Raw genomic sequence first — 56,790 nt, forward strand, 5'->3', positions numbered from 1 at the left:
TCGACGGCAAGCTGGTCACCACCAACCTGACCGACATCAACATGGGCTACGAGGAGTTCGTCGAGCACTCGTTCTACGAGGACTGGACCAAGACCGGGCCCCAGAAGTTCAAGACCGACCCCCTGGGCAACCCCCTGTCGCCTTACCACCCGTGGAACAAGACCACCATCCCCAAGCCCACGGCCACCAACTTCCGTGAGCGCTACACCTGGGACACGGCCCCCCGCTGGGACCGCAAGGTCATCGAGACGGGTGCCTACGGGGAGATCTGGGGCATCGCCTTGGCCCAGAAGATCCCCGACAACCCGTTCTTCGAGTCGACGGGCGACGGGGTGCGCATGCTCCTGCCCCGCCACGCCCTGCCCGAGACCGAGCTGTTCTGGGCCGTGCCCCGCACGCTCAACTGCTGGGAGCGCAACCGGGGCCGGGCCTACGCCATCCCCCTGGTGGCCACCATCGCCATGAACTGCCTGCTCCAGGCGTTCGAGTACTGGCGGGCCGGGGAGACCAAGGTGCACACGCCCTTCAAGATCCCCAAGGACCACCGCATCGGCGTGGGCTTCTGGGAGGCCGCTCGCGGTTTCCTGATCCACCACATCGAGATGGACAAGGGCAAGCTGGTCAACTACCAGATCACCACCCCGTCCACCCTCAACGCGGCCCCGACCGACCCGTTCGGCCAGCTCGGCCCCTACGAGGAGTGCGTGGTGGGCACGCCCCTGCTGGAGTCGGTCCCCGAGGACCAGATCAAGGGCATCGACGTTCTCCGGGCCGTGCGCAGCCTCAACCCGTGCATGCCCTGCACCACCCACATGGACACCGGCAAGGGCGTCATCGTGCGGGAGGTCAACTCCTGCGGCTGCACGTTCGAGTAGGCGGCCGTCAGGCCGCCAACCAGCGGCCATGTATCTTTCGTGACGCCCCCGCTATGGCGGGGGCGTCGCCTACTTTGGACCGATGACCGACACCGAGACCACAGCCGAGCCGACGGCCAAGCCCCGTAAGAAGCGGCGCGTCCTGGTGGCCGGGATCGGGCTGCCGTGGCTGCGCGACCTCGACTACGGCACGCAGTTCATCAGGCGGGTGGAGGGCGAGCAATGGCCCGAGGGCGTGTCGGTGGAAGACCTGTCGGTCTCGGGCCACCGGGTGCTCGACCGCCTGATGGAGTACCGCCCCCACAAGGTCGTCCTGGTGGGGGCCATGCCCCGCGACGTGGACCCCGCAGGCACCATCCGCCGCTACAAGCTGGACTTGGAGCTGCCCGAGGACGAGGACATCACCGAGAGGTTGGCCGAGTCGATCGGGGGGATCATCGACCTCGACCACATCCTGGCCATCTGCCGGTGGGGGAAGGGCTTCCCCCCCGATACCGTTGTCATAGAAGTGGAGCCGGGAGACCGATCCTTCGGCCTCGGCTTCTCCGAAGAAGTCGAGGAGACCGTCGACAAGGTGTTGGCGATGATCCGTGAGGAGCTTGGTATGAACGCTGAAGGGGTGATGGCGCCGTGAGCGACGTCGAGCAGCTCGGTTACCTCGAGATCATGCCCCGCGTCGGCGAACTGGCCGACGAGCTGTTGAGCCACCCCGACCACAAGGTCCGTGAGCAGGTGCAGGAGCTGCTCGACTGGGTCGACGTGTTCCACCGCGAGGGCCTGGGCCGGCTGGTGGAGATGATCCGGGCGTGGCGGGGCGAGGTGTTCCTGGAGAACGTGGGCGAGGACGAGATCGCCGGGCCCTTCTTGGGCATCTACGACCTCGGCGAGGTCGCCGACGGGCGTGACATCGCCGAGGCCGAAGAGGCCGTCGGGGCCGCCCTCGAGGAGCTGCGGGGCTTCGTGGAGTCCCACGGGGGCACCATCGCCCTCGAAGGGATCCGAGACGGGGTCGTCACCGTGCGCATGCTGGGTTCGTGCGACGGGTGCCCCAGCTCCAACGCCACCCTGACGGGCGGTGTGGAGGAGGCCCTGCGCCGCCACTGGCCCAACTTCCGCCGCTTGGAGGTCATCGACCCCGAGGCCGAGGCCGGCGCGGAGGGCAACGGCCACGGTGGCCACTCCCACGGGGCCGGGGCGGGGGCCGAACAGCCCGTCCAGCTCCTGCAGATCAGGGGGCACGAGCTTCAGTGAGCGAGGGGCTGCTCCAAGCTGACCAGATGGCCTACCGGGCCCGGGCGCTGGCCCAGTCCGAGCCGTTCACCGAGCTGGCCCGCCGCCTGCTCAACGAGGCCATGACCAAAGAGCGCGAGGCCCAGCCCGGCAACTTCGCGGTGTGGGCCAATGCGGCCTTCACCAAGGGCTATTGCGTCCGCAAGGTCGAGGAGGACGACGTCGAGCTGGCGTTCACGACCACGCCCGACGACGCCATGCCGCCCACCGAGAAGGTGGTGGCCGTCACCGACGAGCTCGTGGCCGCCCTGCGCAGCGAGGACAGCGACCTCGGCGACCACTTGATATCCGACGAGGGCCGGCTGTTCGACGTCCTCGACCAGGTCATCGGCTCGGAGGTCAACGTCCGCACCGACAACGCCGGCACCCTCAGCAGCCGGGCCCGGGTCGAGCTGGAGGACTACCTGACCTACTGGGTCGTGCGGGGCTACGCCCTGCGGGCGGCCGAGGCGGCCACCGGCGCCATTACCAAGGCGTGAGCGGCTGGGCCGGTCCCGGCGGTGCCGGCCGATGAGGATCCTGGTGGCGGGGGTGGGCAACGTGCTGCGGGCCGACGACGCCTTCGGGGTGGAGGTGGCCCGGCGTATGGCCACCATGAAGCTGCCCAAAGGTGTCAAGGTGGTCGAGACGGGGATCGGGGGGATGGCTCTGGTGCAGGAGTTGCAGAGGGGCTACGACGCCATGGTGGTGGCCGACTGCGTCGACCTCGGCCGCCCGCCCGGCCAGGTCATGATGATCCTGCCCGACGTGATCGACGTGAACCTGCTGTCGCTCGAGGAGCGCATGGACATGCTGGCCGACATGCACCTGGCCACCCCCGAACGGGTCTTCATGCTCAGCAAGGCACTGGGGGTGTTGCCCGACAAGCTCATGATGGTCGGTTGCCAACCCGAGGACCCCGAGACGCCCGGGCGGGCGATGTCCGAGCCCGTGACCCGAGCCATCGACATCGCCATCCGCGAGATACTCCGCCACATCGACGAATTGCGCAGCGAGGAGGAGACGGCGTCGGCCAGCCCGCCGCCGGCACCGTAATGTCAGCACAGGCCGCTATGTCAGACCGGGCAAACGCCATCCGTTCCCTGGAGGAGCAACTGGCGAGGACCCCCAAGGGGGCTCGCCCCCACGAGCACGCCGCCCTGTCCTACCGGCTGGGCCTGGCCTACGCCGAGTCGACGGGTACCCAGGCCGACGGCCTGCGCCGAGCCCTCACCTACTTCGACACTGCCGGGTCCATCTTCGACCCCCGCTTCGACCCGGTCGAGCACGCCCGGGTGCTCAACGCCGCCGGCGCGGCCCACCGGGGCCTGGGCAACCGCAAGAAGGCGGCCGAGCTGTTCGACAAGGCGGCCACGCTGTTCGAGGGCAAGGCGGGGCGGGAGGCCGAACTGGCGGCCGCCCTCAACAACCTGGGCCTGGTCCGCAGCGAGCAAGGCGACTTCGACGGGGCGGTGGAGGCCTTCGAACGAGCGGTCGGGCTGTTCGACACGGGTACGGCCGAGGGGCGGCGGGGCAAGGTGGCCACCCTTCACAACCGGGGCCAGGCCCACGCCGCCCAGGGCTCGGCCGAGGGGCTGGAAGCGGCCCTTTCGGACTACGCCGAGGCGTTGGGCGACGTCGACATCGACGAGGCCCCGTACCACTTCGCCCTCGTCCAGCACAGCCTGGGGGTGGCCCTCAGCGCCCTGGCCTCCCAGCTGGCCGACGAGCGCGAGCGCCTGCTCCAGGAGGCGGTGGCCGCTTTCAAGGAGTCGCTCACGGTCTTCACCAGGGGCACGATGCCCTACCAGTACTCGCTGGCCAAGCACAACCTCGGCCTGGCCTACGTGGGCCTGGGTGGGGTGGCCAACCTGCGGCGGGCTCTGGCGTCGTTCGAGGACACGGTCAGCATGCTCGACACCCGGGTGCACGGGGACGCCTGGCGCCAGGCCTACGCCAGCCTGGAGCGCACTGAGAACGACCTCAAGGTCGAGTTCCCGGCCATGACCCGAGTCGACCACTTCGTCAACCTCCTGGCCCAGGTCAAGGCGGACGAGCGCATCGCCCTGCTGCGTGAGCGGGTCTTCCACCTGATGGCGCTCTCCGAGCCCCAGCGCAGCCAGTTCCTCATAGAGCTCGATCTGGCCATGGCCCTGCTGGGCGGAAAGAAGGCCCGGGCCATCATGGAGGACGAGCTGAGCATCACGATCGAGTTGCCCAACGAACGGCTGGAGGTCGCCCTCACAGCTCGCCACAAGGCCCACCGGGAGATCGCCGACGACGAGCTCCGGATCGAGGCCGACACCGCTCTCGACCATGCCATCGGTGAGGCACTGGGCGGCCCTCAGCGGGTCCTGGTCCGCGACTACCTCGAAAGCATCGGATGGGAGCGCCCATGAGCGAGCACCGGAGCGCAGCGCAGGCGTGCCCATGAGCGAGCACCGGAGCGCAGCGCAGGCGCGCAGCTCCCAGCCAGCAATCATGGGACCGCCCCTGAAAGGGGCGTGCCCATGAGCGAGTTCAGTGGGGACTTCGACTTCACGGGCGACCTCATGGGCACACCCCCCGTCCAGCCGTCGAACGGTGGCAACGGCCACGCCGCGGAGGCCGAACCGGTCGACTTCGAGGGGGCCCTGGCCGCGGCCGAGGACTTCATCGAGGCCGTCGTGTGGGGTGAGCACCACAAGGTATGGGAGCTGATCGGGACCGACGGGCGCACCGAGGTCCTCGACGTGGCCACCAAGCGGGGGATGGACGAGGGCCTGGCCGCTCGGCTGGCCGCGGACGACGCCAGCCCGGCCGAGACCAGCGAGTTCCTGACCGATCTCGTCAACGGCCTGCGGTCCGAACTGGCTGGCAACGACCTCGACAGCGTGACCTACGAGGTCGACGAGACCGCGGCCGAAGCGCCCCGGGCGGCGGTGCGCATGCTCGTTCCCCTCCACAAGCTGCTGGGGGGCACTCTGCCCATCGGGACCCTCTACCTCGTGCCCGACGCCGGCACCTGGAAGGTGGAGCGCCTGATCCCCCTCACCAGCAAGTAACGCGCGAGAGTGTCGGAGTGAACGACCCCGACGGCCAGTCCGGAACGACCGACGATCCCGCGGCCGAGGCCGCGCCGCAAAAGGGCGCCGGGGCCAGCGAGCCTGATCCCGGCGAGGCCGACGCGGGCGAGGCCGAGGCCGGGGCCAGCGAGCCTGAGAGCGACGAGGCGCCGGCGCCGGCCCGTCCCCGGGAGCCCATCCACGTCGGGCCCGACACCATCGAGCGCTTCGGGCGTCCCATGCGGGTCTTCCCGGTGGCCGTCTCGTGCGAGGTCATGGCCCAGGCGTGGGCCAACCAGGAGGCCGCGCCCCACGGAGCGGCGGTGATCGTCGAGCACGAGATCAACCCCCGGGGCCTGCACGGCTCGCTCTGGCAGTCCCCGCCCTCGGACACGCTGGCGCTGGCCATCGTCCTGCGCCCGTCGGTCTCTCCCGAGGAGTCCGACGCCACGTGGATGGTGGCCGCCCTGGCGGGGACCGAGGGGGCCGAGGCGGCCACGGGTATGAAGCTGGCCACGTGGTGGCCCGACGGGATCATCGAGCAGGAGACAGGCGACCCGGTGGGCGCGGTGAAGTCCGAGGTCCAGCTGGGCCCCGGCCAGGTGAAGTCGGCGGTGATCACGATCCGCTTCGACCTGATGCGCCTGGAGGTCGACACCCCCGAGAAGCGCGACGCCCTCACCGAAGCGGTGGTCCACGCTGTCGACCGGGTGGCCGAGCAGCTGTCCGAAGGCCCGGCCCGGGTGGCCACGGCCTATGGGGAACGGTGCGCCATGCTCGACAAGCGGATGAAGGTCCGGCTGCGGCCCAAGGGCGAGACCCGGGGCGTGGCCAAGCGGGTCGACCGGGGCGGACGGCTGGAGATCGAGTCCCTGAGCGGCATGGTCGAGCGGATCGGGGTCAACCAGTTGATGTCCCTCGATGTGGTCGAGGCCCGCCAGCGGTAGGCTCCGCCTCCGACCCTGGCGGGGCCCACCGCGACAAGGAGAACTAAGAGGTGCGAACCCGGGCAATGCCCGCCGCGGTTGTGCTCACCGCTATCGCCGTACTCACCGCCTGCAGCGACAACAAGAGCGACGACGGCCAAGTGGGACCGACCACCACCCGTTTCCCGCCGACGGTACCTGTCACCAACGTCGAGATCGCTCAGGGGGCCGGTGTCTGCGGCTTCCTGACGGCCGCCGAGGTTCAGGCCGCCACCAGCTTGGCCAGTCGGCCCGGCACGGGTACCCGGGCCTCCACCAGCGAGTCCTGCCGGTGGACCCTGACGGGCACCGGCCAGTTCGTGGCCCTGGTGCTGAGCCCCGCCGGAGGTACCGACCAGTTCGACCGCTCCCGCCAGCTTTTCGGCGCCCGCGAGGTGGAGGGCGTCGGCGACCGGGCCTTCGTGGTCAACGACGCGGCCTACACACTAAAGGGCGACCGCCTGCTGATCGTGCAGGTCGTCACCACCCAGACTCTTCAGGTGCGCAACCAGGCAGCCGTCACCTTGGCCCGCAGCGCGGTCAACCGGCTGTAGCGAGCCGTCAGGGGCCGTCAGGACGACCCGCCGCCCCCGGCATCGGGGCCGCGGAGCTGTCCGCCCTCCCCGAGAGGTCCTTCGTCCTCGCCGGGAAGGGCGTAGGGGCGGGGCTGCTGGCGGCCCTCACCGGTCAGGTCCTGGTCCTCGATCTCGTCCATCCGGCGCTCGAGCTCGTCGCCCATGGGCTTGACGGGCTCGACGAAGTCGGGCCGGCGGGGCATGTCGTCCTCGTCGAGCACCGGGTTCTCGGCCACGGGGTCGGACATGGCGGCTCCTCTCATCACTCTCTGTGGTCTGTTGGGGTCTGCCCGCCTCCTACCGCCCGCAAACGCCGACGGACCGCCCCCTGTCCGACCCCGGCTGTGCGAAGATGACCGAGTCGAAAAGGAGAGGCCATGAAGCTCGGGGTAGTCGGCAAGGGCGGCGTGGGCAAGACCACGATCTCGGCGCTGATCTCGCAGGTCTACGCCGAGCAGGGCAAGCGCGTACTGGCCATCGACACCGATTCGAACCCCAACCTGGCCATCAGCCTGGGGCTCGACCTCAACCAGACCGACGCCGTGCCGGTGCTGCCGAGGCGAATGATCGTCGGCGGTGGCGACGGGGCCATGACCCCGTCGGAGCTGATCGGGGAGTACGGGGTGATGACCCCGGCCAACGTGATGCTCATCCATGCCATGCGGATCACCCAGGCGGGGGCCGGCTGAACGTGCGGTAGCCACGCTGCCGTGCGCAGCATCCTGGGTGCAGCCATCGACCAAGAGGCCGACGTGACCCTCGTCGACATGGAGGCCGGCCTCGAGCACCTGAGCCGGTCGGGGGGGACCCTGGCCTACGCCGACGTGCTCCTGGTCGTCATGGAACCGAGCCGCAAGTCGATCCTGACGGCCGGCCGCACGATCGTGCTGGCCGAGGAGCTGGGTCTCAAGCGGGTCTACGGCGTGGGCAACAAGGCCCGCGAGGGCGACGAGGAGTTCTTCCGCGAGGTCTGCGCCGAGTACAACGTGCCCTTGGCCGGCATCGTCCCCGAGAACGAGGACGTGGCCGAGGCCGACCGTTCGGGCCAGATCATGGCCGAAGGCCAGGGAGACCCGGTGCGCGACGCCGTGCGCCGCATCGTCGCGTTCGTCGACGACGCCCTCGTAAGCAGCTGATCGGCCGTCACGGCCAGAGTTGGAACGCGCGCGCTCCGAAGTAGTCGCGGGATCTTCACATCCAGACTTCCGCTCTATAGGTTCGTGACATACAATGGGCGCCGACGCCCGGCACCTGTGGCGTGAACGGAGGACGACCTGGTGATTGCCGCTATCAACGTCTGGTGGCTGATCGGCGACTTGCTGCTCATCCTGGTGGTGGCGCCGACAGTGGTGTACTTCCTTAACAAGGTGTACCGCCCCGTGCTGGAGATCCGGGCCTACGCCCACGACATCCTCGAGCACGGCGTCGGTCTCACCGGCACCCTCGACGCCGTCCCGAAGCTGGCCCGCACCCGCGAGCTGACCAGCAAGGCCCGCGAAGCGACGATGCGCTACGGCTCCGCCCTGCAGCGCGTCATCTCGTGAGCCTGGGCCAGCGCCCGCCCGCCATCCCGGCCGCCCCGACGGGGTGGCTGTCCGATCTGTCACCCGGTTGGGCCCGCCTCCGCCGGTTGAGCATTCCAGAACCTGGAGGAACCCGTGGGAATTGAGTCCATCCTTCTGTTCGTCGGGCTTGCGGTCGCGGTAGCGACCATCGCCCTCTACCTGATCGTCGTGGCTTGGATGCTGCGGGACGTCAGCTTCACCGTCGGTACGGTGCTGGTGGGCGTGCGGGCTATCGCCCTGCAGGTCCAGCCCATCGGACCGGTCGTGCGCGACATCGTCCGCGACGTCCAGACCATCGACGAGGCTCTCTCCGGGCTGGTCGAGCAGGCCGAGGAGATCGAAGAGGCCCGCGAGCGGGGCGAGGTCGGCGCCGCCTCCTAGCGGAGGGCCCACTTCGCGACCTCGCAGCCCCTCTGCGAGGTGTTGACGACCCATGGCTGCCCCTCGTGGGAGGCCATGGGTCGTTGCGCGTCCCTGCCCAGGGCCCCGCTCGGGCCGTCTGGAACGCCTCGGCGAGAAATGCGTGCCCTCTCACTGTTGCTACGGCTCAGACCATGCAATAGAGTGCCCGCCGAAACGTGCTAGAGGTACGGGTCAGCCACAGACGCACCCTTCGTCGCTCTACCAGTCGCTCCCGTCGTCGGGCCCAACCACTTCAGGGGGGAGAGAACATGCAGCGGTGGAGGTCGGCCAGATCACAAGCTGGCCAGGCCACGTTTTCGCTGGTCATCGTCGTCGTAGTCGTTGCGATAGCAGTCGTACTGCTCTATCGCACGGCTTGGACGGCTGACAGCATCAACGACAAGGCCGGAACGATCGCGAACACCGCAGATGGCATCAACACGGCCACTGCGGCAGTGCTCAAGCTGGGGACGACCAACGAGTTGGCCGCGTCCATCCTCAACACGGCAGAGCCGCTCGAGGGACAGCTCAACGAGGTGGTCCGCCTGGCGCAGTCCATCGACGGGCTGGCCACCTCGATCAACGGCACGGCGGGCACCATCAACGGCACGGCCAAGGGGATCAACGGCTCGGCGGCCACGATCTTGGGCTCGGCCCGCTCGATCAACGACGGCGTCGCCCAGATCAACACCAACCTCAACACCACGTTGGCGTTGGCCGCCCAGATCAAGAGCGACACCGCCAACATCCTGTTGCAGGCCGACAACGCCAACAACTTCGCCTCTTGCCTGGACAGGGGCCTGCTTTCGTCCACCGCCAACACGGCCTGCGTGCCGTAAGGGGGCTGAGAAGACAATGACAATGACAATGGGGCAGCGCGGCGAGCTGCGCAGTGCGCCCCGGGTCCGCCAGGGCGACGACCAGGCCACGTTCCTCAGCCGGTGGCTGCGGGTGTGGGTCATCCTGCTCACCGTCGTGGTGCTGGTCGTGGTGGTCTACCTGATCATCATCACCAACACCCTGGCCTCCATCAACGGCAACCTGGCCACCGCCGACCGGGCCGTCACTGGCGCCGGGGGCAACACCCAGACCCTGCCCGCGCAGGTCGACCGCATCAACGGGGCGCTGGCCGCCATCGACCCCGCCCTCAAGCCCATCCCGGGCCAGGCCGACCAGATCATCGCCGCCCTGACCTCGATCAACGACAAGCTCACGGCCACCGACGGGTCCCTCAAGGACACCTCCTCGGTGCTGGTGACCGTCCTTGGCCAGGTCAACAGCGTGCGTGACCTGCTGATCGACGCCGACGACCCCGCCGACGGCCTGGGTGTGCAGAACATCCACCGCCGGGTGGCCGCGGTGAACGGTCAGGACTCGCCCCGCCAGGGCATCGCCGGCGGGGGAGGCTCGTGCGGTGAGTACTGCACCACCGAGAACCTGACCACCGCCGAAGCCGACGCGGCCAACATCCTGGCCGGGCTGGTCTCGGTCAACGGTCACCTCAACAGCGCCTGCAACGCCCCGCTGGTGACGTCGATCACAGGGAGCTCCTGTGCCCTCCTTCACCCCTAGCCGGGGGGTTGGCGAGCGGCTCCGCCGGGCCGGCTCCCGGGCCGGTGAGGCGGGGATCGTCGGGCTCAACCTCGTGCTCGTCATCGCCTTCGCCCTCTACGCCGTCATCATGCTGAGCCGCACCACGCTGGCGGCCAAGCAGATCGACGACCGGGTGCGGGTGATCGTCACCGAGGTCGGCCCGGGGTCCAACGTCAGCCGTCTCGACGAGACCCAGAAGCTCAACAGCATCGGCCAGACGGCCGAGCAGATCCTGGTGGCGGCCACCCCGCTGTCGGGGCAGGCTCAGGCCATCATCGACACCGCCGGGTCCATCGACAACACGGTGTCGGCCATCTTGGCCAACGCCAACGAGATCAACGCCTCGGTCAAGGGCATCAACGCCACGGTGGCGTCGCTGCTCCCGGTCGTGCGCACGATCAACGGTGACGGCAGCGACAGCAACATGACCGGTGGGGTCGATCTCATCAACCGCCAGGCGGGGCCGGCGGGTGTCATCGACGGGAGCGTCACCCTGGCCAACGGTCAGACCTACTCGTTGGTCCCCGCCCTCAACGGCGACTCCGTCCCCGGCATCAGCAAGGACCTGGAGCTGGTGCTCGGGTTCGTCGGGGGCGGCGGCCTCGAGGGCCACGGGGGCGACAACATCCACACTCACGTCAACTCCATCAACTGTGCCGTGGCCAGCCCCAGCGGTGGCCTCCTGGGCACGGTGGGCACGGCTCTCGACCTGATCGGCCAGATCCTGCCTGGGGTCCTGCCGCCGGCTCCGCCCGGCTGCAACGTGTTCTGATCTGAGCGAGACCTAAGTACCGAGCACGTAGCGGCGAGAAGGGGTGGTGGCTTCGGCCACCGCCCCTTCTCCGCGTCCCGGAACCGGCGCGGGGACCGTGGTCCCGGTCGGCTGGGAAGGGTCCAGGCGGCGAACACTCGGGGCCCCTCGATGCCCGAGGGTCGCAACGGGACCTACGCCCTGGTAGCCCTGCGCCCCCCACCCCCTGGCCCGCCGTGCGGCGGCTCGCGCGCGGGGTCGCAACGGTGGGTAGCCCTGCGCCCCTGGCCGAGGTGGACGACGCCCCAGTGCGGCGGCGTTGCCGTCGTCCGCCGACGGTCCCCGCCGCCGTCGGGCCCGGACCGTCTCTAAGGAACGGTGGTGGGGGGGGTGGTGGTGGTCACCGTGGGGGTGCCGACCGTGAAGCTCTCGGCCACCTGGTCGAAGACCGCGGCCCAGCGGGGGAAGTCTTGGGAGGGGATGGTCTGGAACACGATCGAGAACATGCGGTTGCCCTCGAACACGAAGTAGTGGGCGTGCACGCCCTCCTGGCCGGTGCCCTCATCGGTGAACGTGTAGACGTAGTGGTAGGTCAGGTGGCCGTTGAGGCGCACGAGCTGCTCCTGGATGAGCCGGGCGCGCTCGTTGCCGAACACGATCGTGTCCGTGACGGCCTTGAAGTTGGCGATGTTGTCCACAGTCGCCGGCGTCTGGATGGGGATCACGCGGATGCTGAGCCCGTCGTTCTCGTCGGCGGCCATCACCAGGCGGATGTCGGCCACTGGGGTCTCGAACGACTGCCAGCTCCGGGGCACCTTGATGGTGAACCCGGTGAGCGGGTCGTGGACGCTCTGCATCTGGTCCTCGGGGATCGTCGGCCCGGTGCGGATGGTGGTCGGGGTGGTGCCGACAGGGCCACCCGCCTGGTTGCCGGTGTCGGCCGCGTCGCGGCTGATCACGAAGGCCACGATGCCGATCACGACCACCACTGCGGTCAGCACCGACATCAGCACGACCTGCTTGCGGGTCTTGGCGGCAGCCGCGGCCGCCAGGTCTGCGGCCGTGCGGTAGTCGTCGGCCGGCTCTCCGGGCGCGGCCCGGCGGCGGCCTACGGCGGCCCCCCGGTCCCCGGCACCGTTGCCTGCCGCCGCCGTCTCGGGCCCGCCGCCGTCCCAGCTCCCGTCGCCGTGCCCGTAGTCGTCGCCCGACCACTCCTGCTCACCGGCGTCAGCCGGGGCCCCCCCGAGCCCGAAGCCGGCTTCCTGGCCGCCCCCCCCTCCCGCTGGTGCCGCTGGTGCGGCTGGGGCCGCCGGTGGTGTGGCTGGTGCAGCTGGGGCCGCCTCTGGTGTGGCTGGTGCAGTCGTACCGGGGGCCGCCGCCGCCGGAGTGCCCTCAGGCGCGGGGCCAGCGGGCCGCTGCTCGTCCCCGGCCTCGCCGGCAACGGGGGCACCCGGAGCGGGCCGTTCCTCGAGCGTACCGGCGGTGCCGGCACCCCCCCCATCCGTGGCGACCCCGCCCGACCCGTCACCCGGGGCCGTCGTGGGCCCTGCACCAGCTCCCAAGGGAGGGGCCGGCGCCGCTGGGGTAGCTGGGCTGGCCACCCCCGGCGGGCTGTCTTCGTCGGCCGTCGTCCGGCTCTCCGGCGGGCCTGCGCCCGCCCCAGCCGCCGCAGTGGCGGGGCTGTCTGTGGTGACCGGGGCCTGGCGGTCTGGATCGGTTCGGGGCCCGGCCCCGTCGTTGGTCGGGGCAGGGGCGGGCACGGGGCCGTCCCCCGCCGTCGACGGACCATCGCCCGGCCCTCGGCCGCCATCACCAAGAGCGCCTTGTACCGGCGTCCCAGGCACGGCCGGGCGTGGGCCGTCCCCCGCCCCGGGTTCGCTCCCATCGGCTGCATCCTGGAGGCCGGACGCCCCGGGTGGGGCCGGGGCCCCGGAAGCGGCGGCCTCACCCGCCGGCTGTACGACCTCGTCGTCCTCCCCGGGACGCCGCTGGTCGCCGCCGTCGCGCGGTGCCGCCGGGCTGGGCGGACCCGCAGGGGGGCGGTCGAGTTCGTCACTCATTCGGGTTCACCTGCCGAGGTTGCGCCGGCCGCGGGATCGGGTCGCGCCCCGGTAGGGCCGGAGCTTGAGGAAGAATGGGGTGGCAGCGAAGGACAGTCCGTTGACCAGCTAGGTGTTAGGTGTCTATTCTGGCGCAGATTCGACCGAAGGGGATCGCATGCTAGGTGTCGCGCTCACGGGTTGGTACGTGGGCTATGTCATTGCAGCTGTCGTCATTACGATCGTCGTCGTCCTGGTAGCCATCATCCTGTCGCTCGCGCGCAGGATCGGCATCCAGGCCGACCAGATCACGTCGGCGCTGGACGAAGCTCGGATCAACACGCTCCCGTTGTGGGACGTTGACAAGATCAACGGTGGCGTGCGTTCGATCACCCGAAGCGCCCAGGAGGCGCGTGCTCTGTTGGGAGGTGGTCAGTAGTGCTCGCAGCCGTCAACGTTGCGTCGGAGCACGTGCAGTTCTGGTGGATCACGCTCGGCCTTGGTGCCGTGGTCATCGGGGCTGTCATCCTGCTCCTGTTCCTGCTCCACACGTTCGTCAGCGACATCGACCGCAACGTGCGTGAGGTCTGGGAGACCGCTACCCGGGTCGCCCAGAACACCTCGACGACCTGGATGCTCAACCAGGCCGGTGTGCTCACCGGCGAGCTCCGCGACGAGGTTCGCAAGCACGCTCAGCTCATGCAGTACGCGGCAGGAGGTCGCCGGTGACCCAGCTAATCCTGAGCCTGGTCGAGATCGCCGCCTTGGTGATCGTCCTGGCTATCTACCTCACCGTCATCGGCAACCAGCTCCGCCGGATCTCGGCCACGCTGGCCAAGGTCACCTTCGGTGTGCGGGCCGTGGAGACGATGTGCGCGGTCATCGGCCCAGCCGTCGACCGCATCAACGGCAACCTCGACGACATCTGCCAGAACCTGCAGGCAGCGGCTGTCGAGGCCGAGAAGCTGTCCCGCTGATCTGACCAGGGTGGGAGACTGGCTGCTCCCGCCCCTGATCGAGCCGCACGGGCCCCTCGGGAGCAACGAGGACGTAGTACGCGCTTTCACTCGCAACGAGCTGGCGCCCTACTCCGAACTGCTCCACGTCGAGGGGCCTGTGCTGCTTGCGGGCCGGGACATGGCCGTGGCGTTGCGCACCGGCCCCCGGAGCTTTCTGGTCAACCACGAGATGCCCTCTGACCTGGCCTCGGCCAAGCAAGTGGTGGAATCGGTGTTCGAGGCCGAGGGATTGTCGCTGTTCGACGAGGAGACCTTGTTCGGGCCATCGGTGGGGGTCCAGCTCGTCGGCCTCCGTTACACCACGTGGGACCTGTGGGGGGCCGACATCGACACTGCGTTCGCCGACCTGCGCCAGGCAGCAGCCGGCGGTGAGGACGAGTTGCCCTTCGCGGGCGGCGAGCCGTCCTCCTACTACGAGTGACGGCCCTCGAGGCGGTCGTCTTCGACGTCGACGGCACCCTCGTCGACAGCGAGCGCGACGGCCACCGGGTCGCCTTCAACCTGGCGTTCGCGGAGTTCGGTCTGCCCTATGAGTGGGGGGTGGAGGAGTACGGGGGGCTGCTGCGCACCACTGGGGGCCAGCCCCGGATCGACCGTTACCTGGTCTCCAGGGGCGTGCCCGACGGCGAGAGGGCCACGCTGGTGCCCGCCCTCCACGCCCGCAAGACCGAGATCATGTCCTCGCTGGTCGAGGAGGGAAAGGTCGGGGTGAGGCCCGGGGCCCGTCGGCTGCTCGACGAGTTGGCGTCGGCCGGTACCAAGCTGGCCGTGGCCACCACCGGCAGCCGGGGCTGGGTGGCCCGCCTGCTCGACCATCTGCTCCCGGGGGTGGCCTTCGACGTGATCGTCTGCGGCGACGAGGTGGCCGCCCGCAAGCCCGACCCCGAGGCGTTCGAGGCGGCTGTGGCCAAGCTGGGTACGAGCCCGGCGACGACGGTGGCCGTGGAGGACTCCCACGAAGGGCTGTCGGCTGCAGTGGCCGCCGGGTTGGTCACGGCCGTGGTGGCCAACGATTACACCCGCTACCACGACCTAGCGGCTGCCGCCCTCGTGCTCGACGGTTTCGGCGAGCCCGGCCAGCCGGCCGCCGTGCTGGCCGACCGGGTGGCCAGCGAGTGCGCCGGGGTCCTCGACCTGGTCACCCTCGACCGCCTAGTCGGCTCACCATCCAGGTAGAATCAAAGGGTTGTGACCGACTCCGAAGACCTGTTCGCCGTCACGACCCGTTCGAAGCTGCGGGGCCCGTGGTTCTTCCCGCAGATGATGATCGCCTCCCTGCGGATCAGGCGCCAGCTCCGGCGCGACACCCAGGTAGTGCGCTGGGCCAGCATCGTGGCCGGGCCCAGCGAGTTCTGGACGATCTCGGTCTGGAAGACCCGCCACGACATGCAGGAGTTCATGCGCTCGGGTGCCCACGACGAGATCATGTGGCTCTTCTCGAAGTGGCTCCGGTCGTTCTGGCTGATGCGGTGGCGGCCAGGGCCAGACGAGCGGGGCATGTGGAAGGGCATGCACATGGCCCAGGAAGAGGCCATGTTCGCCAACGGCTCGTCCAACGGGGGCGGGGCCAAGCGCGACGTGCTGCTGGAGAAGGCCCTCGAGCACCTCCCCAAGCTCAAGCAGGCCATGGGGGCCGACGGCACTGTCAACTACGACACGACCGTGTTCGCCCGGCGCCGCCGGGCCGAGGTGGGCGGGGCGGGTGGGGCCATCGTCCACATCCACACCGACCCACTCAAGACGCCCCAGGCCCTGCTCGACCTGCGGGCCCTTCGCCAGGAGTGCGAGGCCGACGACGCCATGCTGCGGGCCGTGGTCGGCATCAGCCGGCCGGGCGACGTCTACCTGTTGAGCGTGTGGCGCGACCGCGAGGGAGTCAACCGCCTGCTCACGTCGCCCAACTGCCGCGACCTGGAGAAGAAGTGGCCCGGGTTCTGGAGCAACGAGTGGCTGCCCGAGAACGAGTTCGGCCACTGGGACGGCCTGCGCTTGCGCCGGGCCCGCACCCGCTACGCCATCAACGTGCCCCAGGCCGCTCTGGACGCGGCCGAGCCGGTAGCCAAGGGTGAGTTCGCCCTCGGGCGAAAGGTGCCCCGGCCGGGCCACGTCCGCCACCCCGGACTTTGACCAGGTCGGGCTCCCGTCCCCGGCCCATCCGGTCTAGACTGCACGGCCAGGTGGCCACGTCGAAGTGATGAGGGGCGCGCAGCGCCGCGGAAAGGGCTGACATGGCGACACAGGCGCTGAAATGCGAGCGCCACGGCGAGCTCACGCGCCTGACGTGCGTGGACTGCGGTAAGCCGATCTGCCCGAAGTGCTGGGTCCGGACCGAAGTCGGGCTCAAGTGCGAAGACGACGCCACCCCGGCGGCCATCAACGAGAAGGCTCTCGCCATGATGCGGCCGTCGAAGCGGCCGCTCTACCTGGGCATCGCCGGGGCTGTGCTGGCCGTGGCCCTGATCGTGGTGCTGACCTCACGCGACGACGGCGGCGAGCAGGCGGCCCCCCCTCAGCCCCCGGTGGGCACCTGGCGCCAAGCTCCGGCCCTGGCCACCATCCGGGGTACGGCTTCGGCGGTGGTCCTCAACGACGGCCGGGTGTTGGTCGCCGGTGGCGGCGTGGGCGCCATCCCCATCCGCGAAGCCGAGCTCTTCGACCCGATGGCGGGCCAGTGGCAGGCCACCGGCCCGCTCAACGAGGCCCGCCGGGGCCACGCGGCCACCATCCTGGCCGATGGCCGGGTCCTCATTACCGGCGGGCGCGACGTCGACGGGGAGCCGTCGGCCGAGGCCGAGATCTACGATCCCGCTACCGGAGCGTGGTCGCTGACCGCGCCCATGCCCCTGGGCCGCATCGGGCACAGCCTCACCTTGCTGGCCGACGGCCGGGTCCTGGTCGCGGGGGGGACGTCCCGGGGCGCGGCGGGCGCCACCGGGGGCCAGACGGTGGCCCCCGACTCGTCGGCCGAGCTCTTCGACCCCCGCACCGGTTCGTGGACGGCCACCACCTCCATGCGCTCGGCCCGGTTCGAGCACACGGCCACCGCTCTGCCCGACGGCAAGGTCCTGATCGCCGGTGGGCAAGGCCCCGACTCCAGCGGTCGCTTCGTGGCGCTTTCGTCCACCGAGCTCTACGATCCCGCGGCTGACGGGTTCGTCAGCTCCAGCGACCTGGGCGAGGCCCGCACCAACCACGCCGCCGTCCTGCTCACCGACAACTCGTCGGTGCTGATCATGGGCGGGGCGGGCGGGACCAACGCCGACATCTCGTTGAACTCGGCCGAGCTGTTCGACTCCCGGTCGGGCACCTGGACCCGGGTCGGGCCCCTCAACCTGGGCCGGACCGGCCACACCGCCACCCTCTTGGCCGACGGCCGGGTGCTGGTGGCCGGCGGTGAGTCGGCCCAGCGGGGCCAGCGGCGCTCGCTGCGCACGGGCGAGGTCTACGACCCCAACACCGCCGAGTGGCGGTCGGCGGGTGACATGGAGTGCCCGCGTAGCGAGCACGCGGCCGTCGTCCTCGGTGACGGGACCGTGCTGGTGGTGGCGGGCGACGCCGCCTTCCCGGGCCAGAACCCGCTGGCCCAGGGCTGCGCCGACCGCTACCAGCCCTGATCTCTACCTTGGCGGCCCGCGCCGCAGTACACTGATGCCTGTCCGGCAGGCGGCCACATCTGGCCGGTCACTCGGGGCTCGCATGAGCCTCTTCTGATCGCTGCTGAACTCAAGGAGGCCACGTTCATGGCCAGTACCCGCCGGCGCCCGCCCAAGCCCGACGCCAAGCCCAAGCGCCCGAAGGGTGACGACAAGCCGCCCTCGCCGTCGGACGAGCAGGACCGCAAGATGCAGATGCGCAAGCGCGGTCTCGTGCTGTGCATCATCTCGCTGCCGGTCCTCGTGACCTTCTACATCGTGCTGCTGTGGTGGTCGAGCCCCCGCACCGATGGCCGTGAGCTGCGCATCGACCAGTACATCACCCTCCTGCGCCAGGGTCGCATCCAGACGGCCACCGTGCTCGAGTCCGACAACCGCATCGTCGGCCAGTACGACCGGGGTGACTACTGGGTGGCGGTGGCCGCCGGCCGGGAGACGATCTTCAGCCGGATGACCTCGGCCCTCGAGGACGCGGGCGTGGCCTACAAGATCCAGCAGCAGCCCCTCAAGAACCTCGTCGTCCCGGCGTCGATGATCCTGCCCGCGCTGATCGTGGTGAACGGTCTGCTCATCCTGTTCCTCCTGTTCGGTCGAGGGGGGATGGGCGACGCCTTCGCCTTCGGCAAATCCCGGGCTCGGCGGGTGGCCACCGGCGAGTCGAAGATCACCTTCGCGGACGTAGCCGGCGTCGACGAGGCCATCGAGGAACTGGCCGAGGTGCGCGACTACCTGGGCAGCCCGGACAAGTTCCTGGCCATGGGGGCCTCGGTCCCCAAGGGCATCCTGCTCACCGGCCCCCCGGGCTGCGGCAAGACGCTGCTGGCCCGGGCCCTGGCCGGCGAGGCCAACGTGCCCTTCTTCTCCATGAGCGGTTCGGACTTCGTCGAGATCTTCGTCGGCGTCGGCGCCGCCCGTATCCGTGACTTCTTCGCGGTGGCCAAAGAGGCCGCCCCCTGCATCTGCTTCATCGACGAGCTCGACGCCGTCGGCCGGGGCCGTACTGCCGTGGCCATGGGCGGCCAGGACGAGCGGGAGGCCACCCTCAACCAGCTTCTGGTCGAGATGGACGGGTTCGAGAGCGGGAGTGGGGTGGTCGTGCTGGCCGCCACCAACCGGCCCGACATCTTGGACTCGGCCCTGCTGCGGCCCGGCCGCTTCGACCGCCGGGTGGGTATCGACCGGCCCGACGTGCGAGGCCGTGAAGCGGTCCTCAAGATCCACGCCCGGGGCAAGCCCATGGCCGAGGACGTCGACTTGGCATCGGTAGCCAAGCGCACCGTCGGGTTCACCGGTGCCGACCTGGCCAACGTGGTGAACGAGGGCGCCCTGCTGGCTGCTCGGCGGGGCCACTCCCAGGTCGAGAGCCGCCACCTGTTCGAGGCCATCGAGCGCGTCGTGGCCGGGCCGGAGAAGCGCAGCCGCATCCTCTCCCCCCAGGACCGCCACCGCATCTCCTACCACGAGGCCGGCCACGCCGTGGCTTCGACCGCCCTGCCCGGGGCCGACAAGGTCGGCAAGCTGTCGATCGTGGCCCGGGGCCACGCCGGCGGTTTCACCTGGCTGGTACCCGAGGGCGACCAGGCGGCCGTGACCCGCACCCAGCTCATCGACCGGATCGCGGCCATGCTGGGCGGGCGGGCGGCCGAGGAACTGGTGACCGGCGATGTCTCCTCGGGGGCACAGGCCGACCTCGAAGGGGCCGCTTCACTGGCCCGCCGTATGGTCAGCGACTTCGGGATGAGCGAGAAGCTCGGGGCTTATATCGTCAAGCCTTTCATGCCCGGCTACCACGGCGAGTGGGGGATCGGTTACTCCGAACGCACCGCGTCCGCCCTCGACGCCGAGGTGCAGGCCATCTTGGGTTTCGCACACGACCGGGCCAAGGAAGCTCTCCAGGCCAACCGCACCATGCTCGACAAGGTGGCCCAGACCCTGATGGAGATCGAGAGCCTCGAAGGCCCGCCCCTCGACCAGCTTCTCGACCAGGTCAAAGCCGTGGCCCCGGTGGAGCCCACGGCCACGATCATGGGCCGGGCCCCGGCGGGCGCAGGTGCGGGCGCGGCCCCGCTCACGTCCTCCACCAACCCCGAGGTCTGATCACCGCCGGCGGGCGAGCAACATCGTCGATTACCGGGACGCCGGTGGGCTCAGGCCCACCGGCGTTCTTCGCGTGGTGCCATTGCCGTGTGCCCGCAACCGCCCAGTCCGGCGCGAAGATGCGCTGTGAGCACGCGCAAGCTTGCCGCGGAGTCGTTTTCGGCCGAGTTCCCACCAGCGGTCGGGCGGCCGGCCAACGCCGCCCTCGTTCACCTTGGCATCACCACCGTGGAGCAGCTTGCCGATCTGACCGAGGACGAGGTGCTGGCGATCCACGGTGTCGGCCCCAAGGCGGTTCGAGCCCTGGCCGCTGAGTTGGCCAAGCGGGGCCTGGCCTTCAAGCGGCCGCCCTAGGAGGCGGGTGTCCAAGCCCTCCTCAGGCGGCCGACAACCCCGGTGGGGTGCACGGCCCAGCCGCCCAGCGTGGAATGGAAGAGGCCCGGTGCCCCTCAGGGGACACCGGGCCTCTTGTTTGGGTACTGCTGCCGGTAGCCGGAGCTACCGGGTGTTACCGGTGACTACTTGCGCACTGCCGCAGCCGCGGGGGCCCGGCGGGCCTGGCGGACGAAGGCGATGAAGCCAGCGCCGAACAGGGCCAGACCAAGGGCACCGAGGCCGACGGTCAGGGCGATGATGCCCGAGGAGCTGCTCTCAGAGCCAAGAGCGCCCGCGGTGGTGGCGGCCGGGGTAACGACCGACTGACCGTTGGGGCCGAGGATCTGGTAGCTGGCGCGAGCCGGGGTGCCGTAGACGTCGGCGCCCTGGGCGTTCTGCTGGGTGGCCACGATGACGTAGTAGCCGGGCTGGCCGTCGGGCACGGTGAACGTGGCCGAGATGTTGCCGGCACGGTCAGGCTGGACCTGGGCGAGCGTCGCGCCGTCGACACCGTTCCACTTCAGGACGACCGGGAACGAGTTGGCAACGTTCTGGCTGTTCACGTTGAACGACGAACCGGTGACGGTGACCGTGTCGCCGGCCTTGCCCGCGGAGCTGGACAGGTTGAGGGTCGCCAGGTTGGTGCAGGCGAAGGCCGAAGCACCAGCGATGACGGTGGCTGCGGCAGCGGCGCCAAAGACGACCGATACCTTCTTACGGAGGTTCATTCCCACCTCTTTTGCTTGGTTGGTTTGGTCTGCCGATGGCCGGGCGAAGCGCAGGTGCCTACGCCTGATCCGCCTCATCGGCTCCCAAAGTCTCGCATTTCCAGAGAAATCTGGCAATAAGTTCACGAACGGTAGAGCTAGTTCGCATCTAGCTGTGCTCAGTATCTACCGGTTCCGCATCGTTTTTGAGCTGCGGTGATCGGCCATTTTGCCCTCCGAGCGTCGCCCGTTAGCGGTTTGACTACGTGCAGAGAACACCTATTGAGCATTACCGAGCGGAGTCGTAGAATCCGTTGTCAACGGGGCGGGGCCCGGTCAACCCTTTCGTCGTGCCAATGGGGGCATCGCGAGGGCGCCGGGCTTGACCGTCCCCGCGACCAGTGGCTCTGCAGGTAGCGGAGCACTTGCAAGGAGGCTTGTACATGAGAATGCGAAGGTGGGCGATGGGGAGCCTCGGCGCCGCCGGCGCAGTGCTGGTCGCTGGCGCGACCGCCTGGGCTTGTGTCTCGGGCCCGGCCATCAACTTGTCGACTGTCAACGCCAAGCCCGGGCAGGAGGTCACCTTCAACGGGACCAACTTCTCCCGGCCCGAGGCCGCCACCGTGCGGTGGAACGCCCTCGACGGCCCGGTCCTGACCACGGTCGAGCGGGGCGCCGGCAACACCATCACCGGCACGTTCACGGTCCCGGCGACGGCTACGGCCGGCAACTACGTGGTCGTCTTCAGCCAGTCCGGCGCTGACGGCAAGCTCACCCAGCTGCCCGTTCGTGCCCTCCTGACGGTCACGCCCGAGGGCGGGGCAACCCCGGTCCTCGGTGGCGGCCTGGCTCCGGTCGACACTGCTCGCCCGGCCGGCTTGGTCACGGCTGACAACGACATCAGCGGCGCCACCCTGGCCCTGATCGGCCTCGGTGTGGCCGGTGTCGGCATGTTCGTCGCCGGCATGGCCTCCCTGTTCGCCGGTCGCCGGGGCTCGGCCCCTGCGGCTGCCAAGGTCCGTAGCTGACCAAGGCGGTTGGGGCTTCGGCCCCGCAGCGAACCAGTAGTTGAACCCGAGCAGCCCCCTCGCTTTGGCGGGGGGGCTGCTCGGTTTCGCGATGAAAGCGATGTCTCGACGGGCGCTTTGACCGAAGATCGCGCGGTCCGCGCGCAAAGAACCCCTAGAGCCAGAGGCAATGGCTGAATATGATGCGGTCGATGGGTGGCTGGGTCGCACCGATGTGCAGGGTCGAGCCGCTCGATGCATGACACAACGAAGGGGGACTTGAAAATGCGAAAGCCCTGGTTACGCCGCGCTGTGGTCGCGGCGGCAGTGGTGCTCGCGGGGACGGGGTTGGCCCAGGCGGCAGAGCCGATCCGCTTCACAGCGCCGGTCAACCTGACCAAGGACGACCTCGATCCGCAGCGAACGTGGGCCGCACCCTCGCTGCTCGTTAGCCCGAGCGACCCGAACCTGATGCTGGCGGGCATGCATGAGTTCCGCAGCAAGAAGTGCAGCCTGGCCCGCTCGACCGACGGCGGCCGCACCTGGACCCGCCCCGACGCCGACCCGTCGCCCGCGTCCTACCCGTTCTGCGTGGCCAACAACTCCAATATCTTCCACTCCAACATCGCCTGGGGCCGAGACAACAGGGTCTACATGGCCATGGTGGGTTGGGACACTCCCGACACCCGCACCAAGGCCAGCGTCGTGGTCGCCCGTTCCGACGACCTCGGCGACTCGTGGGAGACGGTCGTGGCCCACGACGCCCGCCCGACTGCCGACCCCCAGCAGGTGAGCCTGCGCCCGATCACCGGCATTGTCGTGGACACTTCCGGCAGCGAGGACACCGTCTACGTGTCCTACCGCCAGCAGTTCCAGAACCAGCCGTCGGGCAGCGCGCCCCCGGTGGAGCCCTACATCGCGGTGTCCACCGACGGGGCCCGCACCTTCCAGACCTACTCGGCCATGGGTGGGGCGTTCGCCTCGGCCGACACCCGCAACCGCCAGCTCCAGGCGACGACCACGGTGCCCGGGTTCACCCCGCCCACCACGGTCGCCGGTTCCTTCGCGGCCACCCCCGACCGGGTGGAGAACTTCGGGTCGTCCACCAACGGCCACGGCCTGACCAGGGACAACGCCGGCAACCTCTACCTGGCGTTCCCCAGCCAGACGTTCAACAACGTCACCCCCGGCCAGCCCCGAGGCATCTTCGTGTCGAAGTCGACCGACGGGGGCCAGACGTGGGCGGCCGTGCAGGCGGTGCCGTTCAGCTACGAGAACCGCCAGAACACCCGCATCGCCTGGAGCCCGGGCGGCGGCTCTCAGGGCACCCTCCACGTGGTGTGGGAGGCGGCCATGGGGCGGCCGGAGATGAACCAGTACGCCGACCTGGCCTACATCCGCTCGACCGACGGGGGTCAGACGTGGAGCCAGCCATCGCGGATAGCCGACGACAACCCAGCCGACCTGCGGGGCAAGTACATCCCGAACATCACCGTCGCCCCCAACGGCCGGGTCGACGTGGCCTGGTGGGACCTGCGTGACGACCCCGGCGTGCGGGGCATGGACGTGTACTACGCCTACTCCGAGGACGACGGTGTGACGTGGTCGCGCAACTACCGCATCACCGACCAGACCATCGACCGCCGCTACGGGGTGTGGGCCAACAACTTCGACCAGAACTCGCCCCCGGGGCTGGCGTCGACCAACGAGGTGGCTCTGATCGCCTGGGACGACACCCGGTTCTCCACCGGCGAGGAGGGTCAGGTACGGGTCGACGACCCGACCAACACCATCGGAGTCGGAGGCGGCGTCCAGGACGTGTTCGTGTCCGCCGTGCAGTTCGACACCATCGCCGGGGGCGCTTCTCGCACCACCAAGATCCTGCTGGCCGGCCTGGCCGGCCTGCTCGGGGTCGGGCTCGTGCTGGGCCTGGTGACGATGGTGTCGAGAAGGCAATCGGGGCCGGCTCCCACCCGTATGTCCCCCACCGAGAAGGCGGGCGTCAAGTAGGGCCGCGCCCTTCGGGGCCCGCCAGTTCGTAATGAGGGGCCGGCCGCCAGGCCGGCCCCTCGGCGCGCGCCTCGTACCCAGGGGTCAACCCGGCGGGGCCGGCCGCCGGCCCGTAGACTGTGGGCAGCATTCGCGGGCGACGGGGCGGGCCCGGGGGGCCGGTCCCCGGCTCGTCGCCCACCAAGGAGGTCGGACCGATGTTGTCGGCGCCTGCGGCCGTGTGCCGCAACCACAAGAAGCGCGAGCGGGTGGCGACGTGCGGGATCTGCTCGTCCGCCTTGTGCGTCGACTGCATCGTGCACACGGCCGTGGGTGTCAAGTGCCGGTCGTGCACGGGCGGGGCGGCGGCCACCGCCCCCAACGCCACCCGGGCGGCCCGCGAGAGCAAGGCCCGCGACGCCGGGGCCAAGAAGCGGCGCTGGGCCGTGCCCGTGGCCGCCGCCGGGGCGCTGCTCATGGTGGCCGGCGGTGTGGCCGTCCTCAGCCGAGGGGGTGGCAGCGGATCGACGGTCGTGGCCGACGCCCCCGCCGTCGAGGGCGGTGACCACGACTCGAGTGCCGGCAGCGGGGGGTTCGTCGATCGCAAGGCCGACTTCCCCGGGGCCGGCGGCCTCAACGTAGGAGCGACCCTCTCGGTGCCCGGGGGCCTGGGCAACGGCCGGGCACCGGCCGTGCTCATCATCCCGGGCGGGGGGGCGCAGGACCGCAACGGCGGGATCCAGATCGGCACCCAGCTGCCCGACCCGCTCTATGCGGACCTGGCCGAGACGTTCGCCCAGAACGGCATCGTCAGCCTGCGCTACGACCGGCGGGGCTCGCCATCCATGGCCCTGCCCGAGAACACCCCGCTGCGCTGGGACGACCTGCTGGCCGACGCCAAAGCCGGTCTCGACTTCCTGAGCGAGCGCCGCGAGACCGAGGGCCAGCCCATCACGGTGCTCGGCTACGACCAGGGTGGGTTCATCGCCATGCGCCTGGCGGCCACCGACCCCCGGGTCAAGGGCGTGGTGCTGCTCTCGACGCCCGCCCGCTCGTTCGCCGAGGTGGTGGCCCACGACTTCGAACGGGCCATCGCCGACCCGGTGAAGGCCCAGGAGGTAGCCGCCCAGGCCCGCTCGGCGGCCGACGAGCTGGTGCGCACAGGAGCGGCTCCCGATCTCCAGGGCCTCCACGAGGAGATCCGCCTGATCTTCCAGGGGAGCATCCACTACCTGTCGGGCCTGTTCGCCTTCGACCCGCTGGCCGAGGCGTCGCGGGTGAGGGCCCCGACCCTGCTCGTTCGGGGCGGGGCCGACGGCAGCATCCTGGCCAGCGATGTCGAGGCCCTAGGACGGGCCCTGGCCAACCACGACACGGTGGTCGCCCCCGCGGGCAGCAACACCCTGGCCCTCCCCCCGGGCGCCGAGGGCCGCTTCCACAACCCGTCCCGCCACGGCACCACCCGCGACGGCGACGCCACCTTTGCCATCGCCGACTGGGTCAAGACCAACGTCCGGTCCTGACCGTCGACGGCCGTCCCGGGCCCGGGTTTGACGGTCGCCCCCTTCGGGACCTGGCCCTCGCCTATCAGTGCGTCGGTCGTGGCCCAGGGAGCAGTGTCCCTCGGCCAGGTGCGGACCAGCGAGCAGGCGGGAGGGCCGCCCCAGGTCTGGTGGGTGGAGGGCCGTCCCACCGAAGGGGGGCGCCAAGTCGTGGTGCGCGACGGCCGGGACATGCTGCCTCCCGGCTTCTCGGCCCGTTCGAAGGTGCACGAGTACGGCGGAGGTGCCTACTGCGTCCGCGGTGACGACCTCTACTTCGTCAACGACGCCGACCAGGGCCTGTGGATGGTGAGGACCGCCCCCGGTCGGCCCCCGGCCGACCCTGTGCGCCTCACCCCCGACGACGGGGCCCGATATGCCGACCCGGACGTGCACCCGGCAGCCGGCGGTTGGCTGGCGTGCGTGCGCGAGAGGCACCTGCCCGGGGGCGTGGTCAACGACCTGGTGGCCGTGGATGTGGCCGTGGAGGTCGATGTGGCCGTGGACGTCGATGGGGCCGTGGCGCCGGGGCGGGCCACCCCCGGGCCGCCCCCGGCGCCGGTCGTGCTCGCCTCCGGGCACGACTTCTATGCCGCCCCCCGCTTCAGCCCTGACGGGCGCCTCCTGGCGTGGTTGACCTGGGACAGCCCCGACATGCCGTGGGACAGCACGACGCTGTGGACCGCCCCGTTCCCGGGCGACGCCTTGACGGAGCTGGCTGGCCGGGCGGTGGCCGGCGGCCCCGGCCAGTCGGTTTCCCAGCCCCGGTGGTCCCCCGACGGCGGCCTCCACTACGTCTCGGACCGCTCGGGATGGTGGAACCTCTACCGCCACCGGCCCCAGGCCCCCGACGCGCCCCTGGCCCTGGCCCCGATGGAGGCCGACTTCGCCCGGCCCGACTGGGTCTTCGGCCAGTCGAGCTACGCCTTCCTCGAGGACGGCCGTCTGGTGGCCACCTGGCACGAGCGGGGGGCCTGGCGCCTCGGGATGGTGGCCGAGGGCAAGGTGGCGGGCCTGGACGTGGCCTTCAACGACGTGTCCTCGGTCCAGGGGGCGGGCCGGGAAGTGGTGGCCGTGGCCGCCGGGCCCCGCCAGGGCCCTGCGCTGGTCGCCGGTCCGCCCGAAGACACAGGGCCGTGGCGGACGCTGCGCCGTTCCCGCCCGGCCGAGCTGGCCGAGGAGGCCGTGTCCGAGGCCCGGCCATTCGAGTTCCGCTCCTCCGACAGCCGGCCGGTATACGCCTACTTCTACCGGCCTCGCCTTGCAGGCTGGGAGGGACCGCCCGGTGAGCTCCCACCCCTGGTGGTGCGCTGCCACGGTGGGCCCACGGCGGCCGCCTCACCCGGCCTGAGCGCCGAGGTCCAGTTCTGGACGAGCCGGGGCCTGGCCGTGGTCGACGTCAACTACAGCGGGAGCAGCGGCTACGGCCGGGAGTACCGGCGCCGCCTCGACGGCCAGTGGGGCGTGGTCGACGTGGCCGACTGCCGGGCCGCGGCTCGTAGCCTCGTCGACGCCGGCGAGGTCGATGGGCGGCGGGTCGCCATCCGGGGGAGCAGCGCCGGCGGGTTCACCGCCCTGGGGGCGCTGGTGGCCGACGCAGCCTCGGGCGAGGCCGGCGAGGGTGCCGGCCTCTGGGCGGCGGGCACGAGCCTCTACGGGGTGGCCGACCTCGAGTCCCTGGCGGCCACCACCCACAAGTTCGAGGTCCACTATCTCCACCGCCTGGTCGGCCCCTACCCCGAGAACCGCGACCTCTACCGGCGCCGCTCGCCGCGATGGCGGGCCGACCGCATCCGCACCCCGGTCCTGGTCCTGCAGGGGGCCGACGACCCCGTGGTGCCTCTCGCTCAGGCCGAGGCGTTGGTCGAGGCCCTCGGGGCCAACGGCGTACCCCACGCCTACCGGGTCTTCGCAGGAGAGCAGCACGGGTTCCGCAGAGCGGAGACGATCGCCGCCGCCTTCGAGGCCGAACTGTCGTTCTACGGCCAGGTCATGGGCTTCGAGCCGGCTGGTCAGGTGCCCGAGCTGCCCGTTGCCGGGCTGGTCCCGACGAAAGGCCTGGTCAAAAACGATGCGAAAACGGTAGATACAAAGAACATCTAGATGCTAGTTAGGTAGAGCCAGAAGATGCCTATTGCGGGTTCTGGGGCGAGGTGAGAGACTGTTCACTGCAAGGCAGCAAACCGAGGCCCAAGTGCGGCCCGGTCCGAGAGCAAAGGTGGGCCCTAAGAAATGAACCTCCGCAAGAAAGTGTCCGTCGTCTTCGGCTCGGCCGCTGCGGCCACCGTCATCGCTGGTGCTTCGGCCTTCGCCTGCACCAACCTGGCGACCCTCAACCTGTCCAGCTCCGCGGGCAAGGCCGGCGACACGGTCACCGTCACCGGCTCGTCGTTCAACGTGAACAGCCAGAACGTTGCCAACTCGTTCCCGGTCGTCCTGAAGTGGAACGGTGTCGACGGCGCGACGCTCGCCCAGGTCCAGCCCGACCGTGCCGGCAACATCTCGGCCACGTTCACCGTGCCCGACGGCCAGCCCGGCTACTACGTCATCGTGGCCACCCAGCACAACGCCCAGGGCGCCGACGTCTACGGCACCCCGGCTCGCGCCAGCTACCAGATCCTCGGCCCCAACGGTCAGTCGGTCGTCACCCCGGCCGCCACCACCGCAGGCGCTCTTGGCTCTGAGAGCAGCTCCTCGGGCATCATCGCCCTGACCGTCGGCCTCGGTGCCCTTGGTCTGGCCCTGTTCGGCGCTGGCTTCATCGCCTTCGTCCGCCAGGCCCGCCGGGCCCCCGCGGCTGCGGCAGTGCGCAAGTAAGCTTCCTAGCTAGAACTGCGGCTGACGCCGGGCACCCACTAGGGTGCCCGGCGTCGTCGCGTTGGAGGCCTAGCTTGATCCGTCATTCCCGATCGGTCGCCGCAGTCGTAGCGGTGGCATTTGTACTTACGGCCTGTGGCGGCGGGGAGGGGCTCACCGATGACGGTGCCCTTCCCGAAGCGGGGAGGGCGGAGAGCCAGGACCTGCGGGTGGCCGTGGGCCAGGACCCGTTCCTGGGCGGCAACCCCCCGAACCTCAACCTCGGGCTCTCCACCAACGGGCCCAACCCAGGGATCTTCGAGACGCTCACCCGCCTGACGGGCCAGTTCGGCCTCCAGCCCGGGCTGGCCACCCGCTGGGAGTCGCCCGATCCCGAGACCTGGCGGTTCACGATCCGCGAGGGCGTCACCTTCCACAACGGCACGCCCCTCGACGCCCAGGCGGTGGTGTCCAGCCTGGAGACCGTGGCCAGCCGCCAGAACCGGCCCCGCGGCCTCGAGCCCGGGGCGGCCCGGGCCACGGCCCCCGACACCGTCGAGATCCGGTTGTCGGCGGGCAACTCCCGGCTGGCCGAACAGCTGGCCAACCCCAACATGGGGATCGTCGCCCCCGGGACCCGGGCAGGCGGAGGCGACGACCCGTCACTCATCCCGACCGGTACGGGCCCGTTCCGGTTCGAGAGCTACAACCCGGGCGACCGTCTGGTGGTGCGGGCCAACGAGGATTACTGGGGCGAGAAGCCTCAGCTCACCAGCCTCACCTTCCGCTTCGGCCCCGAGGAGGACGCCGGCCGCCTGTTGGCCACTCGCCAGGTCGAGCTGGTGGGCCACGTACCCTACGACGCCCTCCCCAGAGTCTCCGGGCGGACCGACAGGGTGGTCAGCTCCCAGCCCTTCCGGGCCCATTACCTGCTGCTCAACGCGGGTGGCGTCGAGGGCTTCGCCACCCTCAAGGAGGACAACGTCCGCCGGGCCATCGCCCTGGCCATCGACCGGGACGCCGTGCAGAAGGCGGGCTGGCCCGACGAAGGGGATGACAGCCACACGCTCATCCCCGAGCTCGTGCTGGCGGACTCGGCCAGCCGGGTGCGTCCACCCAACCAGAACCTCGATGAGGCCCGCCGGGCGCTCGACCAGGCTGGCTGGGTGGCGGGCCCCGAAGGGATGAGGGTCAAGTTAGGCCAGCCCTTGTCGCTCACGCTGATGCTGGCCCGCCCGGCCGAGCAGGCGAAGGCGGCTGCCGAGGTCAAGCGCCAGCTGGCTGAGATCGGGATAGGCGTGGAGGTCGTGGACCCGGCGCCCGAGTCCCCCTTCGTCAGGGTCAACAACTCGACCTTCGACATATTCATGGCCACCCAGGCCCAGGACGACGCCAACCCGTGCTCGCTGTGCCGGTTCTTCAGCATCCGGCCCGGGGGCACACTGTCGTTCGCCGGGTCGGTGGGGGGCGGGGCCAAGGCCGACGACCTCTACGACCGCACCTACGTCTCGCCGTCGGTCGACACTGCCCGGCGGGCGGCCGCCGACCTGATCAACGTGGTCGTAGCCGAGCGCTTCACGGCCGTCCCCCTGGCATCGGTCCGTACGGTGTGGCTCGCATCTCCTCGGGTGCGGGGCTTCGAGCCTGCGGCCCTCGGCGGTGACCAGCGGTGGAACAGCGTGTGGCTAACCGTCTGACCAAGCTCGCGGTCGCCGCCCTCGTATTGGCCGGGGCCTTGCTGGCCCTGGCCGGGCTGCGCCCCGAGCCCGCGGGTGTCGGGCTGTCGGGGGCCGGGTTCGTGAACGCCGACCGGCCGGGCATCGACAACCACAACTCCCCGGCGGTGGCCGCCGACCCGACCCGGCCGTCGGTCGTCGTGCTGGCCGACCGCATCGACAGCCCTCGTTTCTCGTGCTCGCTGCACATCTCGACGACCGCCGGGGTCACCTGGCGCCCACTGGCCCTGCCCCTGGCCCCCGAGGCCCCCAACTGCTTCTGGCCGGACGTGGCCTTCGACGCCAATGGGCGACTGCTCGTCCTGTACACGGCCACCGGCGGGCGCTTCAACCAGCCCCTCGGGGTCTGGCTCCAGCCCTTCGAGGGCGAGGCTGCCAGTGGGCCGGCGGTGCGGGTGGCCGGGGGAGAGGCCTTCCACGCCCACATGGCCGTCGACGGCCGGCGGGTAGCGGTGGCGTATGTGCAGGCGCCACCCGAGAACGCCGACCGCCCCCTGGGCTTCGAACCCGGCGCCCATCCCCTGATGGTCGTGCGCTCCGAGGACGGCGGGGCCACTTGGTCGGCCCCCGTCCAGGTCAGCCAGGCCCCGGCCCGGCCTGCCCACCCGTCGGTCCTCTACGACCGAGAGGGGCGCCTGGTGGTGGGTGCCCTCGACTACAACGACGACGACGACAACTACGCGGGCAGCCACGAGGGCCAGGGCGGGCCGCCGCCGCCGGCCACTTGGCGGGTGCTGGCCTGGACGTCGGGCGACGGCGGAGCCACCTTCGGGGCCAGCCCGGCGGTGGTGGCCGACGGGGTCGAGGTGCCCCAGCGGGTCGTCATCGACCTCGCCCCGGGCCCGAGCTTCGCGACCGACCCGGACGGCGGCGCCGTCTACGCGGCCTGGGAAGGGGGGGTGGGCGACAGTCGGGGCGTCTTCTTGTCCCGCTCGGACGACGGCGGCCGGTCGTGGTCCAGCCCCGTCGAAGTCGCGCCCGGACCGGGTGCCCAGTTCCTCCCCGCCCTCGACGTAGCCCCCGACGGCCGGGTCGACATCGTGTTCTACGACCGCAGCCGCGACCCCGACGACGTCCTCGCTTACCCGGTGGTGGGTTCGTCGTGGGACAACGGGGCCACGTTCGTCACCCGGACGGCCTCGGAGCGACCGTTCGACTCCCGCATCGGCCAGGGCGGCCAGCAGGCCGTCACCCAGCTCGGCAACCAACTGGCCGTGCTCTCACGCGACGGCTCGTTCCTGGCCTTCTGGGCCGACACCAACCGGCCCACGACGGCGGCCGCCGAAGTCCACGACCTAGCCGTCGTCACGGCCACCCCCCGCATCGCCGGGGGCCGATCATGGGGACTGGCTATCCCCGGCCTGGCCGTGCTGGTGGCGGGCGCCGCCATCGGCGCCCGGGCCGTGGCCCACCGCCCCCGCTGACGGGCCCTAACCCCCGCAACCGGTGTACGAACCGCGCCGGGACCGGCGCGTTCTGCACACCGGTCCGGTGAGCGGGGGTTAGGTCCCGGCTTCCTGGTCGGCCTTGCCCTGGTCCTTGGCCGCGGCCTGGGCGGCCTCGATGGCGGCTAGGTCGGGCCAGTGGGCCACCGTCCACATCAGGCCGAAGCCGAAGACGGCGAAGGCGGCCGACGAGTGGTAGATCGTCGGCGGCCAGGGGGCGAGGTCGCGGAAGGCCTCGGAGATGAGCGGGACGTGGGTGGCCACCATCCAGAAACCGGCCAGCAAGACGGCCATACCCGAGAAGAAGGGGATGGCGCCCGGCCCCCCCGGGCGCTTGCGGGCCATCAGGGTCACCAGCGACACCACGGCCACGAGGATGCCGGGGATGATGTGGTCGGCGATCTCCTTGGACGGCTCAGTGTTGAGGTAAGGGCCGCTGTACTGGGGAAGGGTGGCCCACAAGGCCACGCCAAAGCCGACGATGGGCAGCCAACGGCGGGGGTCGGCAGGTGGCGAGGACGAAGCGGCTTCCGCCGGCCCCGCCCCACCGGGAGCCGCGTCGGTGGCTACCGCCTCGTCGCGGGCCGGCCCGTCGCTCACGCTCAGACGGCCTTGGGCAGGAGCTGCTCCGCCAGCCCGACCAGTGCGCGGACGGCGGGGGCGTCGGGTGCGTGGTCGATGGGGGCCACCCCGTAGCGGTCGGCCTCGCGGATCTTGGGGTCGTCAGGCACGGCGATGACCTCGATGCCCGGGAAAGCGGCCCTGATGGTCTCCACGTCGGCCTCGTGGCGGATGCGGTTGGCCACGACCACGACCCGCTGGAGCAGCTTCTCCTTGGACAGCTCCACGGCCCGGAGGCCCACTTCGATCGACTTGGGGGTGGCCTCGACGACGACGATCACGGTGTCGACCTTCTGCTCCTCCAAGCGGGTGAGCGTGCCCACGCCCGCCTCGAAGTCGGCGATGACCGTGTCGTTGGGATCGAACTCAGCGGACCCGAGCAACTGCTCGGGAGAAAGCCCACATCAGAGTCAGCCGGGTTCGGGGTTGTCGATGCGGGACACCACGGCCAGCCTCACCCCGTCAGGCCCGTCGGACCCGTAGCGGCCGATGAGGGTGTCCCAGGTGGGTGCGTGCTCCTCCTGGCCTTCGTCGAGGGCCTGGCGCATGGAGATCAGCCGCTCGGTCTCCTCGTCGCCCACCCCCAGCGAGATACCCAGGTTGGGGTTGGAGTCGCAGTCGAGAGCGACCACCGCTTGACCGCCGCGGGCCAGCGTGCGGGCGATGACCGACGAAGTCGTCGTCTTGCCCGAACCGCCCTTGCCGACCACTGCCAGCTTCATGCGCGCAACCTCATCAGGCACCTACCGTTTCTCGGGCGACCACCCGGTCGACCACTGATTCTACCTCCCGGACCGCCTCCGAACCGGGTGCTTCGTCGATGGGCGCCCGCCGAGCGCGCTCGGCGTCGGCGAAGGCCTCGTCCCAGGGGATGGCGCCCACGACCTCGATGCCGGTTCGCTCGGCGACCATGTCGGCGTCGTCGGGGCTGCGGACCTTGTTGACGATGGCGTAGACCTGCGAGACGTTCTCCAGGTCGATCATGCGGGCCAGCCGCTTGGCCGACAGGATGCCCGCCGACCCCGGCTCGACCACGATCAGTACCGTCCTGGCGAACGTCCCCCACCCCGTGAAGGGCTGGCGGGTGCCACCCGGCAGGTCGCCGACAACGTGCCAGTGGTCGTCGGGCAGCCGGTTGGTGATCTGGCGGAAGGCCATCTGCGACTTCCATAGGCGCTGGCCGCTCTCGGCCTGGCCCTTGACCTTGCCGAACTGCAGGAACCGCACCCCGTCGGGGGCCTCGACCGACCACCGGCCGATGGACTCGACGACGTCGAGGTCGTCGACGAGGCGGAACCGTGGGCCCCGCTCGCCTTCGGCCCGCTCCCGCACGGCTTCGTCGGGGATGCGCACGTCGTCGTCGATGTCGAGGCCCAACGACAGGGCCAGGCCCGGCAGGGGGTCCGAGTCGACGGCCAGCACGGGCTCTCCCCGGCGGGCCAGGAACCGGCAGAACGTCCCGGCGATGGCCGACTTGCCGGCCCCGCCCTTGCCCACGAAGGCCACTCTCATGTCTTTGCCGTCTCCTTCGGTTCGCTGGCCGGCTCGGGCCGGGCCCCCTGGCGCAGGGCGGTGGCCAGGGCCGCGGCCCCGATCACGAACAACCCCAGGATCACCGGCCACGAGCCCAGGAACGGGGTCTCGTCGGCCAGGGTGACCCGGACTGTGCCGATGTCCTGGCGGTCGTCGGCCTTGCTGCCCTGGCGGGTGTCGGTCCAGGCCGCCACGACGGTGTTGCCCGAGCTGTCGATCCCCAGCTTGGTGCCGAAGTCGACCCCGTGGAGCAGGCTGACCGAGGGACCGATGCCCGAGTCGAAGGCCTCGGAGGTCAGCCGCCGGTTGGTGAACGTCTCCCCGCCGTCGGTCGAGGTGCCCAGGAAGACGTCGGTCAGGATGTTGCGGGTATCGCGCCGGCGGTCGTAGAAGACCACGTCGACCCGGCCGTCCTCGTTGACGGCCACCCGGGGCAGGTACTGGTCGGTGCCGTCCCGCAGGGGGTTGTCGTTGACCCTGATGGGTGCCGACCACGTACGGCCGCCGTCGGGCGACTTCTTGATGAACACGTCCTCGTCGCCGTTGCGCCCGTCCATCCACGTGGCGTAGATCTCGCCCCGGGGCCCGACGGCCAGGCCCGGGGACTCGGGCAGGTAGACCAGGAACCGCCTGGTCGGGATCAGCCCCGATTCGAACTCGACGCCCGGTGTCCACGTCTGGCCGCCGTCGCCCGAGCGGGTGACCACCAGCGCCCACGGGTCCTCGAACACCGGGCCCTCGAGGTTCTCGAAATCGCGGCGGTCGCCCTTGTAGTCCTGGTAGAGCACGGTGACGTTGCCGTCGCGGTCGACCGCCGGGCTGGCCGAGGCGACCCGGTCGCGGCTGGAGTCGCTGATCACCACCGGCTGGGTCCACGTGTGGCCGCCGTCCTCGGAGCGGACGGTGACGATGGGGTTCTTGCCGAGCAGGCTCAGGTTGCCCGTCTCGCCTCCCTGGAGCCACGTGATGTGGATGGTGCCGTCGGGGGCGACGGCCATGCGGGCCTGGAAGATCTCACCCACGCCGCCGGCGATGCGGGTAGGCGGTGAGAGCGTGCGCCCACCGTCGGTCGAGGACGCGATCCACAGGTTCTCGGGGCCGTTGCCGTTGCCGACGAGGTTGACGTAGATCACATACAGAGTGCCGTCGCTGGCGAAGGCGGCGTCGGGCCCGAACGGGCACGGCCTGCCGGCCGTCGTGGCCGAGCACAGGCTGGTGCCGTTGGGCAAGGGCAGCTCTGTGGGTGCCCACGTGCGGCCGTTGTCCTCGCTGTAGTGGAGCAGGGCCGAGTAGTAGGGCCGGTCGACCCGGTAGGTCACGACCAGGTTGGACCCGTCCCGGGGGTTACGCACCATCGTCGGCGAGTTGATGGCATGGATGCGGGTCTCACCCTCGACCAGCACGTTCTGGTGGATGGTGGTGGTGGTTTCCGTGGTCAGCAACGAGGCCGCGCCCAGCACCGCACCCAGGCCGCAAACGATGGCCACGATGGCAAAGATCTTGCGACGGCCCACGCTGTGACTGTAGCCGCGGCCCCCACCTTGGTCTTCGTCAGGAAATGGGGGCTCGCGTCGTGGCCGGCCAGACGCGAAAGGGGGCGAGAAGGGGTCCCGCTAGGGGGACCCCTTCTCGGGAGGGGGTTTGCACCGCAGAGTGGTGCGAGCGGTTCCTACCCCGCGCCCCGCGGCCCAAACCGGCTTTCGCAGATTTCTTCTCGGCGGTCAGCCAGGCCAGGCGGCGACCGGGTAGGCCGACGTGGGGACCACGACTGTGCCTGCGATCTTGTCGTGCCAGGTCTGGTTCTCACTGTCCCACAGGGACCAGAAGTACCCGAGCAGGCACGGGATCGTGGAGATGATGCGGCCGACGTAGCGGAGCAGGGCCTTACCGACTCCCAGAGGCGCGCCGGTGGTGAAGTCGATGACCCTGATGTTCATCACCTTCTTGCCCACGGTCTGGCCCGAAGGGCTGCCTTCGAGGTAACCCCAGTACGCCAGGCCCGCCAGCAGGCTGAGGGCGCCGCCCGCGTTCTGGCCGAGTATCCCCTGGAGGATGGCGCCCACGAGGCCGAGGATCACCCCGTCGATGAGGACGGCTACGAACCGTATGCCGAAGCTGGCCCGTGGCCCGCTGGGCCCGCTGGCGGTGGGAGGGGGTGCGTCGTACTGAGACATTCGTTCTCCTTGTCGGTCAGATGAACGGGGAACGCCACAACTGGTAGGTCCACATCAGGCCGAGCACGGCCACCACGGCCCACGTGGGGGACCTCACCACCCGGGGCCGCCCGGTGAGCAGGACGGCGACCGCCAGGGCGGTCACCACGAGCCCGGCGGGGGCCGCGACCAGCGAGTCGGCCCACCGGAAGTCGACGGCCGCCGTCACGCTCGTGGTCATCCCGCACAGAGGGCAGGGGGCACCGGTCAGCGAACGGAGAGGGCAGGGGAACCCGGGCACGCCCGGCAGGAGGGGACGGGCGGCCGCAGCCGCCAACATCACGCCCGCCCCAGCCCTCAAGTCACCCAGGCGAAGCTCGCACTGGCCCCCGGAGGAAACCCGGGGTGAACCCGCTTTCCGCACGTACGCGAGCGTACGGTAACCATGCGCCGGCTGCTCGGGCCCGTTCTCCGGCGCCGCCTCGGGGGTCACGCCCGATGGCGCTTGGCCGATTCGAGGGCCTCGAGGAACCCCTCGGCGTCCAGGCCGTCGGCCGGGCCGACGACCTTGGGCCGCAACCGCCCCGCCAGCTCGACGGCCAGGCGGGACCGGGCCTCGGCGGTGAGGCCCCCGCGCCTTTCCAGGAAGCGACGTACGGTTGCCACTTCCTCGGCCGTGATCGCCGAGACGTCCCACCGCCACAGGTCCGGCTGCGGCCCGTCCGACCCCGACCGCGGCGGCGACGGCGGCGGCGTGGGTGGCGGCCGCCGGCCGCCCCGCCGCTCTCTGACCACGACGGTCCCCGCGGCAAGGTCCCCCAGGCGCTGGTTGCGGGAGCTGGCCAGCACAGCCACCGTCCCGACGGCGTAGGCGAACGGCAGGAAGTCGACGAGGCGCAGCAGGTTGCGCACCGCGGACGTCAGCAACCCGACAGGGCTCCCGTCGGTCCGTACCACCCGCAGGCCCGTCCAGCGCTTGCCCGGGGTGCGACCCGAGGCCAGTACCTCGAAGGCCACGTCATAGCCGAACTGGACGACGAACAGCACGATCAGGAACCCGGCGAACGCCAACTCACCCCCGTCACCCCCGTCCCCCCCGTCCGTTGCCACCAAGGCGAGACCGGCGCCCATGGCCCCGACCACCGACCACTTGACCGCCTGGTCGATCACGGCCGCTATGAACCGCGAGCCCACGCCCGCCAAGCTCAGCTGGACCTCCAGCCCTTCGGGGGTGGCGATCGAGTAGCTGTCCTCGTACGACACCGTCCCAGGAACCTAGCTGGCTCGGGGGCTGCGGCCCACGGGCCCGGCGGCGCCGGTAGCGTGGGGTCGTGGAGCGGTTGCTCGCCCAGCGCCAAGAGGCGTGGCGGGAGCTGGGCGAACTTGTGACGGCGGCCAGGGGGCGGGCCGAGCGGCTTGGTCCCGACGGTGTTCGCCGCCTCGGTGCTCTCTACCGGTCGGCGGCCGCCGACCTGGCCCTGTTCCGCCAGCGCTGGCCCCACGACCCCGCCGCCGTCCGGCTCGAAGACCTGGTCGGCCGCGCCCGCCACCTCGTCTACGCCGGGACGGCCCGGCGCGAGCCGCTGCGCCGGTTCCTCACCGACGGCTACTGGCGGCGGGTGGCGGAGCGGCCGGGTCTCCTGGCCGTGGCCGCCGCCCTCCTCTGCGCCCCGATGGCCCTGGGCGGAGCGTGGGTCGCCACCGACCCGGCAGCCGCCGCCGGCCTGGTGCCGGGGGGGTTGGCCGGGCCGAGCGGCGGTCCCGCCGACCTCGGGTTCACGGCCGCCGAGAGCGCCGCGTTCTCGACCCAGATATTCGTCAACAACATCCGGGTGGCGTTCCTGGCCCTGGCCGGGGGCATGACCGCCGGTGTGCTCACCGCTTTCGTCCTGCTGTTCAACGGGACGCTTCTCGGGGTGGTGGCCGGGCTCTCGGTCGAGGCCGGGGACGGGGCCAGGTTCGTGCAGCTGGTCGTGCCCCATGGCCTGCTGGAGCTGTCGCTGATCGTGGCCGCCGGGGCGGCCGGCCTGCGGATGGGAATGGCGGTGGTCGCCCCCGGGATGCGCACCCGAGGCCAGGCGCTGGTGGCCGAGGCCCGGCCCGCGGCCGAGCTCGCGCTCGGGACGGCTCTGTGGCTCGTCCTCGCCGGTCTGGTCGAGGGGTTCGTCACGCCCGCCGGCATCGGGGTGGGGCCGGCGCTGGTGTTGGGGACCTCGCTGGCCGCTGCCTTCTGGGCCTTGGTGTGGTGGCGGGGCACCCGGTGCGTCAGAGACGTGCCCGGGACTTGAGCGTGAGGTAGGTCGATACGCACGCCGCCCCGAGCCGCGCCGGGGCCGCCTCCACGACCTGGGCGCCGGCCCGGGCCAGCTGGTGCGCCACCCGGGTGCGGGCCTCGAGCACCTCGGCGGCCACCGAGGCCGCGTAGGCGTCGAGGGGCGTACTCATCGGGCCCGCCACCATGTCGGCCAGGTCGGGGTCGGACGCGCTGGCCACCACCACGGCGTGGCGGCGGGCCAGGACCGGGACGGCTTCGACCAGGGGCCGGGCGGCCCCCTCGTCGAGCAGGTCGGTGAACACGATCACCAGTGCCCGTTTACCGCCGCCCACCCGGCGGAACGCCAGGTCGTAGTCGCTCTCGACGGGTTCGGGCTCGAGGTCGAACAGGACGTCCACCACCGCCCGCCCTCCCCGCCGCCGGGGAGAGGTCCGGCGCCGCACGTCGGCTCCGAAGGCCAGCGTCCCGCACCGGTCGCCCACCTCGTCGGCCACCATGGCGACGGCCGCCACCGCGTCCAGGGCGGCGTCGAGGCGGGTGGCACCCCCGGGCAGGGGTGCGGCCATCAGCCTGCCGGTGTCGACCACACAGACCACGTCGCGGTCCTGGTCGACGCGGTACTGGTTGCTCATGGGCCGGGCCAGCCGAGCCGTGGCCCGCCAGTTGACCTGGCGGATGTCGTCGTCGGGGGAGTATTCCCGGACCGACTCGAAGTCGGTCCCCAGCCCGAGCGGGCCGCGGGTCAGCCGGCCCTGGTCGGCGAAGCGTCCCTGGCGCACAGAGATGGCCAGCTTCCGGGCGGCCGGCAGGTCGGGGTAGACCGCGACCTCGGTGGCTGCCGGGTGGCGGTGGTCCCACCGCCCCAGCCCGAGCGGGCCTGTGGCCCGGGCGGCCGGGCCCGGGAGGCGGTGACGGCCGCGGCGCAGGCCCGTCACGGTGCCCTCGATGCGGCCGATGCCCAGGGCCGGGGCCACCGCCAGGTCGGGAGTCAGGGGTTGGCGCACCTCGAGGGTGACGGCCGTCCCCGGGGGAGCGGACGCAGTCACCGCCAAAGGCGCGGGCACGCCCCGGGCCAGCACGGCCGGCACGTCCACGGCGATGGCCGGTCGGCGCCGGGCCACCGAGGCGTCCACCGCGGTGGCGCTGACCAGGGCCACGACGGCGACAGCCACCAGCCCCGGCGGCACGACGAGGGCGGCCACGGCCAGACCCACCAATACGACCACCACCCGCCGGGTGGGGCTCACTTGGGGACCGGTACCGAGGCCACCGCCGACGCCACCGCGTCGTCGGGCCGGTAGCGCTCGAGCTCGGCCTCGGGCCGCAGCAGGAGGCGGTGGCGCAGGACCGGGCGGGCCATACGCACGACGTCGTCGGGCGTCACGAACGCCCGGCCCGCCAGCCGGGCGGCGGCCTGCGACGCGGCCAGCAGGTGGACGGCGGCCCGTGGGCTGGCCCCCAGGGCGACGCTGGGCAGGCTGCGGGTGCGCCGGACCAGGGCGGCCACATAGGCCGCCACCTCCTCGCTGACGATCGTCGAGCCCGCCTCGGCCCGGGCGGCCGCCAACTCTGCGGGCCCGGCCACCGCCCGCACGTCGTCGAGGGTGGCGGGGGAGACCCCCCGGCGGGCCAGGCCCAGCATGGCCACCTCGGACGCCTCGTCCGGGTAGCCGACGTCGACCTTGACCAGGAACCGGTCGAGCTGAGCCTCGGGGAGCGGGTAGGTGCCCTCGTACTCGATGGGGTTCTGGGTGGCGACGACGAGGAACGGGCTGGGAAGGGGCCGGGCGCTGCCCTCGACGCTCACCTGGCGCTCCTGCATGGCTTCCAACAGGGCGGCCTGGGTCTTGGGCGGGGTGCGGTTGACCTCGTCGGCCAGCAGGACGTTGGTGAACACCGGGCCGGGCCGGAAGACCAGTTCGCCGCCCCGCAGGGTCATCGTGCCGGTGATGTCCGACGGCAGCATGTCGGGGGTGAACTGGAGCCTCCGGAACTCCAGCCCGAGGGCACGGGACACGGCGTTGGCCAGCAGGGTCTTGGCCACCCCCGGGACCCCTTCGAGCAGCACATGGCCTTCGACGGCCATGGCCGCCAGCATCACCTCCAGGGCCTCGTGCTGGCCCACCACCACCTTGGAGACCTCGGCCCTGACCGCGGCCAGCAGGCCCTGCAGTTCGCCGCCACCCCGGTCCGGCTGGTTGCCCTCGTCGTTCACCGGCCGGTCCTCTCCAGGCGGGCCAGGGCGCGGGCCGCGGCCATGATCTCGGGCTCGGTCCGCAGCCGGCCGGACAGCGCGCCGGCCTCGTCCTCGGTGAGGCCCAGGCGGACGGCGGCGGTCACCACCTCGGCCTCGGGTGCGTCAGGGGCCAGACCGGCTCGGGCTCCCACCCGCCGGCGAGCAGCCTCCTGGAGTGGCCGCATGGCCTCGGCCGGCCGCCGGGTGCGGGCCAGCGTGGCGGCCACCGCGTCCACGTAGGCCCGGCGGGGCGGCGGCAGTTCGCGGGTCACGGTCTCGGGCGGCCCCAGCCGCCGCCCGTGGGACCACAGCCCGGCGGCCGCGGCCACCGCCATCCACCCCAGGGCCCATCGCCACCGCCCGGGTAGCGCGGCCAGGCCCTGGTCCCGCCCGAAGCCGTGGTGTTCCTCCGCGAAGACGACCGTGCGGCCCTCGCCGCCGGCCAAGGCCAGGCCCAGGGCAGCGTTGCCGGCCTCGGCCAGCACCCGGTTCTGCAGGGACGAGGTCGAGGCCAGAGCGAGCACCGTCCCGCCGCCGCTTGCCTGGTGGACGGCGGCCAGGTCCCCGCCCGGGCCGGCCACGACGGGGAGGAACGCCCCGCTCGAGACCCAGGTGCCCGGCCCGTTGGACACCACGTCGCCGGTGCCTTCGATGCCGCCCGCGGGGACAACGACGGAGCTCCTCCCGGCGGCTGCCGGCGACCACTGCAGCCGTGCGGCCGGGGCGCCCGCCAACGAGCGAAGAGCGGCCGCCGTGCCGGGGCCCGACACCACCAGCCGGCCCCCGGCACCCACGAACCGGGCCAGGGCACGGCCTTCGGCCGGGCCCATCTCGCGCGGGTCGGCCACCACCAGTGTCGAGCCCGGATCGAGGTCGGCCCCGCCGAGGGGCACCCGGAGCCGCACCACCGGGTGGCCGTAGGCGGCCAGCAGGTCGGCGTAGGCCGCCAGCCCGGCGCCGGTGGTGGCGTAGGACGACGAGGTGGGCCCGCTCGGCCCCCGCCCCGTGATGGCGTCCAGCCCGGCCAGCCCGACGTTGACCGCCAGTACCAGCCCGGCGACAACCGTCACCACCCGGGCACCGGGCGGAACGGCCCGCCAGCGCTCGCCGAACCCGCGGCCGGGACCGCCGCCTGCCGAGCCTGCGCCCGCCCCGCCGCCCGACCCGCCGCCCGCCCCGCCGCCCGACCCGCCGCCCGCCCCGGGAGTGACGTCGGGTTCCGGCCCTGTGCTCATCGGTCAGCCCGTGAGGTGGCGGCGGCCACGACCGCCGGCCATCCCGACCGGGCGGAGCCGAGATCGTCGGGCCCGGCCCGCCGACCGCCGTAGGTGACCTCCTCGAAGGTGGCCGTCAGGCCGTCGAGCACGGGGGACCCGACGAGGCGGGCCAGCTCGCCAGTGGTGAGGGCGGGGCGGTCCTCGACGACGCCGGCCCGGTCGAGGCGGGCCAGCCCGGCCCGGAACCGCAGGCGCAGGGCGAGGTCGAGGTCACCAGCGCGTTCGGCCGCGTCGGCCCGAGCCTCCAGTTCCTCGGGGTTCTCGTCTCGGGGGCCGCCCCGGGCCGCCCCGCGCCGCTCGACGCCGGCCGAGGTCCGACGCCGGAGCAGGCCGATGCTGGCCAGTGCGGCCACACCCGCGACGGCCACGAACAGCACCACGGCCGCGGCCGTGTTCTCGGCCACCCGCGCCCACAGCCGCCCCACGGGCTCGCCGACGGGTCGCAGCCAGCCGCCGACCCGGCGGAGCACGCCTCGGAAGGGGGCGATCGAGGTGCCCGGCTGGAACTTGTCCTGGGACAGCGTGCGGCGGGCTTCGGCGCTGGCTGCGGCGGCGTCCACGACTGCACCTGCGCCCGTGCTCTGGCGGGCGAGGGCCCGGAGGCGAGCGCGCAGGTCGTCGCCCTCGGCCCCCGCCAGGGCCCGGTCGAGATCGGCGGGCCGGCCGTCAACGGAGGTGGTGGCCCGAAGGCGGGCCAGGGCCGCGGGGTCGGACGCGGCCCGCTCGGCCAACGCGGCCAGCTCGGCCGAAGTGACGTCCTGGGCGGCCGCCGGTCCGGCCCCGGCCAGTATGGGGGTAACCGCGACGGCGAGCACGGCGAGCGTGGCCCACCACCACCGGGCCTTCAACGCCATTTCACGGCCCACCGGTCGCCCGGCCCGACCCGCCCCAACCCGGCGGTGGCGGCCAGAACGGAGGCGGCTCGTCAACGGTGGGAGGGCCCGGAGGCGGGGAGGGGGCCGGGAACCCGCCCGGAGGGGGTTCCACGCCGACCCGCCGGGCCAGCAGTTCGAGGTCGAACCCCTCCTTGCGTACCCGCAGGTCGAAGTAGACGACGGTGATCACGGCCGCGGTGAACGGCGTCGTCAGCACGCTGCCGGCGGTCGTCGCCACCGCCTGGGCGGCGGCCACGGCCACCGAGCCGCCGCCGGCGATGATCACGCCCGAGAGCACCCCGCCGAACACCGACTGGACCATGGCGGCCAGGATCACCGAGACGACAACCGCCACGGCCGTCGGCCACCAGCGTCCTTTCACAAGTTCGTGGGACCGCCTCAGCGCCTTGGTGCCCCGCAGGTCCTCGAGCAGGAGGACAGGCACGGCCACGACCCAGGCGCCGTAAAGGTAGACGCCGGGTATGACCAGCGCGAGGAAGGCCAGCATCAACAGCACCCCGGTGACGACCGCCAGCCAGGCCAGCGAGCGCAGGCGCGACCAGGCGTAGGCCAACGACGCCCGCCAGTCGGGCCGCTGGTCGAGGTAGGCGCCGCTGACGATCATGAAGCTGGCGGCGGTGGCGATCTGGGAGGACAGGAAACCCAGCAGGGCCACCACCAAGATGCCGGCGAGGAACGCCCAGAAGTCGGCGATGCCGAACTCAGGGACCGTCTCGGGGGTCGTCGAGAAGGCGGCGAAATCGGGGAAGGTCGAGACCTGCACCAGGGCGCTCACCACCGCCACGGGGGCGACCACCACAGCCACCGCCTTGACGAGGTGTACGAACCGCTGGCGGTAGATCTTGATGGCCAGGTCGAGGACCTCGCCGATCGAGAGCGGGCGCAGCTGGGCGGCATCCACCGGGACGAACGTACCCGGTGGCCGTCCGCGCCGCCTCGGTCTCGGACGGTCGCCGCGGGTTACTCGTAGGTGATGGCCGACAGGACGTCGAGGCGGGCGGCCCGGCGGGCGGGCCACACGGCAGCCAGCACCCCGGCCAGCGCGGCCAGCACCACGTAGGACAACAGTTGGCCGGCGGGGATGACGAGCACGTCGATGCCCTCGTCGGCCAGCGCCCGCTGGAGGGCCCAGCCGAAGAACACGCCCACCCCCAAGCCGAGGATCGCGCCCATCACCGAGGTGATCATCGACTCGACCCTGACCATCGACCTGACCTGGCGCCGGCCCATGCCCACGGCCCGCAGCAGGCCGAGCTCGCGCGTCCGCTCGAACACCGACAGGGCCAGGGTGTTCACGATCCCGAACAGGGCGATGACGATGGCCAAGGCCAGCAGAGCGGTGATCAGGCCCAGGAGCTGGTCGATCTGGCGGCGGTTCTCCTCTTTGACCTCGGCCTGGTCTCGCACGGTGACGTTGGGGTAGTTGGCCGCCACCTCGGTGATAGCCGCCCGGGCGGCACCGGCCGACACCCCGGGGGCGACGGTGGCCAGCACGACGAAGTCGAGGCGGTCGGTGAAGTTGGCGTCGAACATCTCGAGCGAGATGAGGTGGCTGCCGGCCAGCTCGTTACGCCTGTAGGTGCCTCCCACCTGGACCTGCTGGGTGCCGGTGCGGGCGAACGTCATGGGCACGGTGTCGCCCACCGACCACCCGTTGGCCGCGGCCGCCGACTCCTCGACGAGCAACTGGCCCCGAGCCAGGTTGGCGAAGTCGCCCTCGACCATCTCCAAGTTCAGGGTCTCGCGCAGGTTGGTGGCGGTGGCCCCGAACAGGTCCTTGCGGGCGCCGTCGAGCTCCCACGGGCCGGTGGCCAGCTCGGTGACTGCTCCCAGCTCGGCGCGGGTAGCCAGGTCCTCGGCCAGCTTGGGGCTGATCGACGGCATGAAGTTCGACGTGTTGATGGCGAAATCGGCGGCTAGCGAACGGTCGAATATACGGGTGCTCGACTCCTTGATAGAGGCCGACAGCACGCTCACGCTGCCCACCAGCCCCAAGCCGATCATCAGGGCGGCGGCCGCGGCCGCGGTCCGGCGAGGGCTGCGCATCGAGTTCTGCCGGCCCAGCTTGCCCGCCATGCGGCCCATCCGGCTCAGCGGGGCCCCGATGACCCCGGCCAGTGGTCGGGCCACCAGGGGGCTGAGCATGGCCACCCCGATGAAGGTCAGGCCCGCCCCCAGGCCCACGAGCGGGAGCCCGTTGTCGAGGTCGGCGAACAGACCGGTGAACAGGGCGGCGAAGCCGGCGGCCACCGTGGTCCCCCCGGCGACGGCCCGCCGCCGCAGCGACCCGTCGCCCCCGGCCCCGCCGTCGCGCATGGCCGTCACGGGTGCCACCCGGGCGGCCCGGCGGGCGGGCGAGACGGCGGCCGCCAGGGTGACGACCGTGCCCACCAGGAACGAGGCCACGACCGTTCGAGGGAGGAACTGCACGGTCGTCGAGGGGAGGTCGATCCCGAACCCGCCCAGCAGGGCCTGAAGGCCCAGGGCGAAGAGCACGCCCAGGCCCAGGCCCACGGCCGACGACACCAGGCCCACGACCAGGGCCTCGGCCAGCACCGTCCCCAGCACCTGGCGGCGGCTGGCCCCCAAGGCCCGCAGCAAGGCCAGCTCACGCGTGCGCTGGGCCACCAGGATCGAGAACGTGTTGAAGATGATGAAGGCGCCGACGAACAACGAGATCCCGGCGAAGGTCAGCAGAGCCGTGCCGAAGAACCCCATGGCCTGCTTGACGGCCCGGGCGCCCTCGTCGGCGACCTGGTCGGAGGTCACGACCTCGATGCCCGCAGGCATGGCCGCCGCCACCCGGGCCCGCAGCTCGATGGAGGTGAGCGTCCCGTCGCCGGCCGCGTCGATGGTGTCGAAGCGGCCGGGCTTGCCGAAGACCCGCTGGGCGGTCCGCAGCTCGAAGGCGGCGATCGTGGCCCCGGCTAGGTTGTCCGCCGTCCCGAACCCGGTCAGGCCCACTACGGTGAACTGGTCCGTCCCTGTGCGGAAGATGACACCCACCTGCTGGCCCACGGCCAGCGAATTGCTACGGGCCGTGCGTACGTCGATCACGACCTCGCCGTCGCGTTCGGGAGCCCGTCCTTCCCGGAGCTGGAGAGGCGACATCTCCTCGATCGTCCCCCAATTGAACCCCAGGGTGGGAGCCCCGGTCGTGGCCACCACCTCGCCTGACGGCTTGATGATCTGGGCGTAGCCACCTACCGAACCCTCCACGAGGTGGACACCTGGCACCGAGGCGACGGTGGCCAGCAGCCTCTCGTCGATGGTGTCGCGGATGACATCGACCCCGGTGTCACCCCCGAAGCCCGACTCGGCCCGCACGATCACGTCGATGTTGGCCGAGACCTCGCCGAAGAGGTCGTCGAACGTGCGATTGATGGTGTCGGTGAGCACGAACGTGCCCGATACGAAGGCCACGCCCAGCACGACCGACAAAGCGGTCAGGGCCAGGCGGAGCTTGTGGGCCAGCAGGCCTTTGAGGGTGACCTTGACCACCTCAGCTCCCGAGGGACTTCAGCCGGTCGAACACCGTGTCGGGGGTGGGGGCCGCCAGTTCGCTCACGATCTTGCCGTCGACGAGGAACACGACCCGGTCGGCGAACGCCGCGGCGTTGGGGTCGTGGGTCACCATCACGATCGTCTGGCCGAACTCGTCGACCGACCGGCGCAGGAACCCGAGGATCTCGGCCCCCGAGCGCGAGTCCAGGTTGCCGGTGGGCTCGTCGGCGAACACGATCTCGGGGCGCGACGCCAACGCCCGGGCGGCCGCCACCCGCTGCTGCTGGCCCCCCGACAGCTCGGTCGGCTTGTGGGCCAGGCGGGAGCGCAGGCTCATGGTGTCGATCACCTGGTCGAGCCACGCCTGGTCGGGCCGGCGGCCGGCCAGGTCGAGGGGCAGGGTGATGTTCTCGGCCGCCGTGAGGGTGGGCACGAGGTTGAAGGCCTGGAAGACGAAGCCCACCCGGTCCCGGCGCAGCAGCGTCAGCGCCTTGTCGGACAGTCCGGTTACCTCGGTGTCGCCGATCCAGGTCTGCCCGCTGGTCGCCTTGTCCAGGCCGGCCATCAGGTGCATGAGGGTCGACTTACCCGAGCCCGACGGCCCCATGATGGCGCTGAACTGGCCGTGGGGGAACTCGATCGTCACCCCGTCGAGCGCTCTTACCTGGGCGTCGCCCGTGCCGTAGACCTTGACCAGCTCGACCGCCCGGGCGGCGGCGGTCGTCTGGGTACTGGCGGTGGCCATCAACCCTCCTCGGAAACCGTCGACGTGCCCCCAGCACGAACTACCGGGCCGCCCCTGTCGGTTCCCGACCCTCGGACCGTGCCCGATGGGCGGCGGCACAGGGCAGCACCTCGGCCAACAATACCGGCCCGATATTGCCCGGCGGACGGTCCGAAACCCGCGGCTCTCTGACGACCGTCAGCAGGTGGCACTGGGCGACCGCTTCCGCGACCCCGGCGATCGGGCCGCCCACGCCCTCACCTGGTCGGCGAAGGCCCGAAGGTCGTCGAGCTGGTCGAGGCGCGCCAGCACGACATCGTCGTCGACGGCCGCGTAGCCACGCACGAGCACGTTGCGAAAGCCGGTGGCCCTCGCCAGGCGTTCCCCGAGCTCGTGGTCGATGACGCCGTGCCGGGCCAGCAGGCGCACGGCGTCGGCCGACTGCTCGGCCGGGCCCCACAGCTCGGAGGCGAGCAGGTGGTGGGCGATGTCCAAGACGGCCTCGACGGCCGTCACGAACCGGTACTTCGTGCCCGACAGGCGGGCCTCGTCGGCGCGCAGCGTGGAGCGGTCCTCAGCCGCCCGGTCGCCCAGGATCGAGACCTGCTCCCCGAGGCGCTGCAGGAGCCGGGCCAGGCGGTCGGGGTCAACCATCGTGGGCGGGGCTGGTCCCGGTCCCCAGGACGGTGGCCACCAGCCGGGCCCGGCGGTCCTCCTCGTCGAGGTAGCGCTTGGTGCGGTCGGCCTGCCACCCGACCCGCAGCGGGGGGTCGTCGTCGAGGACCAGCACACCGCGCTGGGCCACCCGACCGGCCAGTTCGAGCCCCGCCGTGTCCAGGACCAGCAGGTCGACCGCCGGGCCCAGCTCGACGTCCCAGGACGGCACCGGGCGCCCGAACCAGGCGGCGACGTCGAGGTCGGAACCGGCCCGGGCCGTGCCCGCAACCCGGCTCCCGTGGACGAAGGCGAACACCGCCCCCGCTCCCCGGAGACGCCGCCGAAGCGTGTCGAGGGTCAGGCCGGGGGGCATTTCCAGCTGCTCGGCGCGGCGCACCCCCCGAGTCTACGGACCGGCCAACCCTCGCAGGCCCTGTTACCGGACGGCGGTGGACGGCGTCATGCAGTACCGGGGCCAGAACCCGAGCCCTTCGCCTGGGAGGCGACCAAGGCCTGCAGCTCCGCTATGCGGGCCAAGCAAGCATCGACCGTCGTAAGCGAGCCCCACTACCTGCCGGCTCCCCGCCGTCCACCTGCGCTATTGAGGTTCGAGGGAGGCTCGGCGGGCCCGGCGGTCCTCCCCAGCCCTACGCCAGGGTGACCTCGACGGCCAGCGCCTCGCCGGCCGACTCGACGGTTTCGAGGACCGCCACCCGGCCGGCCTCGCGCACGTCGGCGGCCACCTGCGCCAGGGCGGCCAGAGTGGCCGGGGGGGCGGTGACCACGACCCGGGACACGTCGGCCCGCATGGAGGCCTTGGCCGCCGTCTTGGCCTTGCGGACCTCGGCCAGCACGGCCGCGGCTGTCTCGAACAGGGCCGGTTCGCCGACCGCCCCCAGCTCGGCGGCCGACGGCCACGGGGCGCGGTGGACCGAGCCGTCCTGCCACCACGACCAGACCTCCTCGGTCACGAACGGCAGGAACGGGGCGAACAGGCGCAGGAAGGCCGACAGGGCACCCGACAGGGCCAGACCGGCCGACGCGGCGGCCGCCTCGCCCGCCGAACCGTAGGCCCGGGCCTTGACGAGCTCGACGTAGTCGTCGCAGAACTCCCAGAACAGGGCCTCGGTGCGCTCCAGGGCGCGGGCGTAGTCGTAACCCTCGAAGGCGACCGTGGCCTCCTCGACGAGCGCCGCCACCTTGGCCAGGAACGAGAGGTCGAGGGCCTCGGTCACCTCCCCGGTCCCGTCCCCGCCGGGGAACGACAGCACGAACCGGGAGGCGTTGAGCACCTTGATGGCCAGGCGCCGGCCGACCTTCATCTGGCCCTCGTCGAAGGCGGTGTCGACCCCGGGCCGGCCGCTGGCCGCCCAGTAGCGCACGGCGTCTGAGCCGTACTGGTCGAGCAGGCCCAGGGGCGTGAGCACGTTGCCCTTCGACTTGGACATCTTCTTGCGGTCGGGGTCGAGCACCCAGCCCGAGATGGCGGCGTTGCGCCACGGGAGCGAGCCGTGCTCGTAGTGGGAGCGCACCACCGTCGTGAACAACCAGGTGCGGATGATCTCGTGGGCCTGGGGCCGCAGGTCCATGGGGAACACCCGGGCGAACAGGTCGGGGTCGTCCTCCCAGGCCCCCGCCACCTGGGGGGTGAGCGACGAGGTGGCCCACGTGTCCATCACGTCGGGGTCACCGGTGAACCCGCCGGGCTGGTCGCGCTGGTCCTCGGTGAAGCCATCGGGCACGTCGGTCGACGGGTCGACGGGCAGGCGGTCCTCGCCCGCCAGCAGGGGGTGATCGTAGTCGACCTCGCCGTCGTCGCCGACGCGGTACCAGACGGGGAAGGGCACGCCGAAGAAGCGCTGGCGGCTGACCACCCAGTCGCCGTTGAGGCCGTTGACCCACGACTCGAACCGGGCCCGCATGTAAGGCGGGTACCAGGCCAGCTCGCGGCCCCGGGCCAGCAGGTCCTCGCGGGCGTCCATGACCGAGAAGAACCACTGGCGGCTGGTGACGATCTCCAGCGGGCGGCTGCCCTTCTCGAAGAACTTGACGGCGTGGGTGATGGGCCGGGGCTCGCCCACCAGGTCGCCTGATCCGCCCGCCATCTCGACCATGGCCGCCCGGGCCTGGCGCAGGTTGCGCCCCGATATCCGGTCCCAGGCCGGCCCCGGGGCTACCCCTTCGGGCGGCGCATCGACGACCCGGCCGTCGCGGCCGACGATGGCCCGGGTGGGCAGGCCGAGCTCGCGCCACCACACCACGTCGGTGGTGTCGCCGAAAGTGCAGATCATGGCGATTCCCGTGCCCTTGTCGGGTTCGGCCAGGGGGTGGGCCTTGATGGGGACCTTGACCCCGAAGACCGGCGTGGTCGCCTCCTGGCCGAACAGGGGCGCGTAGCGGGGGTCGTCGGGGTGGGCCACCAGGGCGACGCAGGCGGCCACCAGCTCGGGCCGGGTGGTGTCGATCAGCAGGTCCTCACCGCCCGGGCCCCCGAAGCGCAGGCGGTGGTAGGCGCTCTGCTGCTCGCGGTCCTCCAGCTCGGCCTGGGCCACGGCCGTCTGGAAGTCGACGTCCCACAGGGTGGGGGCCAGGGCCTGGTAGGCCCGGCCCTGGGCCAGCAGGCGCAGGAAGCCCCGCTGGGACACCCTCTGGGCCCGCTCGCCGATCGACGTGTAGGTCATCGACCAGTCGACCGACAGGCCCAGCCGGCGCCACAGCTCCTCGAAGGCCTGCTCGTCGGTGGCCGTCAGGCGCTCGCACAGCTCGATGAAGTTGGGGCGGGAGACGGCCACCGGCCGCTCGGGCGGCTCGGCCGGGGGCTCGAACCCGGGGTCGTAGGCCAGGCTGGGGTCGCAGCGCACGCCGAAGTAGTTCTGCACCCGGCGCTCGGTGGGCAGGCCGTTGTCGTCCCACCCCATGGGGTAGAAGACCTCCCGGCCCCGCATGCGCTGGAAGCGGGCGATGGTGTCGGTGTGGGTGTAGGAGAAGACGTGGCCCACGTGCAGCGACCCGCTCACGGTGGGCGGCGGGGTGTCGATGGAGTACACCTCGGCCCGGGTGGCGTTGCGGTCGAAGCGGAAGGTGCCGGCGGCCTCCCACCGCTCCCCCCACTTGACCTCGAGCCCTTCCAGGCTGGGTTTCTCCGGGACCTCGCGTGCCATGGCCGCCCACCGTAAACGATGTTCCTGGCGCGCCGAGGGCCCTTATTCGCTCCGGGAGCGGGGAGGGGGCCGGTACGGTGACCGGCGATGGTGCGCTTGCACGACACCGCTCTGGGCCGGGTGGCCGAGATCGAGCCCCGCGACCGGGGCCGGGTGTCGATGTACGTGTGCGGGCCGACCGTCTACGGCGAGCCCCACCTGGGCCACGGGCGCTTCAGCCTGGTCTTCGACGTGCTGCGCCGCTACCTGGAGTGGACCGGCCTCGACGTCCACTACGTGTCCAACATCACCGACGTCGACGACAAGATCATCCGCCGGGCCAACGAAGAGGGGCGCACGTCCGAGGACGTGGCCGTGCAGTACGAGGCGGTCTGGTACGACGCCATGGACCGCCTGGGTGTGCGCCGCCCCGACGACGACCCCCACGCCACCGCCTACGTCGACCACATGGTCGACCTGGTCGACGCCCTGGTGCGCTCCGGGTCGGCCTACACCACCGCCGACGGGGTCTACCTGGAGGTCGACCGGGTGCCGGGCTACGGGCTGCTGGCCCGCCAGCCCCTCGACAGCCTGCGCTCGGGGGCTCGGGTCGAGGTGGGCGAGCACAAGCGCTCGCCCCTCGACTTCGCCCTCTGGAAGCTGGCCAAGCCGGGCGAGCCGACGTGGCCGTCGCCGTGGGGCCCGGGCCGCCCGGGCTGGCACACCGAGTGCGTGGTCATGTCCCTCGACCTGCTGGGCGAGGGGTTCGACATCCACGGCGGCGGCCAAGACCTGGCTTTTCCCCACCACGAGAACGAGCGGGCACAGGCCCTGGCCGCGGGGCGGCCGTTCGCCCGCCGGTGGGCGCACAACGGGTTCGTGGTCGACCCCGGGGGCGAGAAGATGAGCAAGTCGCTGGGCAACATCTCGACCCTGGGGGGCCTGATCGAGGCCGCCGACCCCCGGGCCTACCGGCTAGTCGTGCTCCAGTCGCACTGGCGGGCGCCCGTGGAGGTGACCCCCCAGGTCGTCACCCAGGCGGCCAACACCCTGGGCGGCCTCGACGACTTCGCCCGCCGCACCGCCGGGCTGCCGGGGGCGGCCCCCGACCGCGACGCCCTCGACCGGTTCCGGGCCCGCATGGACGACGATCTCGACACGCCGGGGGCGGTGGCCGTCCTGTTCGACACCGTGCGGGCCGCCAACCGGGCCATCGACGCCGGTGCCCCTGCTAGCGCGTCGGCCCTGGCCGCGGCGGTCGACGAGATGGCGCGGGCCGTCGGCCTGCCCATGGCCGCGACGGCCGACGTACCACCCGAGATCGAGGCGCTGGTTAACCAGCGCGAGCAGGCCCGCCAGGCCCGGGACTTCGCGGCGGCCGATGCCCTCCGGGCCCGCCTGGGCGCCCTTGGGTGGGCCGTGGAGGACACTGCCGAAGGGCCGCGCGCCCACCGGAGCGAGTAGGGGTGCGTGCTAGTGTCGGCCCCCTCATGGGGGCCCAGCCGGTCTGACCGGGCGCGTCCCCCGTGGGGTTGGTGGAAGGTCCTGACGAAGGGGGATCGCCGACGTGGCGACGACCGTGACGGGTACTGTCAAGTGGTTCAACGCAGAGAAGGGCTTCGGGTTCATCGCCCAGCCTGACGGTGGTGGCGACGTCTTCGTCCACCACTCTGCGATCGAGATGACCGGCTACCGCACCCTCGAGGAGGGCCAGCCGGTCGAGTTCGAGGTCCAGAATGGGCCCAAGGGCCTGATGGCCACCAACGTGAAGCCGATCCGCTAGCCCTGGTCAGCTAGCCCGGGCCGCCGTGGGTCCTCCCGTTCGGCGGCCCGCACGCCGTAGCCGATCACGATCGAAGGGGCCAGCACGGCCGACCCCACGGCCAAGGCAGCCACCACGGTCGTCACCAGCCCGCTCGGGAACCCGCCCGCCAGCGCCACGAAGAAGGCGACGACGGCCACGCCGAACAAGCCATAGCCGACCCGCTTGCCGGTGGCCGCCGCCTTGGCCATACGGGCGCGCTGGGCCCGCACCGGGTCGGCTGGGCCGCCCGTTACCATTCGGCCCCGGTGCTGACCCTGCGTGACCTCGACCTGAGCCTGTCGCGCCCGCTCCTGATGGGTGTGGTCAACGCCAACCCCGACTCGTTCTCAGACCCCGGCCCCCGCACCCCCGAGTCGGTGGTCGAACGGGCCTGCGCCCTGGTGGCCGAGGGGGCAGCCATCGTCGATGTGGGCGCCCAGTCGGCCATCACCGGGCGGGGACCGGTGGACGCCGGCACCGAGGCCGCGCTGGTGGCGCCCGCCGTGGAGGCCATCGTGGCCCGGTGCCCGGGGACGGCCGTGTCGGTGGACGCGTACAAGCCGGCGGTCGTAGAAGCGGCTCTGGCCGCGGGGGCGCACTTGGTCAACGATGTATCCGGCCTCCGGGACCGGGCTGTCGCCCGGATGTGCGCAGCCTACGGCGCCGGCTTGGTCGTCATGCACACCGCCGCTCCGCCCCTCACGCGCCTTCAGGACCCGTCGCTCTACTCCTCGGTGGCCGCCGAGGTGGCCGCCTTCCTGGCCGAGCGGGTCGAGGCGGCACTGGCCGACGGGGTGGGCCCCCGGTCGGTGGTGGTCGACCCGGGGGTGGACTTCACCAAGACCCCGGCCCAGACCGTCGCCCTGCTGCGGGACCTCGGCCCGGTGGTCGCCCTGGGCCGGCCCGTGCTGCTCGCCCTGAGCCGCAAGGACTTCGTGGGTGCCCTCACCGGCCGCCCCCCGGCCGAGCGAGGCCCAGGCACGCTGGGCGCAGTGGCCGCCCTGCGCTGGGTCCCCGGCCAGGTCCTGCGGGTGCACGACGTGGCCGCCACCGCCGAGCTGCTGGCCGTGCTCGACGCCGTCGGCGGCCCCGACGGCCCGCCTCCCGACCTGGCCCTGGCCGAGCACTTACGCCACCAACGGTAAGCGGTGGTGCTGGCACCCCCGCGCCAAGAGGCCGGCCACCACGGTTCCCCGGCGGGACCAACCGTTGTAGAACTGCCCGAGAAGGAGACGCCGGGGCGTTCCTGGCCCCCCACCCCGGGCGCCCCGGCCATCTCCTCGACCCCCCACCAGTGTGGCGCCACGACCGCACTGGCACGTCTGGGCGTGGCCCACTGCCGGGGTTGAGGGGCTCCCCATCGCCAGTCCGGGCCCGACTGGGTGCGGCTCCCGCTCGGTTCACTGGGATAGTGCGGCTCATTCCGACCCTGTCGAATGCTCCGGTGGGACGAGCTCGTCGGGTGTGACCACCGTGATCAACCGGGAGGCGCCACGGCGCAGGCGCTCGTCTCTGGACATGAGGTCGATTCCCAGGGCGCGGGCCAGAGCCACGTACTCGGCGTCGTAGGTCTTCGCCCAGCCAAGCAACCTCGCTACGTCACGGGCATCCCGGTACAGGCCCTCGTCCGCCCGCCGGCGGATGGGCGAAGCCAGCAGCCGATCGAACGCCGTCTGCGCGAGGGCAGGGGTCAGGTCGCCTCGCCACCTCATTTCGTTCAACACCGACGTGACCTCGGACCAGAGAAGCGCGGGCGATACCAGTTCGAACTTGGCGAACGGCTCAATGCCCCGTTCTGACGCAAGGAGGTAAAGCGCGGCGCTGGCGTCGATGACCAGCGTCACCGGCCAGAACGAGACCGGTGCAATGCGGCCAGGAAGTTGGGCATCGGCTCGCCCGTGACTGTCGTGACGTCATGTCCGGATGGAATGAGCTCCGGAGTGGCAACGACCTCCTCGAGCGCCCGCTCGTCGACCAAGTGCTGAGTTCCGACGCGTTCAGCCGGCAGCCTGCCCTCCCGGATCCAGCGGCGGATCGTCTCGGGGTTCCGTCCAACTCTCTTGGCAGCCTCAGGAACCGTCAACACGGTTGTAGTCTACTACAACACCGCCGGCTCCACCCGCAGTCAAAGCGCGCGTCGAACAATGCATCGGACGCGGTTCCGCCCGGTTAGACGTTGGCAGGGAGGAGGCGGGCGACGTTCTCGTAGAAGACGAACAGCACGACCAGGAAGGGGACGGCGGTGAGGGCGTAGGCCGGCCAGCGGCGCCAGGACCGGCCCAGGAGCCAGCCGCCCAGCCAGATGGCGGCCGCGAATGCGCCCCACATGACGGCCGGGGTACGGCTGACGGCCGCGCCCGAGAGGCCTCCGCCCAGGTCGGCCCGCACGGGCACGGCGTCGTCGGGGACGGCCGCCGGCGGCGCCCGGGGGGCGGCTTCGACGGGGGCCGTGACGAGCGAGGCGATCACGATGAGGCGCTGGGCGGCGCTGAAGCGGGGATGGCAGGTGGTGAGCGTGAGGCGGTCATCGGGGGTGTCGTCGAGCACCCACACACCCTCCTCGGGGTCGACGATGATCCACTCCTTGACGTCGTACTGGAAGCGGCCGGCGGCCGTGGTCACGAAGATGGGGTCGCCCGGTTCGAGCTCGTCCACCCGGTAGAACGGTGCCCCGTAGGTCGTGCGGTGGCCGGCGATGGCCGAGTTGCCGGGCTCGCCCGGCATGGGGGTGCCCGGGTAGTGCCCGGGGCCGGCCTTGAGGTCCTCGACCCCCACCCCTTCGACCACGTACTTCTTGACGTCGATCTTGGGGATCTCGATCTGCGCGACCGAGTCCCCGAGGCTGATGGGGGGCAGGGTGGTCGTGGTGGCCGGGCCCCCGCTGGGTGGGGGGATGGTCGGCACCGACGTCAGCAGGCGCTCCTGGAAGCGCTTCTCCAGCTCCCGCTGGCCCCGGGCCTCGGCCACCCCGGTGCCCCAGAGCTGGTACCCGACGAACAGGAAGAGCAGGATCCCGACGCAGATCAGCGCCTTGCCGAAGCCCCGGATCACCTTGCGCACGCCCATCCCGACCCCGAAGGCTAGGGGATCGCGATTGGCTGGTTGGCGCGCGCTTGGACCGTAATGCGGGTGCCCCGGTAGCTTGGAGCAGGTCCGCAATGCCACCCCTCGTCGTCCGTTTCCGTGCTGCGGTTTCCCTTCTCGGCCGGTTCCCCGCCCTCGCCGGCGTCGACCTCGACGTGGCTGCCGGGGAGATCGTGCTGCTCCAGGGCCCGAACGGCGCGGGCAAGTCCACCCTGCTGCGGGCGTGTGCCGGCCTGGTCGGGATCTCCTCGGGCGAGGCCGAGGTGCTGGGCCACGACCTGCGCAGCGACCGCCGGGCCGTCCGCCGCCGCGTCGGCCTGCTGGGCCACGCCACCTTCCTCTACGACGAGCTCACCGTGGAGGACAACCTGCGCTTCTCGGCCCGGGCCGCGGGGGCCACGGTGGACGACGCCGCTGTGGCCATGGAGCGCCTCGGGCTGGCTGGCCGGCTCCGTGACCTGCCCGTCTCCAAGCTGTCGGCCGGCCAGCGCCGGCGGGTGGCCGTGGCCGCCGTGCTGGCCCGGCGCCCCGAGCTGTGGCTGCTCGACGAACCCCACGCCGGCCTCGACGCCGCCGGCCGTGAACTGCTCGACGGCCTGGTCCGCGAGGCGGCCGAGGCGGGCTCGACGGTGCTGATGGCGTCCCACGAGCTCGACCGGGCCACCGCCCTGGCCCACCGCCGGGTGACGGTCGTGGGTGGCCGGGTCAACGCCGGCCTGCTCCCGCCGGCTGCGGCCGCCCCCGCCGCCCCCGATCAGGAGGCCGCCAATGTTCCGTGACGCCTTGTTGGTCGCAGGCAAGGACCTGCGGATCGAGATGAAGTCGAAGGTGGCCACCAACCAGGTGCTGCCGTTCTCGTTCCTCGTCCTGGTGATGTTCGCCTTTGCCCTCGACGCCGACCGGGGCCTGCTGTCGGGGGTGGCGGCCGGGCTGTTCTGGGTGACGGTGCTCTTCTCGGGGCTGCTCGCCATCGCCCGCTCGTTCGCCATCGAAGCCGGAGACGACGCCCGCGACGCCCTGCGCCTGTCCGGCCTCGACGGGGCCGGGATCTTCCTGGGCAAGGCGGGGGCGGTGGCCGTGCAGCTCCTGGCCCTGGAGGTCGTCCTGGCCGTGGGGGCGGTCGTGCTCTACGACGTGTCCCTACGGGGGGCCGGCCTGCTGGTGGTCACCTGCCTGCTGGCCACGGGTGGCATCGCCGCCGCGGGCACGATCTACGGGGCGGTGGCTGCCGGCCTGCGGGTCCGTGAGACACTGTTGCCTCTGCTGTTGCTGCCCGTGCTCGCGCCCGTCCTGCTGGCGGCAGCCCGGGCCTCGGAGGCTGCTCTCGACGTCACGACGGCCGACGGGTGGCCGTGGGTCAGGCTCCTGGCGGTCTTCACGGCGGCTTACGTGGCCTTCGGCGTCGTCGCCTTCGGCCCTCTCCTGGAGGAATCTTGAGCACCG

At 71.6% G+C, this 56,790-nt stretch carries 64 protein-coding genes (1 of these 64 only partly in view); 39 read left to right on the forward strand and 25 right to left on the reverse strand.

The features are described from left to right. The 9 genes from AB1673_03450 to AB1673_03490 all read left to right on the forward strand — a co-directional run. Positions 1–875: nickel-dependent hydrogenase large subunit (locus tag AB1673_03450; protein MEW6153033.1), on the forward strand; the 875-nt coding region annotated here is incomplete at its 5' end. An 82-nt stretch (positions 876–957) separates the two neighbouring features. Further along, complete coding sequence (locus AB1673_03455) at positions 958–1,509, forward strand: hydrogenase maturation protease (GenBank protein MEW6153034.1); 552 nt, start codon at positions 958–960, stop codon at positions 1,507–1,509. Further along, positions 1,506–2,126, forward strand: coding sequence for a NifU family protein (locus tag AB1673_03460; GenBank protein ID MEW6153035.1), 621 nt, complete (start codon positions 1,506–1,508; stop codon positions 2,124–2,126). Before AB1673_03455 ends, AB1673_03460 begins: the two co-directional genes overlap by 4 nt. Next, positions 2,123–2,644 (forward strand): hypothetical protein, encoded by a 522-nt coding sequence (locus AB1673_03465; GenBank protein ID MEW6153036.1) that lies wholly within the window; start codon positions 2,123–2,125, stop codon positions 2,642–2,644. The genes AB1673_03460 and AB1673_03465 overlap by 4 nt, the downstream gene beginning before the upstream one ends. 31 nt (positions 2,645–2,675) lie before the next feature. Then, positions 2,676–3,200, forward strand: a complete 525-nt coding sequence (locus AB1673_03470) for a hydrogenase maturation protease (protein MEW6153037.1) — start codon at positions 2,676–2,678, stop codon at positions 3,198–3,200. 17 nt (positions 3,201–3,217) lie between these two features. Continuing rightward, positions 3,218–4,543, forward strand: coding sequence for a tetratricopeptide repeat protein (locus tag AB1673_03475; GenBank protein ID MEW6153038.1), 1,326 nt, complete (start codon positions 3,218–3,220; stop codon positions 4,541–4,543). Positions 4,544–4,654: 111 nt separating this feature from the next. Next, a complete protein-coding gene (locus AB1673_03480; GenBank protein MEW6153039.1) occupies positions 4,655–5,188 on the forward strand; it encodes a hypothetical protein in 534 nt (177 codons plus the stop codon). A gap of 17 nt (positions 5,189–5,205) precedes the next feature. Continuing rightward, positions 5,206–6,135 (forward strand): hypothetical protein, encoded by a 930-nt coding sequence (locus AB1673_03485; GenBank protein ID MEW6153040.1) that lies wholly within the window; start codon positions 5,206–5,208, stop codon positions 6,133–6,135. Between the two features lie 50 nt (positions 6,136–6,185). Next, entirely contained in the window at positions 6,186–6,707 is a 522-nt protein-coding gene (locus AB1673_03490) for a hypothetical protein (GenBank protein MEW6153041.1), read from the forward strand. A 17-nt stretch (positions 6,708–6,724) separates the two neighbouring features. On the opposite strand, the gene AB1673_03495 is transcribed toward AB1673_03490, so the two are convergent. Beyond that, on the reverse strand, positions 6,725–6,976 hold the full coding sequence (locus tag AB1673_03495) for a hypothetical protein (protein ID MEW6153042.1): 252 nt from the start codon (positions 6,974–6,976) through the stop codon (positions 6,725–6,727). Between the two features lie 129 nt (positions 6,977–7,105). Here AB1673_03495 and AB1673_03500 point away from each other — a divergent pair, with 129 nt between their 5' ends. The 7 genes from AB1673_03500 (at position 7,106) to AB1673_03530 (ending at position 11,060) form a co-directional block, all read left to right on the forward strand. Then, positions 7,106–7,417: an AAA family ATPase gene (locus AB1673_03500; protein ID MEW6153043.1), complete on the forward strand. Its 312-nt coding sequence runs from the start codon at positions 7,106–7,108 to the stop codon at positions 7,415–7,417. Positions 7,418–7,438: 21 nt separating this feature from the next. Continuing rightward, positions 7,439–7,864 carry a hypothetical protein gene (locus tag AB1673_03505; GenBank protein ID MEW6153044.1) on the forward strand — a complete coding sequence of 142 codons (426 nt, stop codon included), beginning with the start codon at positions 7,439–7,441 and terminating at the stop codon, positions 7,862–7,864. 141 nt (positions 7,865–8,005) lie between these two features. After that, positions 8,006–8,272: a hypothetical protein gene (locus AB1673_03510; GenBank protein ID MEW6153045.1), complete on the forward strand. Its 267-nt coding sequence runs from the start codon at positions 8,006–8,008 to the stop codon at positions 8,270–8,272. Between the two features lie 114 nt (positions 8,273–8,386). After that, positions 8,387–8,674: a hypothetical protein gene (locus tag AB1673_03515; protein MEW6153046.1), complete on the forward strand. Its 288-nt coding sequence runs from the start codon at positions 8,387–8,389 to the stop codon at positions 8,672–8,674. A gap of 290 nt (positions 8,675–8,964) precedes the next feature. Further along, positions 8,965–9,534 carry a hypothetical protein gene (locus AB1673_03520; protein MEW6153047.1) on the forward strand — a complete coding sequence of 190 codons (570 nt, stop codon included), beginning with the start codon at positions 8,965–8,967 and terminating at the stop codon, positions 9,532–9,534. Between the two features lie 28 nt (positions 9,535–9,562). Further along, positions 9,563–10,267: a hypothetical protein gene (locus AB1673_03525; GenBank protein ID MEW6153048.1), complete on the forward strand. Its 705-nt coding sequence runs from the start codon at positions 9,563–9,565 to the stop codon at positions 10,265–10,267. Beyond that, on the forward strand, positions 10,248–11,060 hold the full coding sequence (locus AB1673_03530) for a hypothetical protein (GenBank protein MEW6153049.1): 813 nt from the start codon (positions 10,248–10,250) through the stop codon (positions 11,058–11,060). The genes AB1673_03525 and AB1673_03530 overlap by 20 nt, the downstream gene beginning before the upstream one ends. 347 nt (positions 11,061–11,407) lie before the next feature. On the opposite strand, the gene AB1673_03535 is transcribed toward AB1673_03530, so the two are convergent. Then, on the reverse strand, positions 11,408–12,799 hold the full coding sequence (locus tag AB1673_03535; protein ID MEW6153050.1) for a hypothetical protein: 1,392 nt from the start codon (positions 12,797–12,799) through the stop codon (positions 11,408–11,410). A 457-nt stretch (positions 12,800–13,256) separates the two neighbouring features. Here AB1673_03535 and AB1673_03540 point away from each other — a divergent pair, with 457 nt between their 5' ends. The 9 genes from AB1673_03540 to AB1673_03580 all read left to right on the forward strand — a co-directional run bounded on the left by AB1673_03540 (position 13,257) and on the right by AB1673_03580 (position 20,201). Then, positions 13,257–13,517, forward strand: a complete 261-nt coding sequence (locus tag AB1673_03540; protein ID MEW6153051.1) for a hypothetical protein — start codon at positions 13,257–13,259, stop codon at positions 13,515–13,517. Next, entirely contained in the window at positions 13,517–13,807 is a 291-nt protein-coding gene (locus AB1673_03545) for a hypothetical protein (protein MEW6153052.1), read from the forward strand. The genes AB1673_03540 and AB1673_03545 overlap by 1 nt, the downstream gene beginning before the upstream one ends. Then, positions 13,804–14,055 (forward strand): hypothetical protein, encoded by a 252-nt coding sequence (locus AB1673_03550; protein MEW6153053.1) that lies wholly within the window; start codon positions 13,804–13,806, stop codon positions 14,053–14,055. Before AB1673_03545 ends, AB1673_03550 begins: the two co-directional genes overlap by 4 nt. A gap of 10 nt (positions 14,056–14,065) precedes the next feature. Beyond that, positions 14,066–14,518 (forward strand): hypothetical protein, encoded by a 453-nt coding sequence (locus tag AB1673_03555; protein MEW6153054.1) that lies wholly within the window; start codon positions 14,066–14,068, stop codon positions 14,516–14,518. Continuing rightward, entirely contained in the window at positions 14,515–15,273 is a 759-nt protein-coding gene (locus AB1673_03560; protein MEW6153055.1) for an HAD-IA family hydrolase, read from the forward strand. Before AB1673_03555 ends, AB1673_03560 begins: the two co-directional genes overlap by 4 nt. Before the next feature lie 12 nt (positions 15,274–15,285). After that, a complete protein-coding gene (locus AB1673_03565) occupies positions 15,286–16,224 on the forward strand; it encodes a hypothetical protein (protein ID MEW6153056.1) in 939 nt (312 codons plus the stop codon). Positions 16,225–16,325: 101 nt separating this feature from the next. Continuing rightward, the gene (locus AB1673_03570; GenBank protein ID MEW6153057.1) at positions 16,326–17,711 is read left to right on the forward strand and encodes a kelch repeat-containing protein; all 1,386 of its coding nucleotides are present in this window, start codon (positions 16,326–16,328) and stop codon (positions 17,709–17,711) included. A gap of 126 nt (positions 17,712–17,837) precedes the next feature. Further along, a complete protein-coding gene (gene ftsH / locus AB1673_03575) occupies positions 17,838–19,847 on the forward strand; it encodes an ATP-dependent zinc metalloprotease FtsH (protein ID MEW6153058.1) in 2,010 nt (669 codons plus the stop codon). A 126-nt stretch (positions 19,848–19,973) separates the two neighbouring features. Beyond that, a complete protein-coding gene (locus AB1673_03580) occupies positions 19,974–20,201 on the forward strand; it encodes a helix-hairpin-helix domain-containing protein (protein ID MEW6153059.1) in 228 nt (75 codons plus the stop codon). Positions 20,202–20,365: 164 nt separating this feature from the next. Here the strand turns inward: AB1673_03580 and AB1673_03585 are convergent, their stop codons facing one another. Continuing rightward, a complete protein-coding gene (locus AB1673_03585; protein MEW6153060.1) occupies positions 20,366–20,950 on the reverse strand; it encodes a hypothetical protein in 585 nt (194 codons plus the stop codon). Between the two features lie 443 nt (positions 20,951–21,393). Between AB1673_03585 and AB1673_03590 the strand changes: the two genes are divergently transcribed. The 7 genes from AB1673_03590 (at position 21,394) to AB1673_03620 (ending at position 31,422) form a co-directional block, all read left to right on the forward strand. After that, a complete protein-coding gene (locus tag AB1673_03590) occupies positions 21,394–21,957 on the forward strand; it encodes a hypothetical protein (protein MEW6153061.1) in 564 nt (187 codons plus the stop codon). Positions 21,958–22,248: 291 nt separating this feature from the next. Further along, positions 22,249–23,946: a sialidase family protein gene (locus AB1673_03595; protein ID MEW6153062.1), complete on the forward strand. Its 1,698-nt coding sequence runs from the start codon at positions 22,249–22,251 to the stop codon at positions 23,944–23,946. 197 nt (positions 23,947–24,143) lie between these two features. Further along, a complete protein-coding gene (locus tag AB1673_03600) occupies positions 24,144–25,448 on the forward strand; it encodes an alpha/beta fold hydrolase (GenBank protein ID MEW6153063.1) in 1,305 nt (434 codons plus the stop codon). Positions 25,449–25,475: 27 nt separating this feature from the next. Further along, a complete protein-coding gene (locus AB1673_03605) occupies positions 25,476–27,569 on the forward strand; it encodes a prolyl oligopeptidase family serine peptidase (protein MEW6153064.1) in 2,094 nt (697 codons plus the stop codon). A 129-nt stretch (positions 27,570–27,698) separates the two neighbouring features. Next, on the forward strand, positions 27,699–28,283 hold the full coding sequence (locus AB1673_03610; protein ID MEW6153065.1) for a hypothetical protein: 585 nt from the start codon (positions 27,699–27,701) through the stop codon (positions 28,281–28,283). Between the two features lie 113 nt (positions 28,284–28,396). Beyond that, positions 28,397–29,959: an ABC transporter substrate-binding protein gene (locus AB1673_03615; protein ID MEW6153066.1), complete on the forward strand. Its 1,563-nt coding sequence runs from the start codon at positions 28,397–28,399 to the stop codon at positions 29,957–29,959. Next, on the forward strand, positions 29,944–31,422 hold the full coding sequence (locus AB1673_03620) for a sialidase family protein (GenBank protein MEW6153067.1): 1,479 nt from the start codon (positions 29,944–29,946) through the stop codon (positions 31,420–31,422). The genes AB1673_03615 and AB1673_03620 overlap by 16 nt, the downstream gene beginning before the upstream one ends. 78 nt (positions 31,423–31,500) lie before the next feature. Here the strand turns inward: AB1673_03620 and AB1673_03625 are convergent, their stop codons facing one another. The 8 genes from AB1673_03625 to AB1673_03660 all read right to left on the reverse strand — a co-directional run bounded on the left by AB1673_03625 (position 31,501) and on the right by AB1673_03660 (position 37,013). Next, positions 31,501–32,043 carry a hypothetical protein gene (locus AB1673_03625; protein MEW6153068.1) on the reverse strand — a complete coding sequence of 181 codons (543 nt, stop codon included), beginning with the start codon at positions 32,041–32,043 and terminating at the stop codon, positions 31,501–31,503. Between the two features lie 2 nt (positions 32,044–32,045). After that, positions 32,046–32,447 carry a hypothetical protein gene (locus AB1673_03630; GenBank protein ID MEW6153069.1) on the reverse strand — a complete coding sequence of 134 codons (402 nt, stop codon included), beginning with the start codon at positions 32,445–32,447 and terminating at the stop codon, positions 32,046–32,048. Positions 32,448–32,474: 27 nt separating this feature from the next. Then, positions 32,475–32,807 (reverse strand): AAA family ATPase, encoded by a 333-nt coding sequence (locus AB1673_03635; protein MEW6153070.1) that lies wholly within the window; start codon positions 32,805–32,807, stop codon positions 32,475–32,477. Next, entirely contained in the window at positions 32,800–33,576 is a 777-nt protein-coding gene (locus AB1673_03640) for a hypothetical protein (GenBank protein MEW6153071.1), read from the reverse strand. The genes AB1673_03635 and AB1673_03640 overlap by 8 nt, the downstream gene beginning before the upstream one ends. Next, positions 33,573–35,111, reverse strand: a complete 1,539-nt coding sequence (locus tag AB1673_03645; protein MEW6153072.1) for an exo-alpha-sialidase — start codon at positions 35,109–35,111, stop codon at positions 33,573–33,575. The genes AB1673_03640 and AB1673_03645 overlap by 4 nt, the downstream gene beginning before the upstream one ends. A 207-nt stretch (positions 35,112–35,318) precedes the next feature. Further along, the gene (locus tag AB1673_03650) at positions 35,319–35,771 is read right to left on the reverse strand and encodes an RDD family protein (protein MEW6153073.1); all 453 of its coding nucleotides are present in this window, start codon (positions 35,769–35,771) and stop codon (positions 35,319–35,321) included. Between the two features lie 16 nt (positions 35,772–35,787). Continuing rightward, on the reverse strand, positions 35,788–36,174 hold the full coding sequence (locus AB1673_03655; protein ID MEW6153074.1) for a DUF2752 domain-containing protein: 387 nt from the start codon (positions 36,172–36,174) through the stop codon (positions 35,788–35,790). 65 nt (positions 36,175–36,239) lie between these two features. Further along, positions 36,240–37,013, reverse strand: coding sequence for an RDD family protein (locus AB1673_03660; GenBank protein ID MEW6153075.1), 774 nt, complete (start codon positions 37,011–37,013; stop codon positions 36,240–36,242). Positions 37,014–37,081: 68 nt separating this feature from the next. Here AB1673_03660 and AB1673_03665 point away from each other — a divergent pair, with 68 nt between their 5' ends. Next, positions 37,082–38,038, forward strand: a complete 957-nt coding sequence (locus tag AB1673_03665) for a stage II sporulation protein M (GenBank protein MEW6153076.1) — start codon at positions 37,082–37,084, stop codon at positions 38,036–38,038. Here AB1673_03665 and AB1673_03670 read toward each other — a convergent pair. The 10 genes from AB1673_03670 to valS all read right to left on the reverse strand — a co-directional run bounded on the left by AB1673_03670 (position 38,016) and on the right by valS (position 50,480). Continuing rightward, positions 38,016–39,272 carry a DUF58 domain-containing protein gene (locus tag AB1673_03670; protein MEW6153077.1) on the reverse strand — a complete coding sequence of 419 codons (1,257 nt, stop codon included), beginning with the start codon at positions 39,270–39,272 and terminating at the stop codon, positions 38,016–38,018. The genes AB1673_03665 and AB1673_03670 overlap by 23 nt on opposite strands. Further along, positions 39,269–40,240, reverse strand: coding sequence for a MoxR family ATPase (locus AB1673_03675; GenBank protein ID MEW6153078.1), 972 nt, complete (start codon positions 40,238–40,240; stop codon positions 39,269–39,271). Before AB1673_03675 ends, AB1673_03670 begins: the two co-directional genes overlap by 4 nt. Continuing rightward, positions 40,237–41,496 carry a DUF4350 domain-containing protein gene (locus AB1673_03680; GenBank protein MEW6153079.1) on the reverse strand — a complete coding sequence of 420 codons (1,260 nt, stop codon included), beginning with the start codon at positions 41,494–41,496 and terminating at the stop codon, positions 40,237–40,239. Before AB1673_03680 ends, AB1673_03675 begins: the two co-directional genes overlap by 4 nt. Beyond that, positions 41,493–42,392, reverse strand: coding sequence for a DUF4129 domain-containing protein (locus AB1673_03685; GenBank protein ID MEW6153080.1), 900 nt, complete (start codon positions 42,390–42,392; stop codon positions 41,493–41,495). Before AB1673_03685 ends, AB1673_03680 begins: the two co-directional genes overlap by 4 nt. 1 nt (position 42,393) lies before the next feature. Beyond that, complete coding sequence (locus tag AB1673_03690) at positions 42,394–43,335, reverse strand: hypothetical protein (protein MEW6153081.1); 942 nt, start codon at positions 43,333–43,335, stop codon at positions 42,394–42,396. Between the two features lie 59 nt (positions 43,336–43,394). Continuing rightward, on the reverse strand, positions 43,395–45,935 hold the full coding sequence (locus tag AB1673_03695; GenBank protein ID MEW6153082.1) for an FtsX-like permease family protein: 2,541 nt from the start codon (positions 45,933–45,935) through the stop codon (positions 43,395–43,397). A 1-nt stretch (position 45,936) separates the two neighbouring features. Further along, positions 45,937–46,683, reverse strand: coding sequence for an ABC transporter ATP-binding protein (locus tag AB1673_03700; GenBank protein MEW6153083.1), 747 nt, complete (start codon positions 46,681–46,683; stop codon positions 45,937–45,939). A gap of 177 nt (positions 46,684–46,860) precedes the next feature. Next, positions 46,861–47,316, reverse strand: coding sequence for a DUF86 domain-containing protein (locus AB1673_03705; protein MEW6153084.1), 456 nt, complete (start codon positions 47,314–47,316; stop codon positions 46,861–46,863). Beyond that, the gene (locus AB1673_03710; protein MEW6153085.1) at positions 47,309–47,716 is read right to left on the reverse strand and encodes a nucleotidyltransferase domain-containing protein; all 408 of its coding nucleotides are present in this window, start codon (positions 47,714–47,716) and stop codon (positions 47,309–47,311) included. Before AB1673_03710 ends, AB1673_03705 begins: the two co-directional genes overlap by 8 nt. Before the next feature lie 250 nt (positions 47,717–47,966). Next, positions 47,967–50,480, reverse strand: coding sequence for a valine--tRNA ligase (gene valS / locus AB1673_03715; protein MEW6153086.1), 2,514 nt, complete (start codon positions 50,478–50,480; stop codon positions 47,967–47,969). An 87-nt stretch (positions 50,481–50,567) separates the two neighbouring features. Here valS and cysS point away from each other — a divergent pair, with 87 nt between their 5' ends. Both cysS and AB1673_03725 read left to right on the forward strand, forming a co-directional pair. Beyond that, entirely contained in the window at positions 50,568–51,923 is a 1,356-nt protein-coding gene (gene cysS / locus AB1673_03720) for a cysteine--tRNA ligase (GenBank protein ID MEW6153087.1), read from the forward strand. A gap of 103 nt (positions 51,924–52,026) precedes the next feature. Next, positions 52,027–52,242, forward strand: coding sequence for a cold-shock protein (locus AB1673_03725; GenBank protein ID MEW6153088.1), 216 nt, complete (start codon positions 52,027–52,029; stop codon positions 52,240–52,242). Here the strand turns inward: AB1673_03725 and AB1673_03730 are convergent. After that, positions 52,239–52,493 carry a hypothetical protein gene (locus AB1673_03730; protein ID MEW6153089.1) on the reverse strand — a complete coding sequence of 85 codons (255 nt, stop codon included), beginning with the start codon at positions 52,491–52,493 and terminating at the stop codon, positions 52,239–52,241. The genes AB1673_03725 and AB1673_03730 overlap by 4 nt on opposite strands. Before the next feature lie 36 nt (positions 52,494–52,529). On the opposite strand from AB1673_03730, the gene folP reads away from it, so the two are divergent. After that, entirely contained in the window at positions 52,530–53,408 is an 879-nt protein-coding gene (gene folP, locus AB1673_03735; protein MEW6153090.1) for a dihydropteroate synthase, read from the forward strand. Between the two features lie 273 nt (positions 53,409–53,681). Here folP and AB1673_03740 read toward each other — a convergent pair whose 3' ends face one another. From AB1673_03740 to AB1673_03750, 3 genes are all read right to left on the reverse strand, one after another. Beyond that, complete coding sequence (locus tag AB1673_03740) at positions 53,682–54,107, reverse strand: type II toxin-antitoxin system VapC family toxin (protein ID MEW6153091.1); 426 nt, start codon at positions 54,105–54,107, stop codon at positions 53,682–53,684. Beyond that, entirely contained in the window at positions 54,104–54,349 is a 246-nt protein-coding gene (locus tag AB1673_03745; protein ID MEW6153092.1) for a helix-turn-helix domain-containing protein, read from the reverse strand. The genes AB1673_03740 and AB1673_03745 overlap by 4 nt, the downstream gene beginning before the upstream one ends. Positions 54,350–54,432: 83 nt before the next feature. Beyond that, complete coding sequence (locus AB1673_03750; protein MEW6153093.1) at positions 54,433–55,329, reverse strand: class E sortase; 897 nt, start codon at positions 55,327–55,329, stop codon at positions 54,433–54,435. A gap of 92 nt (positions 55,330–55,421) precedes the next feature. On the opposite strand from AB1673_03750, the gene ccmA reads away from it, so the two are divergent. The 3 genes in view from ccmA to ccsA are tightly spaced (each overlapping or abutting the next) and all read left to right on the forward strand, a layout consistent with a single transcriptional unit that may run on beyond the window. After that, positions 55,422–56,126, forward strand: a complete 705-nt coding sequence (gene ccmA, locus AB1673_03755; GenBank protein ID MEW6153094.1) for a heme ABC exporter ATP-binding protein CcmA — start codon at positions 55,422–55,424, stop codon at positions 56,124–56,126. After that, a complete protein-coding gene (locus tag AB1673_03760; protein MEW6153095.1) occupies positions 56,116–56,784 on the forward strand; it encodes a heme exporter protein CcmB in 669 nt (222 codons plus the stop codon). The genes ccmA and AB1673_03760 overlap by 11 nt, the downstream gene beginning before the upstream one ends. Then, positions 56,781–56,790, forward strand: the 5' end (the start) of a protein-coding gene (gene ccsA, locus AB1673_03765) for a cytochrome c biogenesis protein CcsA (GenBank protein ID MEW6153096.1). The gene runs 788 nt beyond the window's last position; 10 of the gene's 798 nt are visible here — the first part of the coding sequence; its start codon is at positions 56,781–56,783; its stop codon lies beyond the right edge, outside the window. Before AB1673_03760 ends, ccsA begins: the two co-directional genes overlap by 4 nt.

This window comes from Actinomycetota bacterium (assembly GCA_040754375.1).
Lineage (GTDB): Bacteria > Actinomycetota > Acidimicrobiia > Acidimicrobiales > AC-14 > JBFMCT01.

Coding starts and splice junctions, on each gene's coding strand:
- AB1673_03455 (MEW6153034.1), top strand. CDS start 958: ATGACCGACACCGAGACCACAGCCGAGCCGACGGCCAAGCCCCGTAAG.
- AB1673_03470 (MEW6153037.1), top strand. CDS start 2,676: ATGAGGATCCTGGTGGCGGGGGTGGGCAACGTGCTGCGGGCCGACGAC.
- AB1673_03475 (MEW6153038.1), top strand. CDS start 3,218: ATGTCAGACCGGGCAAACGCCATCCGTTCCCTGGAGGAGCAACTGGCG.
- AB1673_03480 (MEW6153039.1), top strand. CDS start 4,655: ATGAGCGAGTTCAGTGGGGACTTCGACTTCACGGGCGACCTCATGGGC.
- AB1673_03495 (MEW6153042.1), bottom strand. CDS start 6,976: ATGTCCGACCCCGTGGCCGAGAACCCGGTGCTCGACGAGGACGACATG.
- AB1673_03500 (MEW6153043.1), top strand. CDS start 7,106: ATGAAGCTCGGGGTAGTCGGCAAGGGCGGCGTGGGCAAGACCACGATC.
- AB1673_03520 (MEW6153047.1), top strand. CDS start 8,965: ATGCAGCGGTGGAGGTCGGCCAGATCACAAGCTGGCCAGGCCACGTTT.
- AB1673_03525 (MEW6153048.1), top strand. CDS start 9,563: ATGGGGCAGCGCGGCGAGCTGCGCAGTGCGCCCCGGGTCCGCCAGGGC.
- AB1673_03540 (MEW6153051.1), top strand. CDS start 13,257: ATGCTAGGTGTCGCGCTCACGGGTTGGTACGTGGGCTATGTCATTGCA.
- AB1673_03570 (MEW6153057.1), top strand. CDS start 16,326: ATGGCGACACAGGCGCTGAAATGCGAGCGCCACGGCGAGCTCACGCGC.
- ftsH (MEW6153058.1), top strand. CDS start 17,838: ATGGCCAGTACCCGCCGGCGCCCGCCCAAGCCCGACGCCAAGCCCAAG.
- AB1673_03585 (MEW6153060.1), bottom strand. CDS start 20,950: ATGAACCTCCGTAAGAAGGTATCGGTCGTCTTTGGCGCCGCTGCCGCA.
- AB1673_03590 (MEW6153061.1), top strand. CDS start 21,394: ATGGGGAGCCTCGGCGCCGCCGGCGCAGTGCTGGTCGCTGGCGCGACC.
- AB1673_03600 (MEW6153063.1), top strand. CDS start 24,144: ATGTTGTCGGCGCCTGCGGCCGTGTGCCGCAACCACAAGAAGCGCGAG.
- AB1673_03610 (MEW6153065.1), top strand. CDS start 27,699: ATGAACCTCCGCAAGAAAGTGTCCGTCGTCTTCGGCTCGGCCGCTGCG.
- AB1673_03640 (MEW6153071.1), bottom strand. CDS start 33,576: ATGAGAGTGGCCTTCGTGGGCAAGGGCGGGGCCGGCAAGTCGGCCATC.
- AB1673_03650 (MEW6153073.1), bottom strand. CDS start 35,771: ATGTCTCAGTACGACGCACCCCCTCCCACCGCCAGCGGGCCCAGCGGG.
- AB1673_03680 (MEW6153079.1), bottom strand. CDS start 41,496: ATGAGCACAGGGCCGGAACCCGACGTCACTCCCGGGGCGGGCGGCGGG.
- AB1673_03685 (MEW6153080.1), bottom strand. CDS start 42,392: ATGGCGTTGAAGGCCCGGTGGTGGTGGGCCACGCTCGCCGTGCTCGCC.
- AB1673_03700 (MEW6153083.1), bottom strand. CDS start 46,683: ATGGCCACCGCCAGTACCCAGACGACCGCCGCCGCCCGGGCGGTCGAG.
- AB1673_03705 (MEW6153084.1), bottom strand. CDS start 47,316: ATGGTTGACCCCGACCGCCTGGCCCGGCTCCTGCAGCGCCTCGGGGAG.
- valS (MEW6153086.1), bottom strand. CDS start 50,480: ATGGCACGCGAGGTCCCGGAGAAACCCAGCCTGGAAGGGCTCGAGGTC.
- cysS (MEW6153087.1), top strand. CDS start 50,568: ATGGTGCGCTTGCACGACACCGCTCTGGGCCGGGTGGCCGAGATCGAG.
- AB1673_03750 (MEW6153093.1), bottom strand. CDS start 55,329: ATGGGCGTGCGCAAGGTGATCCGGGGCTTCGGCAAGGCGCTGATCTGC.
- ccmA (MEW6153094.1), top strand. CDS start 55,422: ATGCCACCCCTCGTCGTCCGTTTCCGTGCTGCGGTTTCCCTTCTCGGC.
- AB1673_03760 (MEW6153095.1), top strand. CDS start 56,116: ATGTTCCGTGACGCCTTGTTGGTCGCAGGCAAGGACCTGCGGATCGAG.